The organism is Stenotrophomonas sp. FW305-3-2-15-E-LB1, from assembly GCF_058787375.1.
In genome coordinates this window covers 1-54742 of the sequence record NZ_JBYSZR010000008.1, presented here as the reverse complement: position 1 = coordinate 54742, position 54742 = coordinate 1, and the positions used below count along the sequence as shown (strand labels likewise).

57 protein-coding genes (1 of these 57 cut by a window edge) are annotated in these 54742 nt (G+C 68.5%); 25 read left to right on the top strand and 32 right to left on the bottom strand.

Going from position 1 to position 54742, the window contains the following annotated elements:
* The 8 genes from AC3WL7_RS08165 to AC3WL7_RS08130 form a co-directional block, all read left to right on the top strand.
* Nucleotides 1-698, top strand: the 3' portion of a protein-coding gene (locus AC3WL7_RS08165) for a TerC family protein (RefSeq protein WP_079220673.1). Its footprint begins 52 nt before the window's first position; only the last 698 of its 750 coding nucleotides appear in the window; the start codon falls outside the window, past its left edge; its stop codon occupies nt 696-698.
* A 241-nt stretch (nt 699-939) separates the two neighbouring features.
* Nucleotides 940-2100, top strand: coding sequence for an MFS transporter (locus AC3WL7_RS08160; RefSeq protein ID WP_492749945.1), 1161 nt, complete (start codon nt 940-942; stop codon nt 2098-2100).
* 556 nt (nt 2101-2656) lie between these two features.
* On the top strand, nt 2657-3274 hold the full coding sequence (locus AC3WL7_RS08155; RefSeq protein WP_079220675.1) for a LemA family protein: 618 nt from the start codon (nt 2657-2659) through the stop codon (nt 3272-3274).
* Nucleotides 3275-3277: 3 nt separating this feature from the next.
* Nucleotides 3278-4165: a TPM domain-containing protein gene (locus tag AC3WL7_RS08150; protein WP_492749944.1), complete on the top strand. Its 888-nt coding sequence runs from the start codon at nt 3278-3280 to the stop codon at nt 4163-4165.
* Entirely contained in the window at nt 4165-4659 is a 495-nt protein-coding gene (locus AC3WL7_RS08145; protein ID WP_492749943.1) for a TPM domain-containing protein, read from the top strand. The genes AC3WL7_RS08150 and AC3WL7_RS08145 overlap by 1 nt, the downstream gene beginning before the upstream one ends.
* 36 nt (nt 4660-4695) lie before the next feature.
* Entirely contained in the window at nt 4696-5583 is an 888-nt protein-coding gene (gene lgt, locus AC3WL7_RS08140; RefSeq protein ID WP_108745991.1) for a prolipoprotein diacylglyceryl transferase, read from the top strand.
* Nucleotides 5580-6374, top strand: a complete 795-nt coding sequence (locus AC3WL7_RS08135; RefSeq protein ID WP_108758819.1) for a thymidylate synthase — start codon at nt 5580-5582, stop codon at nt 6372-6374. The genes lgt and AC3WL7_RS08135 overlap by 4 nt, the downstream gene beginning before the upstream one ends.
* Nucleotides 6375-6379: 5 nt before the next feature.
* The gene (locus tag AC3WL7_RS08130) at nt 6380-6871 is read left to right on the top strand and encodes a dihydrofolate reductase (protein ID WP_492749992.1); all 492 of its coding nucleotides are present in this window, start codon (nt 6380-6382) and stop codon (nt 6869-6871) included.
* 105 nt (nt 6872-6976) lie between these two features.
* Here the strand turns inward: AC3WL7_RS08130 and AC3WL7_RS08125 are convergent, their stop codons facing one another.
* From AC3WL7_RS08125 to AC3WL7_RS08085, 9 genes are all read right to left on the bottom strand, one after another.
* Nucleotides 6977-7972, bottom strand: a complete 996-nt coding sequence (locus tag AC3WL7_RS08125) for a symmetrical bis(5'-nucleosyl)-tetraphosphatase (protein ID WP_313420698.1) — start codon at nt 7970-7972, stop codon at nt 6977-6979.
* A 15-nt stretch (nt 7973-7987) separates the two neighbouring features.
* Nucleotides 7988-8371 (bottom strand): Co2+/Mg2+ efflux protein ApaG, encoded by a 384-nt coding sequence (gene apaG, locus AC3WL7_RS08120; RefSeq protein WP_079220685.1) that lies wholly within the window; start codon nt 8369-8371, stop codon nt 7988-7990.
* A gap of 13 nt (nt 8372-8384) precedes the next feature.
* Nucleotides 8385-9188: a 16S rRNA (adenine(1518)-N(6)/adenine(1519)-N(6))-dimethyltransferase RsmA gene (rsmA, locus tag AC3WL7_RS08115; RefSeq protein WP_079220686.1), complete on the bottom strand. Its 804-nt coding sequence runs from the start codon at nt 9186-9188 to the stop codon at nt 8385-8387.
* On the bottom strand, nt 9185-10165 hold the full coding sequence (pdxA, locus tag AC3WL7_RS08110; protein ID WP_492749942.1) for a 4-hydroxythreonine-4-phosphate dehydrogenase PdxA: 981 nt from the start codon (nt 10163-10165) through the stop codon (nt 9185-9187). The genes rsmA and pdxA overlap by 4 nt, the downstream gene beginning before the upstream one ends.
* Before the next feature lie 3 nt (nt 10166-10168).
* Nucleotides 10169-11512, bottom strand: coding sequence for a peptidylprolyl isomerase (locus AC3WL7_RS08105; protein ID WP_108745994.1), 1344 nt, complete (start codon nt 11510-11512; stop codon nt 10169-10171).
* Complete coding sequence (lptD, locus tag AC3WL7_RS08100; protein ID WP_492749941.1) at nt 11509-13989, bottom strand: LPS-assembly protein LptD; 2481 nt, start codon at nt 13987-13989, stop codon at nt 11509-11511. Before lptD ends, AC3WL7_RS08105 begins: the two co-directional genes overlap by 4 nt.
* A gap of 89 nt (nt 13990-14078) precedes the next feature.
* The gene (locus AC3WL7_RS08095; RefSeq protein WP_492749940.1) at nt 14079-15017 is read right to left on the bottom strand and encodes a histone deacetylase family protein; all 939 of its coding nucleotides are present in this window, start codon (nt 15015-15017) and stop codon (nt 14079-14081) included.
* 6 nt (nt 15018-15023) lie between these two features.
* Entirely contained in the window at nt 15024-15578 is a 555-nt protein-coding gene (locus AC3WL7_RS08090; protein ID WP_108758826.1) for a cob(I)yrinic acid a,c-diamide adenosyltransferase, read from the bottom strand.
* Nucleotides 15579-15586: 8 nt separating this feature from the next.
* A complete protein-coding gene (locus AC3WL7_RS08085) occupies nt 15587-16171 on the bottom strand; it encodes a hypothetical protein (protein ID WP_492749939.1) in 585 nt (194 codons plus the stop codon).
* 89 nt (nt 16172-16260) lie between these two features.
* Between AC3WL7_RS08085 and ubiH the strand changes: the two genes are divergently transcribed.
* Together ubiH and AC3WL7_RS08075 are read left to right on the top strand one after the other, a co-directional pair.
* On the top strand, nt 16261-17469 hold the full coding sequence (ubiH, locus tag AC3WL7_RS08080; protein ID WP_492749938.1) for a 2-octaprenyl-6-methoxyphenyl hydroxylase: 1209 nt from the start codon (nt 16261-16263) through the stop codon (nt 17467-17469).
* Nucleotides 17466-18647 (top strand): UbiH/UbiF family hydroxylase, encoded by a 1182-nt coding sequence (locus tag AC3WL7_RS08075; RefSeq protein ID WP_079220694.1) that lies wholly within the window; start codon nt 17466-17468, stop codon nt 18645-18647. Before ubiH ends, AC3WL7_RS08075 begins: the two co-directional genes overlap by 4 nt.
* A gap of 120 nt (nt 18648-18767) precedes the next feature.
* Here AC3WL7_RS08075 and AC3WL7_RS08070 read toward each other — a convergent pair whose 3' ends face one another.
* From AC3WL7_RS08070 to AC3WL7_RS08045, 6 genes are all read right to left on the bottom strand, one after another.
* Nucleotides 18768-19160, bottom strand: a complete 393-nt coding sequence (locus AC3WL7_RS08070; protein WP_079220695.1) for an EF-hand domain-containing protein — start codon at nt 19158-19160, stop codon at nt 18768-18770.
* Nucleotides 19161-19209: 49 nt separating this feature from the next.
* Nucleotides 19210-20277, bottom strand: coding sequence for a 23S rRNA (cytidine(2498)-2'-O)-methyltransferase RlmM (gene rlmM / locus AC3WL7_RS08065; protein WP_492749937.1), 1068 nt, complete (start codon nt 20275-20277; stop codon nt 19210-19212).
* Nucleotides 20261-20821: a nucleoside deaminase gene (locus AC3WL7_RS08060; protein WP_492749936.1), complete on the bottom strand. Its 561-nt coding sequence runs from the start codon at nt 20819-20821 to the stop codon at nt 20261-20263. The genes rlmM and AC3WL7_RS08060 overlap by 17 nt, the downstream gene beginning before the upstream one ends.
* A 93-nt stretch (nt 20822-20914) precedes the next feature.
* Entirely contained in the window at nt 20915-21640 is a 726-nt protein-coding gene (locus tag AC3WL7_RS08055) for a DUF6348 family protein (RefSeq protein WP_492749935.1), read from the bottom strand.
* A 50-nt stretch (nt 21641-21690) separates the two neighbouring features.
* Nucleotides 21691-22338, bottom strand: coding sequence for a hypothetical protein (locus tag AC3WL7_RS08050; protein WP_492749934.1), 648 nt, complete (start codon nt 22336-22338; stop codon nt 21691-21693).
* A gap of 43 nt (nt 22339-22381) precedes the next feature.
* On the bottom strand, nt 22382-24130 hold the full coding sequence (locus AC3WL7_RS08045) for a glutamine--tRNA ligase/YqeY domain fusion protein (protein ID WP_492749933.1): 1749 nt from the start codon (nt 24128-24130) through the stop codon (nt 22382-22384).
* A 181-nt stretch (nt 24131-24311) separates the two neighbouring features.
* On the opposite strand from AC3WL7_RS08045, the gene AC3WL7_RS08040 reads away from it, so the two are divergent.
* Entirely contained in the window at nt 24312-24575 is a 264-nt protein-coding gene (locus AC3WL7_RS08040) for a putative signal transducing protein (RefSeq protein ID WP_079220701.1), read from the top strand.
* A gap of 30 nt (nt 24576-24605) precedes the next feature.
* Nucleotides 24606-25271 (top strand): peptide-methionine (S)-S-oxide reductase MsrA, encoded by a 666-nt coding sequence (gene msrA, locus AC3WL7_RS08035; protein ID WP_108747765.1) that lies wholly within the window; start codon nt 24606-24608, stop codon nt 25269-25271.
* Between the two features lie 586 nt (nt 25272-25857).
* Here the strand turns inward: msrA and AC3WL7_RS08030 are convergent.
* The 5 genes from AC3WL7_RS08030 to ahpC all read right to left on the bottom strand — a co-directional run bounded on the left by AC3WL7_RS08030 (nt 25858) and on the right by ahpC (nt 30817).
* Nucleotides 25858-26814: a transaldolase gene (locus tag AC3WL7_RS08030; RefSeq protein ID WP_492749932.1), complete on the bottom strand. Its 957-nt coding sequence runs from the start codon at nt 26812-26814 to the stop codon at nt 25858-25860.
* Nucleotides 26815-26864: 50 nt separating this feature from the next.
* The gene (gene rnk / locus AC3WL7_RS08025) at nt 26865-27269 is read right to left on the bottom strand and encodes a nucleoside diphosphate kinase regulator (RefSeq protein WP_079220704.1); all 405 of its coding nucleotides are present in this window, start codon (nt 27267-27269) and stop codon (nt 26865-26867) included.
* A 123-nt stretch (nt 27270-27392) separates the two neighbouring features.
* A complete protein-coding gene (locus AC3WL7_RS08020) occupies nt 27393-28358 on the bottom strand; it encodes a LysR substrate-binding domain-containing protein (protein ID WP_079220705.1) in 966 nt (321 codons plus the stop codon).
* Between the two features lie 73 nt (nt 28359-28431).
* The gene (gene ahpF, locus AC3WL7_RS08015) at nt 28432-30024 is read right to left on the bottom strand and encodes an alkyl hydroperoxide reductase subunit F (RefSeq protein WP_079220706.1); all 1593 of its coding nucleotides are present in this window, start codon (nt 30022-30024) and stop codon (nt 28432-28434) included.
* Between the two features lie 229 nt (nt 30025-30253).
* Entirely contained in the window at nt 30254-30817 is a 564-nt protein-coding gene (ahpC, locus tag AC3WL7_RS08010) for an alkyl hydroperoxide reductase subunit C (protein WP_079220707.1), read from the bottom strand.
* A 323-nt stretch (nt 30818-31140) separates the two neighbouring features.
* Between ahpC and prmC the strand changes: the two genes are divergently transcribed.
* Together prmC and pip are read left to right on the top strand one after the other, a co-directional pair.
* Complete coding sequence (gene prmC / locus AC3WL7_RS08005) at nt 31141-31998, top strand: peptide chain release factor N(5)-glutamine methyltransferase (RefSeq protein ID WP_492749931.1); 858 nt, start codon at nt 31141-31143, stop codon at nt 31996-31998.
* Between the two features lie 48 nt (nt 31999-32046).
* Complete coding sequence (pip, locus tag AC3WL7_RS08000) at nt 32047-32988, top strand: prolyl aminopeptidase (protein ID WP_492749930.1); 942 nt, start codon at nt 32047-32049, stop codon at nt 32986-32988.
* A 231-nt stretch (nt 32989-33219) separates the two neighbouring features.
* On the opposite strand, the gene AC3WL7_RS07995 is transcribed toward pip, so the two are convergent.
* Nucleotides 33220-34119: a LysR family transcriptional regulator gene (locus AC3WL7_RS07995; RefSeq protein WP_492749929.1), complete on the bottom strand. Its 900-nt coding sequence runs from the start codon at nt 34117-34119 to the stop codon at nt 33220-33222.
* A gap of 91 nt (nt 34120-34210) precedes the next feature.
* Between AC3WL7_RS07995 and AC3WL7_RS07990 the strand changes: the two genes are divergently transcribed.
* Both AC3WL7_RS07990 and AC3WL7_RS07985 read left to right on the top strand, forming a co-directional pair.
* Nucleotides 34211-35623, top strand: a complete 1413-nt coding sequence (locus AC3WL7_RS07990; protein ID WP_492749991.1) for an MFS transporter — start codon at nt 34211-34213, stop codon at nt 35621-35623.
* Nucleotides 35620-36291, top strand: a complete 672-nt coding sequence (locus AC3WL7_RS07985; RefSeq protein ID WP_492749928.1) for a DUF7716 domain-containing protein — start codon at nt 35620-35622, stop codon at nt 36289-36291. Before AC3WL7_RS07990 ends, AC3WL7_RS07985 begins: the two co-directional genes overlap by 4 nt.
* 6 nt (nt 36292-36297) lie before the next feature.
* Here AC3WL7_RS07985 and AC3WL7_RS07980 read toward each other — a convergent pair whose 3' ends face one another.
* Genes AC3WL7_RS07980 through AC3WL7_RS07965 form a run of 4 tightly spaced genes read right to left on the bottom strand, consistent with a single transcriptional unit; the run spans nt 36298 to nt 39191 of the window.
* Nucleotides 36298-37095, bottom strand: a complete 798-nt coding sequence (locus tag AC3WL7_RS07980) for an N-formylglutamate amidohydrolase (protein WP_492749927.1) — start codon at nt 37093-37095, stop codon at nt 36298-36300.
* Nucleotides 37088-37642, bottom strand: coding sequence for an NUDIX hydrolase (locus AC3WL7_RS07975; protein WP_079220713.1), 555 nt, complete (start codon nt 37640-37642; stop codon nt 37088-37090). The genes AC3WL7_RS07980 and AC3WL7_RS07975 overlap by 8 nt, the downstream gene beginning before the upstream one ends.
* A complete protein-coding gene (locus AC3WL7_RS07970) occupies nt 37639-38628 on the bottom strand; it encodes a 5'-3' exonuclease (RefSeq protein WP_312738390.1) in 990 nt (329 codons plus the stop codon). The genes AC3WL7_RS07975 and AC3WL7_RS07970 overlap by 4 nt, the downstream gene beginning before the upstream one ends.
* Entirely contained in the window at nt 38613-39191 is a 579-nt protein-coding gene (locus AC3WL7_RS07965; protein ID WP_492749926.1) for a nitroreductase family protein, read from the bottom strand. Before AC3WL7_RS07965 ends, AC3WL7_RS07970 begins: the two co-directional genes overlap by 16 nt.
* Nucleotides 39192-39522: 331 nt before the next feature.
* On the opposite strand from AC3WL7_RS07965, the gene pacR reads away from it, so the two are divergent.
* Both pacR and AC3WL7_RS07955 read left to right on the top strand, forming a co-directional pair.
* Nucleotides 39523-41865 (top strand): PacR family protein, encoded by a 2343-nt coding sequence (pacR, locus tag AC3WL7_RS07960; RefSeq protein ID WP_079220716.1) that lies wholly within the window; start codon nt 39523-39525, stop codon nt 41863-41865.
* A 52-nt stretch (nt 41866-41917) separates the two neighbouring features.
* On the top strand, nt 41918-42997 hold the full coding sequence (locus tag AC3WL7_RS07955; protein ID WP_492749925.1) for an NAD(P) transhydrogenase subunit alpha: 1080 nt from the start codon (nt 41918-41920) through the stop codon (nt 42995-42997).
* 77 nt (nt 42998-43074) lie between these two features.
* Here AC3WL7_RS07955 and AC3WL7_RS07950 read toward each other — a convergent pair whose 3' ends face one another.
* Genes AC3WL7_RS07950 through AC3WL7_RS07940 form a run of 3 tightly spaced genes read right to left on the bottom strand, consistent with a single transcriptional unit; the run spans nt 43075 to nt 44437 of the window.
* Entirely contained in the window at nt 43075-43524 is a 450-nt protein-coding gene (locus AC3WL7_RS07950) for a DUF3106 domain-containing protein (RefSeq protein ID WP_492749924.1), read from the bottom strand.
* 5 nt (nt 43525-43529) lie between these two features.
* Entirely contained in the window at nt 43530-43856 is a 327-nt protein-coding gene (locus AC3WL7_RS07945) for a hypothetical protein (protein ID WP_108758843.1), read from the bottom strand.
* A complete protein-coding gene (locus tag AC3WL7_RS07940) occupies nt 43853-44437 on the bottom strand; it encodes an RNA polymerase sigma factor (protein ID WP_079220720.1) in 585 nt (194 codons plus the stop codon). Before AC3WL7_RS07940 ends, AC3WL7_RS07945 begins: the two co-directional genes overlap by 4 nt.
* A 98-nt stretch (nt 44438-44535) precedes the next feature.
* On the opposite strand from AC3WL7_RS07940, the gene AC3WL7_RS07935 reads away from it, so the two are divergent.
* Complete coding sequence (locus tag AC3WL7_RS07935; protein WP_262216490.1) at nt 44536-44856, top strand: NAD(P) transhydrogenase subunit alpha part 2; 321 nt, start codon at nt 44536-44538, stop codon at nt 44854-44856.
* A complete protein-coding gene (locus AC3WL7_RS07930) occupies nt 44853-46313 on the top strand; it encodes an NAD(P)(+) transhydrogenase (Re/Si-specific) subunit beta (RefSeq protein ID WP_079220721.1) in 1461 nt (486 codons plus the stop codon). Before AC3WL7_RS07935 ends, AC3WL7_RS07930 begins: the two co-directional genes overlap by 4 nt.
* Before the next feature lie 94 nt (nt 46314-46407).
* Here AC3WL7_RS07930 and AC3WL7_RS07925 read toward each other — a convergent pair whose 3' ends face one another.
* The gene (locus tag AC3WL7_RS07925) at nt 46408-46827 is read right to left on the bottom strand and encodes a hypothetical protein (RefSeq protein ID WP_079220722.1); all 420 of its coding nucleotides are present in this window, start codon (nt 46825-46827) and stop codon (nt 46408-46410) included.
* 122 nt (nt 46828-46949) lie between these two features.
* Between AC3WL7_RS07925 and sufT the strand changes: the two genes are divergently transcribed.
* From sufT to AC3WL7_RS07910, 3 genes are all read left to right on the top strand, one after another.
* On the top strand, nt 46950-47501 hold the full coding sequence (gene sufT / locus AC3WL7_RS07920) for a putative Fe-S cluster assembly protein SufT (protein ID WP_079220723.1): 552 nt from the start codon (nt 46950-46952) through the stop codon (nt 47499-47501).
* A 59-nt stretch (nt 47502-47560) separates the two neighbouring features.
* Complete coding sequence (locus AC3WL7_RS07915) at nt 47561-48655, top strand: branched-chain amino acid aminotransferase (RefSeq protein ID WP_079220724.1); 1095 nt, start codon at nt 47561-47563, stop codon at nt 48653-48655.
* Between the two features lie 452 nt (nt 48656-49107).
* The gene (locus AC3WL7_RS07910; RefSeq protein WP_108746009.1) at nt 49108-50856 is read left to right on the top strand and encodes a S8 family peptidase; all 1749 of its coding nucleotides are present in this window, start codon (nt 49108-49110) and stop codon (nt 50854-50856) included.
* 294 nt (nt 50857-51150) lie between these two features.
* Here the strand turns inward: AC3WL7_RS07910 and AC3WL7_RS07905 are convergent, their stop codons facing one another.
* The 3 genes from AC3WL7_RS07905 to wrbA form a co-directional block, all read right to left on the bottom strand.
* The gene (locus AC3WL7_RS07905; RefSeq protein ID WP_079220726.1) at nt 51151-51636 is read right to left on the bottom strand and encodes an asparaginase domain-containing protein; all 486 of its coding nucleotides are present in this window, start codon (nt 51634-51636) and stop codon (nt 51151-51153) included.
* A gap of 79 nt (nt 51637-51715) precedes the next feature.
* The gene (locus AC3WL7_RS07900; protein ID WP_079220727.1) at nt 51716-52051 is read right to left on the bottom strand and encodes a DUF2069 domain-containing protein; all 336 of its coding nucleotides are present in this window, start codon (nt 52049-52051) and stop codon (nt 51716-51718) included.
* The gene (gene wrbA / locus AC3WL7_RS07895; RefSeq protein WP_492749923.1) at nt 52048-52641 is read right to left on the bottom strand and encodes an NAD(P)H:quinone oxidoreductase; all 594 of its coding nucleotides are present in this window, start codon (nt 52639-52641) and stop codon (nt 52048-52050) included. The genes AC3WL7_RS07900 and wrbA overlap by 4 nt, the downstream gene beginning before the upstream one ends.
* A gap of 77 nt (nt 52642-52718) precedes the next feature.
* Here wrbA and AC3WL7_RS07890 point away from each other — a divergent pair, with 77 nt between their 5' ends.
* Both AC3WL7_RS07890 and AC3WL7_RS07885 read left to right on the top strand, forming a co-directional pair.
* Nucleotides 52719-53993 carry a YihY family inner membrane protein gene (locus AC3WL7_RS07890; RefSeq protein WP_492749922.1) on the top strand — a complete coding sequence of 425 codons (1275 nt, stop codon included), beginning with the start codon at nt 52719-52721 and terminating at the stop codon, nt 53991-53993.
* Nucleotides 53990-54571: a TlpA family protein disulfide reductase gene (locus tag AC3WL7_RS07885; protein ID WP_492749921.1), complete on the top strand. Its 582-nt coding sequence runs from the start codon at nt 53990-53992 to the stop codon at nt 54569-54571. The genes AC3WL7_RS07890 and AC3WL7_RS07885 overlap by 4 nt, the downstream gene beginning before the upstream one ends.
* The last annotated feature ends 171 nt before the right edge of the window (nt 54572-54742 follow it).

The window sequence follows — 54742 nt, the reverse complement described above, 5'->3', positions numbered from 1 at the left end:
TCAGCGCCCTGGAAATCGTGCTCGGCATCGACAACCTGGTGTTCATCTCCATCGCCGTCAGCAAGCTGCCGGAAGAGCGCCGCCCGTTCGCCCGCAAGCTCGGCATCGCCGTGGCCTGCATCACCCGCATCGGCCTGCTGGTATCGCTGGCCTACCTGGCGCACATGGCCGCCAACCTGTTCACCGTGGCCGGCATGGGCATCTCCATCCGCGACCTGGTGCTGATCGTCGGTGGCCTGTTCCTGATCATCAAGGGCTACATGGAGATCAAGGAGCTGATCACCGGTGGCGAGGATGAAGACCCCACCACCACCAAGGCCTCGGCCGTGTTCGGCTACGTCATCGCGCAGATCGCGGTCATCGACATCGTGTTCTCGCTGGATTCGGTGATCACCGCCGTCGGCATCGCCGACCACATCCCGGTGATGGTCGCCGCCATCCTGCTGTCGGTGCTGGTGATGCTGCTGGCCGCCAACCCGCTGGGCCGCTTCATCGATGCCAACCCGACGGTGAAGATGCTGGCCCTGGCCTTCATCCTGCTGATCGGCGCGGTGCTGATCCTGGACGGCCTGGACGTGCACGTGCCCAAGCCCTACATCTACGCCGCGATGGGCTTCTCGGTGCTGGTGGAGTGGCTGAACCTGCTGATGCGCCGCCGCGCACGCGACCACCACGTGCCGGGCGCCGGCAACTGGTAAGCGATCCACCCAGGACCCCCGGCACTGCCGGGGGTTCTGCTTTGTGGGGCCGCTAAGCTCGCCGGGCATGGCCCGGCGCTACCGTTCGTGGTGGGGTCTGGTAGCGCCGGGCCATGCCCGGCGGAATGCAGCCACCACCTGTGAACCGGGGTCAACACTGTTTTCCCGCGGCGAGGCTTAATCGGCGGCGGCAAAGCGCGCAGGCTACGCAGCTTCCCGTTTCCTCCCCACAGGAATCCCCATGAATTCCAGAGCCGCCCTGCTTGCGCTGGCCGTCGGTGCCTTCGGCATCGGCACCACCGAGTTCACCCCGATGGGCCTGCTGCCCGTCATTGCCAGCGGCGTGGGTGTCAGCATCCCCACCGCCGGCATGCTGATCACCGCCTATGCCGTGGGCGTGATGGTCGGCGCGCCGATCATGACCCTGCTGATGGGCCGCTTCTCAAGGCGCACCGCGCTGATGCTGCTGATGTCGATCTTCATCGTCGGCAACCTGCTGTCCGCGCTGGCACCCAACTATGGCCTGCTGTTGCTGTCGCGCCTGGTCACCAGCCTCAACCACGGTGCCTTCTTCGGCATCGGTGCGGTGGTGGCGGCCAGCCTGGTGCCGAAGGAAAAGCAGGCGGCTGCGGTGGCGACCATGTTCATGGGCCTGACCATCGCCAACATCGGCGGCGTGCCACTGGCCACCTGGGTCGGCCAGCAGCTGGGCTGGCGCCTGGCGTTTGCCGGCACCGCGGTGCTGGGCGTGGTGGCGATCACCGCGCTTGCCCTGGCCCTGCCGGCCTCGGCGCCGGGCGCGCGGCCGGACGTGCGCCGCGAGCTGAAGGCGATCCTGCAGCCGCAGGTGCTGCTGGCGATGGCGACCACGGTGCTGGGTGCTGGCGCCATGTTCACGCTCTACACCTACGTGGCGCCGGTGCTGACCGAGCTGACGGGTGCATCCAATGCGTTCATCGCGATGTCGTTGGCGCTGATCGGTATCGGCTTCACCGTCGGCAACGGCATCGGTGGGCGCTTGGCCGACTGGTCGCTGGATGGTGCCACGCGCATCCTGCTGGCGGCGCTGGCCGTGCTGATGTTCGTGCTGCCGCTGGCCTTCATGCATCACGCCACTGCGGCACTGGGTGTACTGCTGTTCGGTGCGGCGACCTTCGCGATCGTGCCGCCGCTGCAGATCCGGGTGATGCAGGCGGCGACCGATGCGCCGGGGCTGGCGTCGTCGATCAACGTGGGTGCGTTCAATCTGGGCAATGCGGTGGGTGCCGCGCTGGGTGGCGCGGTGATCAGCGCGGGGCTGGGCTATGCGGCGATTCCGGTGGCCGGTGGTCTGCTGGCGGCGGCGGGGTTGCTGCTGGCGTGGCTGGGGCGGACGCGCGCGCCGGTGGCTGAGGCCTGCTGAGGGGTGTGGGGTTCCGGCAGGGCTTGCAGCCCTGCACCCGCAGAATCAACGTCAACGTCAAAGGCCTGCATTCCGTGGGATGGCGGGGTGGGTCCGGTTGAGGGGGACGCCGTAAACCCGTCCATGGGGGCTTGGTCGCGGCATCCATGCCGCTCACACCCCCTCAACCGGACCCACCCCGCCTTCGACAGTTTCCTGCGGCTGTTGGAACCTGCTGCTGTTGGTGGGTGCCGACCGTTGGTCGGCACGAATGCCTGGAGCATGGGCTTTTGCTTTTGCTCTTTTTGATCTTTCCCGCGGTGCCAGGAAACCGTCCATGGTCGGGAGGGTGGGTTGGCTGGGGGCGCGAGCGCCATGGATGGCGCTCACGAGCCTCCATGGACGGATTCACGGCGTCCCCCAGCCAACCCGCCCTCCCGACCAAACCCGCATAGCCAGCACACCCACACCCACCGCGGAGGGGGCCCAGCCCGTTGGCCGACCAACCTCGACCTCCACGCTGGCGTTAACGCGAACCATGGCATGCTCGGCAGCCAGTCCACCCGGAACTCCCGCCATGCGCCTGTTCACCCGCGTCCTGCCCCTGTTGCTGCTGGCCTCACTGCTCTCCGGCTGCGGCTACAACGCCATCCAGCAGAAGGATGAAGCGGTCAAGGCCAGCTGGTCCGAAGTGCTCAACCAGTACAAGCGCCGCGCCGACCTGGTGCCCAACCTGGTGCAGACCGTCAAAGGTTTCGCCAGCCAGGAAGAGCGCGTGCTGACCGAAGTCACCAACGCCCGCTCGCGCGTCGGCCAGATCAACGTCAACGCCGATGACGAAGCCTCGCTCAAGCAGTTCCAGCAGGCGCAGGGCGAACTGGGCAGCGCGCTGTCGCGCCTGCTGGTGGTCACCGAGAACTACCCGGTGCTGAAGTCCGATGCCAACTTCCGCGACCTGCAGGCCCAGCTGGAAGGCACCGAGAACCGCATCACCGTCGCCCGTGGCCGGTACATCCAGCAGGTGCAGGACTACAACACCTACATCCGCTCGTTCCCGCAGCTGGTCACCGCAAAGATCTTCGGCTACCAGCCCAAGCCCAACTTCAGCGTCGACAACGAAGCGCAGATCTCCAACGCGCCGGCGGTCGATTTCGGCAACGCGCCGCAGCAGCCGGCACCGCAGCCGGCGCACTGAGTCATGCGCCTGGCCACCGTGCTGCTGGCCCTGCTGCTGTGGCTGCCGCTGGCGTCGCAGGCGCAGCAGCTGGCGCCGATTCCCGCGCTGGATTCGCCGGTGGTCGACACCACCGGCACCCTCGATGCCGCGCAGAAGCAGGCGCTGGTGCAGCAGGCGCTGGCGCTGCAGCAGCGCAAGGGCAGCCAGCTGCAGGTGCTGGTGGTGCCCAGCACGCAGCCGGAGGACATCGCCCAGTACACCACCCGCGTCTTCGACCAGTGGCAGATCGGCCGCAAGGGCGTGGATGACGGTGTGCTGCTGGTGGTGGCCAAGGACGATCGCCGCGTTCGCATCGAACCGGGCTACGGCCTGGAAGGCGCCATTCCCGATGCCATCGCCAACCGGGTCATCCAGGAATACCTGGTGCCGCGCTTCCGCAGCGGCGATTACGCCGGTGGCATCACTGATGCGACGGCCGTGCTGGTCAAGCTGGTCGATGGCGAGCCGCTGCCGGCGCCGGTCAGTGGCCACCGTGGCCGCGAGCCGGGTGGTGGCGGCGATACCTGGATCCTGGCGCTGTTCATCGGCGTGTTCGCCGGCAGCATCCTGCGCGGGGTGTTCTCACGGGTGCCACGCCCGCTGCGCGGCCTGCTGGGCGGCGGTGGCGCGGCGCTGGCCGCTTTCATCTTCACCTCCACCGTGCTGGCCAGCGGCCTGGCCGGCATCGTCGGCCTGGTGGTGGCGATGCTGTCCGGCCATCCCGGGCGTTTTGCCGGGGGGGGCGGTTGGGGCGGCGGCAGCTGGGGTGGGGGCGGTGGATTCGGCGGTGGTGGCGGTTTTGGTGGCGGCGGCGGCTGGGGCGGCGGCGGTGGCCGCTCCGGTGGCGGCGGCGCCTCGGGGGGCTGGTGATGATCCGGCGCCTGTGCCGCCATCTCCTGGCACCCTCGGTGCGGCGGGCGTTCCCGCCGGCCACCCTGCAGGCCATCACCGAGGCCATCGCCGCCGGCGAGGCCCGCCACGGTGGCCAGGTGATGTTTGCCGTCGAGGCGGACCTGCCGCTGCAGGCGCTGTGGCGGGGCATGACCCCGCGGCAGGCGGCCGAGCAGGCCTTCGCCCAGCTGCGCACCTGGGACACCCACCACAACAACGGCGTACTGATCTACCTGCTGCTGGCCGACCACGCCATCGAGATCGTGGCCGACCGCGGCCTGCACGGCCGGGTCAGCCCGGCGCAGTGGCAGCGGATCTGCACCCATCTGCGCGAGGGCCTGCGCGGGTCCAACCCGGTCGAGGCGCTGCGCAGCGCCATCGATGAGGTCTCCGCACTGGTGGAAGGGCACTTTCCGGCCGCCATGCGGTCCGATGATGACGGCCTGCCCGACACCCCGCAGATCCTGGGTTGAGCCGTAAAATACCCGTACTCCCGCAAGGCAGCTTCCATGATCTATTTCCACGACATCGACCCCATCGCCCTTTCGCTGGGGCCGATCAAGGTGCACTGGTACGGCATCATGTACCTGCTGGGCTTCACTGCAGCCTGGCTGCTGGGCCGCAAGCGCATCGCCGAAGGCCGCCTGCCGGGCGTCGATGCCAACGGGTTCTCCGACCTGCTGTTCTACGCGATGCTCGGCGTGGTCCTGGGCGGGCGCATCGGCTACATGCTGTTCTATGCGCTGGGCGATTTCCTGCACAACCCGCTGCTGCTGTTCAAGGTGTGGGATGGCGGCATGAGCTTCCACGGCGGCCTGCTGGGCGTCATCGCGGCCTGCTGGTGGTGGTCGCGCAAGCACGCGCTGCACTTCTTCGACACCATGGATTTCATGGCCCCGCTGGTGCCGCTGGGCCTGGGCTTCGGCCGCATCGGCAACTTCATCGGCGCCGAGCTGTGGGGCAAGTACACCGATGGCAGCTGGGGCGTGGTCTTCCCGTCCGGCCTGCCGGCTCCGCTGAACCAGCTCGACACCGCCACCCTGCAGGCGCAGTTCGCCAGCGGCGCGCTGAACCCGTACGCCCGCCATCCCTCGCAGCTGTATGAAGCGGCACTGGAAGGTCTGGTGATGTTCGTGGTGCTGTGGGTGGTATCGGCCAAGCCGCGCCACCGCTACCTGATCGGTGGCCTGTTCGCGCTGCTGTACGGCATCTTCCGCTTCGCGGTGGAGTTCGTGCGCATGCCGGACAACGGCATCTACATGGCCTTCGGCTGGCTGACCAAGGGCCAGATCCTGTGCGTGCCGCTCATCGCCTTCGGCCTGGTGCTGCTGGCCCTGTCGCGCCGCGCGCCGGTGCTGCAGCCGCAGCCGCTGGTGGCCGCGGAGGGCAAGGCATGAAGGCCTACCTCGACCTGCTGTCGCATGTGCTTGAGCATGGTGCGGAGAAGAGTGACCGCACCGGTACCGGTACCCGCAGCGTGTTCGGCTGGCAGATGCGCTTCGACCTCAACGAAGGCTTCCCGCTGGTCACCACCAAGAAGCTGCACCTGCGCTCGATCATCCACGAGCTGCTGTGGTTCCTGAAGGGCGACACCAACATCGGCTACCTGAAGGACAACCAGGTACGCATCTGGGACGAGTGGGCCGACGAGAACGGCGACCTCGGCCCGGTCTACGGCAAGCAGTGGCGCAGCTGGGCCACCGCCGATGGCCGTGAAATCGACCAGATGCAGTGGCTGGTGGACGAGATCAAGCGCAACCCCGATTCGCGGCGGCTGGTGGTCAGCGCCTGGAACGTGGGCGAGCTTTCGCAGATGGCGCTGATGCCGTGCCACAACCTGTTCCAGTTCTACGTGGTGGACGGCAAGCTCAGCTGCCAGCTGTACCAGCGCAGCGGTGACATCTTCCTGGGCGTGCCGTTCAACATCGCCAGCTACGCGCTGCTGACCCACATGGTGGCGCAGGCCACCGGCCTGGGCGTGGGCGACTTCGTGCACACCCTGGGCGATGCGCACCTGTATTCGAACCACTACGAGCAGGCGCGCGAGCAGTTGTCGCGTGAACCGCGCGCGCTGCCGAAGCTGTGGCTGAACCCGGAAGTGACCGATCTGTTCGGCTTCCAGTTCGACGACATCCGCATCGACGGCTACGACCCGCACCCGGCGATCAAGGCTCCGGTGGCGGTGTGAGTGCGATGAAGCTCTCGATGATCGTGGCACTGGACCGCAACCGTGGCATCGGCCAGGGCAACGCCATGCCCTGGCACCTGCCGGACGACTTCAAGCACTTCAAGGCGCTCACCCTGGGCAAACCGATCCTGATGGGACGCCGGACCGCCGAGTCGATCGGCCGCGTGCTGCCGGGGCGGACCAACCTGGTGCTGACCCGCAGCGGCCAAGTGCCGTTCGAGGGCATGCGCGCGGTGGCCTCGCTGGATGAAGCAAGGGCCATTGCGGAGGGCGAGGGTGCCAGCGAGCTGTGCATCATCGGCGGCGGCGAGATTTTCCGCCAGCTGCTGGACCAGGCCAGCGATCTGTACCTCACCTGGGTGGATGCCGAGGTACCCGCCGACACCCATTTCCCCGAGGTGGATCCGGGCGTCTGGCGGGAAACCAGCAGCGAGCCGCATCCGGCCGATGCGCGCCACGCCTACGCATTCCGCTTCGTGCACTACGTGCGCCGCTGACCCTGGGTAGAGTCGACCGTTGGTCGACTGCTCCTCCATCAGATCGCGGAACACCCCGCGCTGCGCGCGCGAGTCGACTGACAGTCGACTCTACCCGTACACGCCTCAGCCCTGCGGCGGTGCGCTGTTGCCGTTACCGCCACCACCGCCACCGCGACGGCGGCGACGACGGCCCCGGCTGGCCGGTGCTGCAGCCGGTTCTTTTTCCTTGCCCGGCGCAGCCGCGGCCGGCCGCTCATGCGCCGGTCGTGCCGGCGGGCGTGCATTGGCCACCGGTGCCGGCACATCACGGCCGGGCACCTGCACCACGCGCAGTTCATCGGTATCGAGCTGGATGGCGGTGAGCTTGCCGCCCCACACCGCACCGGTGTCGATGGCGTGTACGCCCTGGGTGATGGTCAGGCCCAGCGCCGACCAGTGGCCACAGACCACCTTCAGGTCGCGCTCGACCCGGCCCGGCACTTCGAACCAGGGATACAAGCCCTGTTCCTGGGTGCCCGGCGTGCCCTTGTCCTCGATGCCGATGCGCCCGCGCGGGGTGCAGTAGCGCATGCGGGTGAGCACGTTGATGATCGCGCGCGAGCGGTCGTAGCCGGACAGGTTCGGTGCCCAGCTCGGCTTGTCGCCATACATGTTGCGGAACAGCTTGCGGTAGCCGGCGCCATGCAGCTGCACTTCCACCTCGGCGGCGTGCTTCTCTGCCATCTGCGTGGTCCACTTCGGCGCCAGGCCGGCATGCACCATCATCCAGCCCAGCTCGCGGTCCACGTGCACCAGCTTCTGCAGGCGCAGCCAGTCCAGCAGTTCGTCGCGGTCCTCGGCCTGCACGATGCGCAGCAGGTCCGGGTTGACCTTGCGCTGCTCTTCTTCGGTGCGTGCACCGACAGCCAGCAGCGAAAGATCATGGTTGCCCAGCACCACCACGCTGTGCTCGCGCAGCGAATGCACCAGGCGCAGGGTTTCCAGCGACTGCCCGCCGCGGTTCACCAGGTCGCCACAGAACCACAGGGTGTCCTGCGCCGGGTCGAAGCGGATTTTTTCCAGCAGTCGCTGGGTAACGTCGTAGCAGCCCTGCAGGTCGCCGATCGCCCATACACTCATCGTCCGGCCTCCGTGTCAGTGCAGGGTACGCGGCACGGCCAGCACGAAAGGTGCGACCGGCGCGGCGAATTCGGTGCCGTCATCGGCAACCATGTCGTAGTGACCCTGCATGGTCCCGTGGTCGGTCCCGAGCATGACACCGGAGGTGTAACGGAAGTCTTCACCCGGGCGCAGGCGCGGCTGTTCGCCGATCACCCCATCGCCATCGACATGCTCGACGCGACCGTTGGCATCGGTGATGCGCCAGTGGCGGGCGACCAGGCGTGCGGCAACGCGCCCCTGGTTGTGGATGCGGATCGTGTAGGCGAACGCATACCGGCCGTCCTCCGGCGCGGATTGATCGTCGAGGAAACGCGGAGCAACCTCGACAGTAATGGCGTAAACGTCAGCGTCTTCCATACCGGCAGTGTAATCAGGTGGCATTGGCCAAAGCGATGAATTCAGCCACATCCAGCTGTTCGGCACGGGCATCGGGGCGCACGCCGGCGGCCACGAACTGCTCGGCCGTCACGACGTTGTTGAGTGCATTGCGCAGGGTCTTGCGGCGTTGACCGAAGGCGGCCTTGACCACCTCGGCAAAGCGCTTGTGGTCGGCGATGGTGATGCTGGCCGGATCGCGCGGCACCAGCCGCACCACGGCCGAATCGACCTTCGGCGGCGGCCGGAACGCGCCCGGCGGCACCACGAACAGCGAGGTGACCTGGCAGTAGGCCTGCAGCATCACGCTGAGGCGGCCATAGACCTTGCTGCCCGGGCCGGCGGCCATGCGGTCCACCACTTCCTTCTGCAGCATGAAGTGCATGTCGCGGACGACCGCGGCGTGCTCCAGCGCGTGGAACAGGATGGGCGAGGAGATGTTGTAGGGCAGGTTGCCGACCAGGCGGATCGGCTCGCCGGCGGCCAGCGCGGTGAAATCCACACGCAGCACGTCGCCCTGGACGATGGTCAGATCGCCCAGCGGTTCGGCGGCGGCGGTCAGCGGCGCGATCAGGTCGCGGTCGAACTCGATCACCGTCAGCTTCGGATGAACGCGCAGCAGGGGCAGGGTGATCGCGCCCTGGCCGGGGCCGATCTCGACCAGGCGGTCACCGTCCTTGGGATTGACCGCCATCACGATCTTGTCGATGTAGTGGCGGTCGGCCAGGAAATGCTGGCCAAGCTGCTTCTTGGCCGGGGCGGTGAACACCGGGCCGGAGGGGGAATGCGGGGAATTCATGCGCCCAGTGTACGTTGCCGGGCCAGCCGCGCACACAGCGCCGTTGCGGCCTGCAGGCTGGAGGGGGCGGCGATGCCACGTCCGGCCAGCTCCAGCGCCGTGCCGTGGTCGACGGCCACGCGCGGGTAGGGCAGGCCCAGGGTCAGGTTCACGGCCTGTTCGAAGCCGGAATACTTCAGCACCGGCAGGCCCTGGTCGTGGTACATGGCCAGCACGGTGTCGAAGCCGGCCAGCTTGGCCGGCAGGAAGGCGGTATCGGCCGGCAGCGGCCCGACCAGGTCCATGTCCTCTGCGCGCAGGCGCTGCAGCAGGGGAATGACCAGGTCCAGTTCCTCGCGGCCGAGGTGGCCGTCTTCGCCGGCATGCGGGTTCAGGCCGAGCACGGCGATACGGGGCGCGGGCAGGCCGAACTCGCGGCGCAGCGCGGCATGCACGGTGCGCAGGGTATGTTCCAGGCTGGGCGTGGTGATGGCATCGGCCACCTCGCGCAACGGCAGGTGGGTGGTGGCCAGGGCCACGCGCACGATGTCGTTGGCCAGCATCATCACCACCTTCACCCCGGCCTGGTCGGCCAGCAGTTCGGTGGTGCCGCTGTAGGCAATACCGCCCTGGTTGATGACCGCCTTGTGCACCGGGCCGGTGACCACGCCATGCAGTTCGCCGGAGAGGCAGGCCTGGCCGGCGGCCAGCAACGCGCCGATCACCGCGCCCGCATTGGCGGGATCGGTCTGGCCGAAATGGCTGGGGGTGGCATTGGCCAGCGGACGCACGCGCAGATCGCCCGGCAGGCGGGCCTCGGCATCCTCAGGCAGCAGCTGCAGGGGCAGCTTCAGCGCGGCAGCAGCCGCGTGCAGGGTGTCCGGGTCGGCGAAGGCCAGCAGCCGGCAATCATCACGCGGCTGCTGGACAAGGCGGACGCACAGCTCCGGGCCGATCCCCGCCGGCTCGCCCGGTACCAGAGCGAGCTCGGGGCGCATCGGTCAGGGCTGCTGCGGCGTGGCGGTGTTTTCCGCGCGGTCGCCACTGCGGAAGCTGACGTAGGCTTCGCCACGCAGTTCCTGCAGGAAACGGTTGTACTCGTCTTCCAGCTTGCGGCGGCCGATGGTCTCGCGGACCTGGGCACGCTGGTTGTCGCTGGTCACGTCGGTCTGGCGCGTGGCAACGCGCTGCACGATATGCCAGCCGGCATCGGTACGGAACGGCTGGCTGACGCCGCCATCCTGGATGCCCTCGACCTGCTGGCCGAACGCCGGACCGAAGGCATCGGCCGGGAACCAGCCCAGATCGCCGCCCTGGCCCTTGCTGTTGGTGTCTTCCGAGGATTCCTTGGCAACGGCCTGGAAATCGGCACCACCGGCAATGCGGGCACGCAGGGTATCGATCTTGGCCTTGGCGGCCGCGTCGGTCTGGTTGTCGTCCACGCGCACCAGGATGTGGCGGCCGTGGTACTCGGTCACGGTGTGGTTGCCGGCGGCGGCGTTGGCATCACGCACTTCCACCACCTTCAGCAGCTGGAAGCCGCTCGGGCCACGGATCGGGCCGACCACGTCGCCGGGCTTCATCTGCTCCATCATCTGGGCGAATGCAGCCGGGATTTCATCCAGGGTACGCCAGCCCAGGTCGCCGCCTTCCAGCGCGTTGGGGCTGTCGGAATAGCGCACGGCGGCCGCGTTGAAGTCCAGCTCGCCCTTGTCCAGCAGCGCCTTCACGCCGTCGGCCTTCTTCTGGCCGGTGGCGATCTGCTCGGCGGTGGCGCCGTCGGGCAGTGCCACCAGGATGTGTGCCAGGTGGTACTGGTTGCCGGCGGTGGCCTGCTGCTTCAGGGCAGCATCGACCTCGCCCTCGCTGACGCTGATGCGGCTCTGCGCGAAGCTCTGGCGCAGGCGCTGCACGGTGATCTCGTCACGCACCGAAGAGCGGAAATCGGCGAAATCAATGCCGTCGCTGGCCAGGCGCTGGCGCAGGGCGTCCAGGTTGGAACCGTTCTGCTGGGCGATCGAGTTCATCGCCTGGTTCAGTTCCTGGTCGCTGATGCGAATGCCGCTGCTCTGGGCGCGGGCGACCTGCAGCTTGACCAGCACCAGGCGCTCGAGGACCTGGCGGCTGAGCACGTCATCGGGCGGCAGCTGGTTCTCGCGGCCGGCGTACTGGGCCTTGATGTTGATGATCGCGCGCTGCAGTTCGCTCTGCAGGACCACGTCCTCATCGACGATGGCTGCAATGCGGTCCAGCGGCTGGGCCTCCTGGGCGATGACCTGGAGGGGGGCGGACACGCTGGACACGGCCAGCAGCGAAGCGAGTAGGACGGGGAAGCTCTTGGTCATGGGATCTGGTTTGGATCGTAGTCGTCCCGGGTCGCCCCGGTGTTGCTGGGCGGCACGAGATAGAGGTCGTCGCGGTTGTAGCCGAGGATAGCACGGCGCAGAGTGCGGTCCGTGTCCTGGCCCAGCGAGCTCAGGCCCTTGAGCACGAACTCCAGCTGGATGGAATTGTTCAGTTCACCTTCGCGGTTGCGCACGTAGCGGCGGGCCACGGCGCGGACCGCCAGGCAGCAGCTGTCCCACTGCACGCCACCGATGATTTCCAGCGGCTTGCTGTCCTGGATGGAGTAGTAATAGCGGCCCACCAGGCTCCAGCGCTCGTTCAGCGGGTACAGGAACGACAGGTCGGCCTGTTCCAGCAGGGTGCGCTGTTCCTTGGTGGCGTTGGCCGCCGCACCGGCGTTGATGCGGTAGCGGTAGCTCAGGTTGACCACGCCGTCGTTGGGCATCAGGTAGCGGGCACGGACGCTGGCCAGATCCTCGCGCTTGTACTTGGGGTCCCACTGGTAGGTGGCGCCCAGGGTCCAGCGGTCGTTGATCATGTAGTTCGAATCGGCGATCCAGGCCGACTTGCCCTTTTCCACCGGGGCGCCGCCCGGGGTCACGGTCACCCGCGACTCGTCGAAGTACTGGATCTGGCCGATCGAGGCCGAGAAGCGTTCCCTGCCCGTGGTCTGGTCGATGAAGCGGGTGCTCAGCGCCACGGTCAGCTGGTTGGCGTCGTTCTGGCGGTCGGCGCCGGTATAGCGCGAGTCGCGGAACAGCTGGCCCCAGCTGAAGGTGAAGTCACGGGTATCGAAGATCGGCAGGTCGTCCTGGTTGCGGTAGGGCGTGCGCAGGTAGAACAGGCGCGGCTCCAGGGTCTGCAGGAAGGACTTTCCGCCGATCGTGGTGTCACGGTCGAAGAACAGGCCGGCGTCGAGGCTGGCGATCGGCAGGGCGCGGGTCGGCGAGGTGTTGCCGCGCAGCTGATCGGCGCTCAGCGTGCTCGTATCGACGTTCTGCGAGGCCAGCACGTTGCTGCGGATGCTGTCGGCCAGGCCGCGGTCAAGCTGGTAGGCGGTGTAGCGGTAGGCCAGCGTCGGGGTGACGTACCAGGCCGCGCCGCTGATCGGGAACGACACGTACGGCTTGACGTCCAGGCGCGAACCGCCGTAGATCCGCTGGGTCTGGCCGTTGCGGGTGTACTGCAGGTCTTCGCCGGCGCTGGCGTCGTACTTGAAGTTGACGTCGTCATGGGTGAAGCGCACGGCCTCGGAGTAGACGCCGGTCTCCAGCCACGGCAGCAGCGACTTGTCCCAGTTGAAGTACAGCCGCGGCTGGCGGTTGTAGGCCAGGGCGCGCTCGTCCAGCGTGTAATCGGTCAGCTGCCAGCGGTCGGCCATGATGCCGGCGGTCCAGTCCTTGCCGGTGCCGTACAGGCCGATGGTGCTCTGCAGGTTGGACGCGGTCACGCCGACCAGGCGGTTGGCGAAGTCCTCGACATAGCGCTCGTCACTGACCCAGGCCAGGTTGGCGCGCGCCTGCCAGTGGCTGTCCACGTTGTGGTAACCGTTGAACATCACCCGGCCGCGGTCGCGGTCGCGCAGCTCGTCGTTGGGCATGTAGGCGGTCAGCAGCTCGCCGCGGCCGCCGTTGTAGAGGTAGCGGAACTCGTTGTCGAGCATCAGGCCGCGCCGGCTCATGTAGCGCGGCGTCAGCGTGTCGTCGTAGTTCGGCGCCAGGTTCAGGTAGATCGGCTGGGCGTAGTCGAAGCCGTTGCGGCCGGACATGCCCAGCTGCGGGAACAGCAGGCCGGTCTTGCGTCGGTCGTCGATCGGGAACTTGAAGTACGGCGCCCACAGCACCGGCACCTTGCCGATGCGCAGCACGGCATTGCGCGCGGTGCCGAAGCCTTCGTCGTTGTCCACTTCGATTTCCGGCGCCGACAGCTTCCACACCGGCTGCGAGGGATCGCAGGTGGTGTAGGTCGAACGGTGCATCTGGCCGACGGCGCCCTGCAGGTCGACCGACTCGGCATCGCCGTTGCCACGGCGCGACACCAGCTGGTACTGGATGTCGGTGATCTTGTGGGTGTCGCTTTCCTGGTTGCCTTCGGCACGCTTGGCGATCATGCGGATCGACGCGTCCTGGTAGCGGACATTGCCGTCGGCGATGTAGTTGCCGCTCTCGGTGTCGAAGCTGAGCTTGTCGGTACCGACGAACTGGTCGCCACGGCGCAGCGCCACGTTGCCCTGGTACTGCGGCACGGTGGTGGTGCCCAGCAGCTGGTCACCCTCGATGTCGGTGGGCTGCTGCTCGCGCTCGGCGCTGGCGGCGGCCTTGTCCTGCCCGGGCACCGGGGTGGGGGCATCGGTGAAGGCGGGAATGACCTCGGTTGCCGGGCACAGGCCCCAGTTGAGCGGCTTGTCATCGGCCATCGCGGGAAGGCAGACGGCGATGCTCAGGGGCAGGGGAAGCAGGCGGAGGGCTCGGCGCACGCGGTTCGGATTCGGGCGAAAACGGACGGTAGATTGCCCCATCCGCTGCATAGGGGCAATGAAGGCGCCCCCCTGCTGGCGGTTCGGGTTCATCCAGCCCGAGGTCCGGCGGCCCCGTCCAGCAGGGCCTGGACATGGGCCACGGTGCATTCGGACAGGGCCTGCAGGTCGTAGCCGCCCTCGAGCATGGACACCACCCGGCCGGCTGCATGGCGGCGGGCCAGCGCATGCAGTTCGGCGGTGACCCAGGCGAAATCGTCGGTTTCCAGCATCAGGTCGGCCTGCGGGTCGCGCAGGTGCGCGTCGAAGCCGGCCGAGACCAGCAGCAGCTGCGGGCGGAAATCGTCGATGGCCGGCAGCATCTCATCGGCCCAGACGTTGCGGAAGCGGAACCCGCCACTGCCCGGCGGCAACAGGATGTTCATCAGGTTGCCGGCGCCACGGTCGCGGCGCAGGCCCGAATTGGGGAACAGCCCGGCCTGGTGGGTGCTGTAGTACGACACCCGGGCGTCCTGCTGGAAGATGTCCTGGGTGCCGTTGCCGTGGTGGACGTCGAAGTCCACCACCGCGATGCGTTCCAGCCCGTGCCGGTCGCGGGCGTAGGCGGCGGCCACGGCGATGTTGTTGAGCAGGCAGAAGCCCATCGCCGTACTGCTGGTGGCATGGTGGCCGGGCGGGCGCACTGCGCAGAAGGCCAAGGGGTCATCGCCCAGCATCACCGCATCGACCGCGGCCACGCCGGCGCCGGCGGCGTGCACGGCGGCACTGGCCGAGCCGGGCGAGGTCCAGGTGTCCATGTCCAGCTGGCGCAGCGGCGTGGTCTGCGGCTGCAGCACGAAGTCGAGCAGGGCGCTGTCGTGTACCCGGCTCAGTTCACCGAACTTGGCGGGCGGTGCCTGGCGCCATTCCAGCTGGCCGGGGAAGGCCTGGTGCAGGGCATCGAGCACCACCTGCAGCCGCTGCGGGCATTCGGGATGGCCGGGGCCGGGATCGTGCAGCAGGCAGGAGGGGTGGGTATAGACCAGCATCGGGGATCAGCGCTGCCGGTGCTGCGGCTGCCACAGGGCCTCGCCGTGGCCGTCGGCGCGGGCCAGCACCCGCGACAGCACGAACAGCAGGTCCGACAGCCGGTTGAGGTATTGCAGCGCCTCGCTGCGCACGCTTTCCACCCGCGCCAGGGCGACGGTCTCACGCTCGGCACGGCGCACGATGGTGCGCGCCAGGTGGCAGCGCGCGGCCGCTTCGCCGCCGGCCGGCAGGATGAATTCCTTCAGCATCGGCAGGTCGGCGTTGTAGTGGTCCAGCTGCTGTTCCAGCGCCGAGATGTCGGCGGCATGGATGGCGGCGTGGCCGGGCACGCAGAGTTCGGCGCCCAGGTCGAACAACTGGTGCTGCAGGTGGACCACCAGCGCGCGCACGTCGTCGGGGAGCGCGGCGGCCAGCAGCAGGCCAAGGGCGGCATTGGCTTCGTCCACCGTGCCGTACGAGGCTACGCGCAGGTCGTCCTTGCCGACCCGGCTGCCATCGCCGAGGCCGGTGCTGCCGTCATCGCCGGTGCGGGTATAGATGCGCGAAAGACGGTGGCCCATGCGATCGCTCAGTGGTGGATGTCGCGGCGGGCCTGCTGCAGCTTCAGCACCTGCTCCACGGCCAGCTGCAGGGCGGCGGCCAGCGCCACGTAGAGGGCGGTGGTGCGCAGGTAGGGGCCGAACCACTGTGCGTAGTTCTGCGCCCAGCCGGCCACGGTCGGCTCGGCCACGTTGCGGGTGGTCCAGTAGAAGCCGCCCTGCGCCAGCAGGTGGCACAGCGCCACCGAGGCCACCAGCAGCAGCACGCCCTTGCCCAGGGTCGACCAGTGCGCGCCATGGTAATTGCGGCCCAGCAGCAGGCCACCGGCCCACAGCGCGAAGTACGCCGGCAGCAGCAGCCAGTAACCGGGCGACACGCAGTAGTGCTGCCAGAAATCCAGCCCGCTGCTGCGGATTACGATCCAGTCCACCAGCACGGCGAAAACCATCAGCAGCGGGAACGCCCAGCGCGTCCAGCGCGCCAGGTAGAAACCACCGATGAAGAACACCGCCCACGACGCATCGGGGATGGCCGCGAAGTGGTTGACCCGGGTCGCCGCCAGCAACAGCACAAGCACGGAAAGGACGAAGGCGCGGTTGGCGGTGTCGGACATGGCAGCGGGCCCGGAGCGGATTCAGCTTTCATTCTAGCCCGCCGCGCGGGTCGGCGCAGGGTTCGGCAACGAGCGCGTATCATTGGCTCATGAGTGAACGACATGACGTGCTGATCGTCGGTGGCGGCCTGGTGGGAGCCAGCCTGGCCATCGCCCTGGACCGGCTGGGCCTGGACGTGGGCCTGCTCGAGGCCAGCCCGGCCGGCGAACTGCCGGCGGTGTTCGACCAGCGCAACCTCAGTTTCGCCGCCGCCACCGTCAACGCGTTGACCGCGCTGGGGGTGATGCAGAAGCTGGCGATGGCGCCCGGCCCGATCCGGCGCATCCATGTCAGCCGGGCCGGCGATTTCGGCCGCGTGCAGCTCGATGCGGCCGATTACGACCGGCCCTGGTTCGGCCAGGTGGTGGTGGCGCGCGATTTCGGCCAGGCGCTGGAAGCGCGCCTGCAGGAACTGCCGCGCCTGCACCGTTACCGGCCGATGCGCTTCCTTGGCCTGGGCGAGGTGGTCGACGGCCATCGCCAGGTGCGCGTGGCCGACGAGAGCGGCGAGCGCCTGCTGCAGGCACGGTTGGTGGTCGGCGCCGATGGCACCGCCAGTGGCGTGCGCGGCGCGCTGGGCATCGAGGTCGACCGTCATGACTTCCAGCAGACCCTGTTCGTCGCACGCGTGCGCAGCCAGCGCGCGCCCGATGGCAGTGCCTGGGAGCGTTTCACCGACACCGGGCCGACGGCCCTGCTGCCACGCGGCGACCGTCATTTCGGCTGCGTGCACGGCGTGGCCCGCGACCAGGCCGAAGCGGTGATGGCGCTGGACGATGCGGCCTGGCTGCAGCGCCTGCAGAACGCGCTCGGCTGGCGTGCCGGCCGCCTGCTCGAATCCGGCCCGCGCAGTGCCTACCCGCTCATCCAGGTACTGGCGCGCGCGCTGGCCGGACAGCGCACCGTGCTGCTGGGCAATGCGGCGCAGACCATCCATCCGCTGGGGGCGCAGGGCTTCAACCTGGGCCTGCGTGATGCGCTGACCCTGGCCGAGCTGCTGGAAGACGGTGCCGCCGATGCCGGCAGCGATGCCCTGCTGCAGGCCTACGTGGCCCGCCGCGAGGAGGACCGCCGGCAGACGGTGGCGTTCTCCGGTGGCCTGGCGCGGCTGACCAGCAACCCGGCGCCGCTGCTGCGGCCGCTGCGCAGCCTGGGCCTGGTGGCGGCCCAGCGTGCCTCGGTGCAGTCGATGCTGGTCGGCGGTGCGATGGGCTTCCGCGGTGATGTACCGCGCCTGTGCCGTGGGGAGGCCGCATGAGCCGCCGCATGCGCCTGGACGTGGCCATCGTCGGCGGTGGCGTGGTCGGTGCCGCCTGTGCGCTGGCGCTGGCCGATGCCGGTCTGTCGGTCGCCCTGGTCGAAGGCCGCGAGCCGCCGCCGTGGCAGGCCGCGCAGCCGGACCTGCGCGTGTTCGCGTTCGCTGCCGACAACGTACAGCTGCTGCAGCGCCTCGGCGTGTGGCCATCGATCGCCCAGGCCCGTGCCTGGCCGTACCGGCGCATGCAGGTGTGGGATGCGGCCGGTGGCGAGGACCTGCTGTTCGATGCCGATCGCTTCGGCCGTCGCGAGCTGGGCTACATCGTCGAGAACGGACTGCTGCAGGACCGCCTGTGGGCGGCGCTGCCGGCGGCCGGCGTGCAGCTGCACTGCCCGGCGCGGGTGGAAGCGCTGGAGCAGGACGACGAGGGCGTGCGCCTGCGCCTGGACGATGGCCGTCGCCTGGATGCCGCTCTGGCCGTAGCTGCCGATGGCGCCGAATCGACCCTGCGCCAGCTGGCCGGGATCGAGGTCGAGCGCCACGACTACCACCAGCGTGGCGTGGTGGCCTATGTGGACAGCGAGCTGCCGAACCAGGCCACGGCCTGGCAGCGCTTCCTGCCGGGCGGGCCGCTGGCCCTGCTGCCGGTGGCCGAGCGCCGCAGCTCGATTGTCTGGACCCTGCCCGAGGACGAGGCTGCACGCGTGCTGGCGCTGGACGAAGCGGCCTTCAACCGTGAACTGACCCGCGCCTTCGCCGCGCGCCTGGGTGAGCTGCGCCTGGCCTCGCCGCGTGCAGCGTTCCCGCTGCGACGTCAGCTGGCCCGCCACTACGTGGCCGGCCGCGTGCTGGCGCTGGGCGATGCTGCCCACGTGGTGCACCCGCTGGCCGGGCAGGGCGTGAACCTGGGGTTGCGCGACGTCGCCGCCCTTCAGCAGTGGCTGGCGCCGTCGGCCGAACGCCGTGGCCAGCCGCGCCTGTCGCCGCAGCGCCTGCAGCGCTGGGCGCGCGAGCGTCGCAGTGACAATCACATCGCCGCCTACAGCTTCGATGCGATCAACCGCCTGTTCTCCAACGACGAGATGCACCTGACCTTGGCCCGCGGCCGCGCGCTGGGCTGCGTCGGCAAGTGGCCGCCGCTGGTGCAGGCATTCTGGAAGCGCGCCGCCGGCGTGTAAGCGGGTAGCGCCGGGCCATGCCCGGCGAGCGCGCCGCGCGGTTCACAGATGCCGCCGGGCGTGGCCCGGCGCTACCCCTGTAGATCCACGCCATGCGTGGATGAAGATCGCGAAGGCGGATCAGTCGATCAGCCAGCCGGCCAGGTCGGTGCGGTCCAGCTTGCCGCGGCGTTTCACATCCAGCGAATTGAATTCATCGGCCAGCGCGGGGTTGGCCTGCGCTTCTTCGCGGCTGATGAAGCCATCGCCGTCGACGTCCAGTGCGGCGAAGTGGATGCGGTACTGGCCGACCACGCTGGCCGGGCTGACCGAGCGCACGGTCACCGGCGTTTCGCCCAGCGGCACGGCGATGTCGACGCTGCCGGTGACGCGGCCACTGGCCAGCGACTGCTGGCGCACCACGCCGCTGTCGTCGCGCAGCGGCGCACTCTGTGCCGGCGCAGGCAGGGCCACCTGCGCCGATGCAACGGCCGGCAGCAGGGCCATCAGGAGTGGAATCAGTCGAAAGTGCATGCAGTCGTGTTCCTGGTAGCGCCGGGCCAGGCCCGGCGGGTGTCGCGCCTCAGCGCAGCGGCGAGGCCAGTACGGTGATCTCTTCGCGGTCGTGGTAGAGCTGCTTGGCACGCACCACCAGCGGCTTGCCGGCCTGCTCCTGGAACAGGTCCAGGCACAGGCGGGTTTCGTCCCAGCGCTTCTTCATCGGCAGCTTCAGGTTGAAGATCGCGTGCCTGCACCAGCCTTCGCGGAACCAGGTGGCCATGCGTTCGGCCACGCGCCGCGGCTGCTCGACCATGTCGCAGACCATCCAGTCCAACGGCTGGTCCGGGTGCCAGTGGAAACCATCGGCACGCAGGTGCTCGACCAGGCCGGTGTCCAGCACGTGCTGGCGCAGCGGGCCGTTGTCGATGCTCAGCACATGCATGTGCTGGCGGGTCAGCACCCAGGTCCAGCCACCCGGTGCGGCACCGAGGTCGGCGGCACGCATGCCGGGCTTTGCCAGTGCCTCGCGTTCTTCCGGGGTCAGCAGGGTCAGCAGCGCTTCGTCCAGCTTCAGCGCCGAGCGCGAGGGCGCTTCGGGCAGCAGCTTCAGGCGCGGAATGCCCAGCGCCCACGGTGCGCTGTCGGCCGGGTCGGCCACGCACACGAAGGCATGGGTACCGTCGACGAACACCACGTGCAGGCGCGGCAGGCGCGCATTGGGCTTGTCGGTCAGCTTGCCGGCCTTGCGCAGCGCCGGGCGCAGCGCATTGCCGAAGGCGCGGGCCAGCCCGGACAGCGGCTTGCCGGCATCCGAATCGGGGTGCTCCACCCACAGGTCGCCGAAGCGCGGCGCATCGGCCAGCACCTCCAGCATCGGGGTGATGCGGTCGGCCGGGTCCAGCTGCGGCAGCTCGGCCAGCACCACCAGCTTCTGCCGGGCGAAGATCAGTTCGCGCCAGCGCAGGCGCGGTGCCAGCGCAGCGGCTTCGTCGCACATGAACAGCACGTAGCCATCATTGCGCTGGGTGCGCGCATAGCCGGCGAAACCGGCTTCACCGGCGCGGAACTGCAGTTCGCCGGCCAGTTCGGGCTCGAAGCCCTGGCGGCACAGGCACAGCAGGCCGATGCCGGCCTCAGTAACGGGCGCCATCACTCTCTCCATAGGCGCGCAGCACGCTGCGGGCGTCATCGCGGTTCAGGCCCTGCACGACTTCGATGCCGCGCTTGTTGAGCTCACCCACCCAGTCGGCGGGCAGCGGGCCTTCATCGAACGGGGTCAGTGCTTCCACATCGGCCGAACTGGCGCCGATCAGCAGGCGGTCGATGCCGGCCCACACGGTGGCGCCGTAGCACTGGCAGCACGGCTGCGAGCTGGTGGCCAGGGTGATCGGCGACAGCGCGGCATTCAGGCGCGGGGTCTGCAGGCGCTGCTGGGCCAGCATGTAGGCCATGTTTTCGGCATGCGCCAGCGAGGTCGCATGCGGCATCACCCGGTTCACGCCGGCGGCGATGACCTTGTCTTCCGGCCCGAACACCACCGCGCCGAACGGGCCACCACTGGCGTGTTCGATGTTCAGCCGCGACAGCTCGATGGCCAGCGCGACCTTGGCCTCATCGCCGGGATAGCGACGATCCAGGTCGATCTGGTCGTGGATCCAGGCGGGAAGGGTCAGGTGGACTTGCGCGTACAGCATCGCGGGGGTGCCTCGTGTGGAAGGGAAGAGGTGCAGCGGGTTCGGTAACCGGCGCGCAGTGTAGCGGCAGCCGGGTGCACCGCGGGTGTCTGCTCAGTCGTCCAGGTCGGTGCGGACCACCACGTACTGCTTGCGGAACTCCAGCCCGGCCTGCGGCCAGCGCGCGGCGTAGGCACGCAGCAGCGGCAGGGCGGCGGGGAAGTCATGGCCGTTCACCCGGCAATCGGCCTCGCACTGGCCGTCCGCATCGCGCGAGGCGAACAGGCGGATGCCGAGGAACTGGCGGGTCTTCAGCAGTTCGTTGAAGGCGTCCACGCTCTGGGTGAACAGGCAGCACGGGCAGGAGCCGTGGTCGCCCTCGCTGCAGGCAGCGGCGTCGTTGGCCGGTTCGCTGCGGTAGTGCGCCAGCGGGCCCAGCACCACCGCGCGCGCCAGCGGCGCTCCGGTTTCCTCGGCGCCGTAGCGCAGGGTCAGCATCTGCAGTTCCGGCGCGTCGTCGGCGCCGATGGCGGCCTGCAGGGTGGCCAGGTCCACCCGCACCCAGTTCTCGAAGCCGGACAGCGTGGCTTCCTCCTGGCTGTCGCCGGCGGCGTGCTGGTACTCGAACAGGCCATCGGCGAACAGCTCCGGATGGCGCGCCTCGATCACCGAGGAGATCTGCCAGCCGCCGTTCTCGCGCGGATCGGCACCTATCGCGTGCGGGCTCAGGCGCAGGCCGCTGTCCAGCACCAGTTCGTGGCCATCGACGGTACAGGCGATGTCACGGCCCAGCAGGACCTGGTGCAGCAGCGGCAGGAGGGGAGACGCGGTCGTGGTCATCGGGGCACCTGGTTTGCAGGGTGGGGCGCAGCCGCCGGGCAGGGCCGGCGTTACAGAGCGTCGAGTTCGGCGCGATACCGCCGTGCGTCGGATTGCTGCTGCGGATCGTTGCCATGGTCGCGCAGCCAGGTTTCCAGCTCGCGGCGATAGTCCGCGCGGAAATCGGCATTGCCCGGGCTGAAATGCAGCTTGCGTGCCGCCACGTCCACGCGCTCGCGCGCACGTGCGCGGGCCTGGGCGATGCCGTGCGGTGATTCGTTGGTGAGGATGACGAAGTTGCGCGGGAAACCCGGCGTGTACTTCACCACGAACGGCTGGTCGCGCGCCGGAATGCGGATGGCGTTTTCCAGCGGCCACAGCGAGGCGGTGTTGGTATGGAACACCACCTCCACATCGCGGCCCTCGGCGGTGTGCAGCACCGCTTCATAGCGCCAGATGTACTGCTCGTTGAGCGTGGAGCTGGTTTCCTCGGCCTGGACGATCACCGCTTCACCGCGCTCGCCCACCGCATTGAGGAAGGTGGCGTTGAGGAAGCTGCCGAGGAAGACATTGAGCATCGCCAGCGGGAACACCACGATGGCGTAGCCGAATGAGCGCCGCCACCACGAGACCAGTACGGCCAGCACCATCGCTGCGAAGAACGTCAGCAGCGGATGCTGCGAGATGAACCAGAGCAGGGCGGAGAGGGCGGTGGTCATGTCCGGCAGTGTGCGGGCGCCTTCCCGGCGCCCGCGCAGATCCTCAGGCCGACCAGGTGTCGCGCAGGGTCACGCTGCGGTTGAACACCGGCTTGGCCTCGGTGTGGTCGCGGCGGTCGGCGACGAAGTAGCCGGTGCGCTCGAACTGGAACGACTGCTCCGGGGTGGCGCTGGCCGCGGCCGGCTCGACATAGCCGGTGACGGTGCGGCGCGATTCCGGGTTGAGGTAATCGCGGTAGGTCTTGCCTTCCGACTCGTCGTCCGGGTTCGGTACCGAGAACAGGCGGTCGTACAGGCGGATCTCGGCCGGCACGCCGTGCACGGCGCTGACCCAGTGGATGGTGCCCTTGACCTTGCGGTTGGCGCCTTCCATGCCCGGGCGCGATTCCGGATCCAGCCAGCCGCGCAGCTCGGTGATGGTGCCATCGGCATCCTTGACCACTTCATCGCAGCGGATGATGCCGGCACCACGCAGGCGCACTTCGCCACCCGGCACCAGGCGCTTCCAGCCCTTGGGCGGCACTTCGGCGAAGTCCTCGCGGTCGATCCACACCTCGCGGGCGAACGGCACCTGGCGGCTGCCGAAGCTCTCGTCCTTGGGGTGGTTGCTGAAGGTCAGCTGTTCTTCGTGGCCTTCATCCAGGTTGGTCAGCACCAGCTTCACCGGATCGATGACGGCCATGCGGCGCGCGGCGGCGCTGTCCAGGTCTTCGCGCAGCGCGCCTTCCAGCACGCTGAAGTCGATCAGCGAATTCTGCTTGCTGATGCCCACGCGTTCGGCGAACAGGCGCATCGCGGCCGGGGTGTAGCCACGGCGGCGCAGGCCCTGCAGGGTCGGCATGCGCGGGTCTTCCCAGCCGTCCACCAGCTGCTCGGTGACCAGCGCCATCAGCTTGCGCTTGCTCATCACCGTGTAGTTGATGTTCAGGCGCGAGAACTCGATCTGGCGCGGCTTGGCCGCTTCGCGCGGCAGGCCGGCGTCGACCAGCGGCTGGGTCAGCGCATCGTCATGGGCGAAATCGACGTTGTCCACGCACCAGTCGTACAGCGGGCGGTGGTCTTCGAATTCCAGCGTGCACAGCGAGTGGGTGATGCCTTCGATCGAATCGCCCAGTGCATGCGCGAAGTCGTACATCGGGTAGATCGGCCAGGCGTTGCCGGTGTTCTGGTGCTCGACGTGCTTGATGCGGTACAGGGCCGGATCGCGCAGGTTGATGTTGCCGCTGGCCATGTCGATCTTGGCGCGTACGGTGCGCGCGCCATCGGGGAACTCACCGGCGCGCATGCGGCGGAACAGGTCCAGGTTTTCCTCGACGCTGCGGTCGCGCCACGGCGACGGACGGCCTGGCTCGGTGAGGGTGCCGCGGTAGGCGCGCACTTCCTCGGCCGACAGGTCGCAGACGTAGGCCTTGCCCTGCTCGATCAGCTTCTCGGCGGCCAGGTAATAGGCCTGGAAGTAATCCGAGGCGTGGCGCAGTTCGTTCCAGCTGAAGCCCAGCCAGCGCACGTCATCCTGGATGGCGGCCACGTACTCGGGGTCTTCCTTGGCCGGGTTGGTGTCATCGAAGCGCAGGTTGCAGACACCGCTGAACTCACCGGCCAGGCCGAAGTTCAGGCAGATCGACTTGGCGTGGCCGATGTGCAGGTAGCCGTTCGGCTCGGGCGGGAAGCGGGTCTTGATCGCCTGGTGCTTACCGCTGGCCAGGTCCTCGCGCACGATCTGGCGGATGAAATCGCGCTTCTCGTGGCTGTCGGCGGGGGTCTCGGGGCTGGCGGGGGTGTGCTCGGACATGAGTCGGCGAAAGAGAAAGGCAGAAAGACCAACAGTTTAGCGCGTCAGGGGCGGGGCTGCCGGGTGGCGCCTGCGGTTGCCGTACCCCCATCTTCTGGTAGCGCCGGCCGCTGGCCGGCGAACTCACCGCCGGCATTCAGCCCCCGGGCGTATGCTGGACCCCTGTCCCGAGGAGCCGCCCATGCACATCGTGTACAAGGCCGACAATCTGTTCGACGCCCACCTGGTCAAGCACGCGCTGGAAGATGCCGGCATCCCGGCCTTCGTGTTCGGCGAGCAGCTGCTGGGGGGCATGGGCGAGCTGCCGCTGTTCGGCGTGCTGCGGGTCGGCATTCCGGACGTGGCACGGCCGCAGGCCGAGGAGATCATCGCCGCGCTGGACTTGGGCCAGGGCCCGTCCGACCCCATTTCAGACGCAGACGATTGGGCCGGACAACCGGCGTAGGAGCGCATCATGTTGGGAATCAGCCAGGGCATCCTCGGCATCGGGGCCTTCAAGCAGCGCCTGCCGCGCCCGGAAGAGGCACTGCCGGGCCGCGACCAGCCGCTGCCGCTGCACAGCAACCAGCACTTCGTGAACAGCCACCCGCTGAAGGACCGTTTCGCCGGCCTGCAGCAGGTCCGCTTCGCGCTGGGCTGCTTCTGGGGCGCCGAGCGCAAGTTCTGGAACGAGCCGGGCGTGTACAGCACCTCGGTCGGCTATGCCGGCGGCGTTACCCCGAACCCGACCTACGAAGAGGTCTGCTCGGGCCTGACCGGCCACACCGAGGTGGTGCAGGTGGTGTTCGATCCGGCGGTGGTGGGCCTGGAGCGGCTGCTGCAACTGTTCTGGGAAAGCCACGACCCGACCCAGGGCATGCGCCAGGGCAACGACACCGGCACCCAGTACCGTTCGGCGATCCACGCCACCGACGAGGCGCAATATGCCGCCGCGCTGGCCAGCCGCGAGGCCTACCAGGCGCAGCTGGACGCGGCCGGTTACGGGCCGATCACCACCGAGATCGTGTACCCGGCGCCGGAGTACTACTACGCCGAGGACTACCACCAGCAGTACCTGGCGAAGAACCCGAACGGCTACTGCGGTATTGGTGGCACCGGCGTGAGCTGCCCGATCGGGCTGGATGTGGAGGCGCCGCGCTGACGCGCGGAGGTCCGCCTGCGGCGGGCAGAAGCCAAAGCCTGGTAGAGCCGACTGCTAGTCGGCTGAAAGCCAAAGCGGCTCTGGGTTACTGATGGTTGGGCGGGACGGGGGCGGCTGGCAGGACACGCCGTAAACCCGTCCATGGGGGCTCGATGGCGCCATCCATGGCGCCAACGGTCCTGCCAGCCGCCCCCGTCCCACCCCTGACAGTTTCCTGGTGACGGTGGGCAAGAGCATTGGGTTACTGACGAACTGATGGAAAAGAAAAAGGACGCGGCCTTCGCCGCGTCCTTTTTCTTTGGTCCTGCAGTGCCGTTGTAGAGCGGAGCCATGCTCCGCTCCGAGCAAGCGCAGCGCGCGACCCGCTTCTGCTTTTCCTTCTTTCTTCCGTGGCGGGCGGCCACCGGAAACTGTCAGAGGGCGGGCGGGTTGGGTTCGCGGGAGTGTCCGCCGCATGGATGCGGCGGCCAAGCCTCCAGGGATGGATTCACGGCGTCTCCCGCGAACCCAACCCGCCCGACCCAGCGCGGCTTTTGCTCTTCGCGACCAACCGACCCGCCACGAGGGGCTCAGCCGTTCGCCGCAATCACAGTTCCGAACGGATCCGCTCGCGCAGCGCCTGCAGGTCCTTGGCGAACGCATCGATACCCGTCGCCAGCTTCTCGGTCGCCATCGGATCCGCCGCCAGATCCGCCGCGAATTTCGCCGCGTCGATCGGGGTCACGGCCACGCCGTCGGCCGCACCGGCCACCAGCTTGCGCGGCAGCTCGCCGTGGTCGGCGTCCAGCTTCTCCAGCAGGTCCGGCGAAATCGTCAGGCGGTCGCAGCCGGCCAGCGCTTCGATCTGCGCGGTCGAACGGAACGAAGCGCCCATCACCACCGTCGGCGAACCGCGGCGCTTGAATTCGGCATACACGCCGCGCACGAACTTCACGCCCGGGTCTTCGTCGATGTTGACCGGGGCCTGGCCGTTGGCCACGTACCAGTCCAGGATGCGGCCGACGAACGGCGAGATCAGGAACGCGCCGGCTTCGCTGCAGGCCAGGGCCTGGGTCGGGTTGAAGATCAGGGTCAGGTTGCAGTCGATGCCTTCGGCCTGCAGGATGCGCGCGGCTTCCACGCCTTCCCAGGTCGCGGCGATCTTGATCAGGATCTTCTCGCGCGGCACGCCGGCATCGGCGTACATCTGGATGAACTGGCGGGCCTTGGCCACGGTGGCGGCGGTGTCGTGGGCCTGGTCGGCATCCACTTCGGTGGACACGCGGCCCGGCACCAGGGTGCTCAGCAGCGCGCCGACGCCGATGGTCAGGCGGTCGGCCACGGCGTGCACCACCGCCTCGCGGTCGCCATCCTGCTGGCGGCCCCAGGCCAGTTCGCGTTCGATCAGCTCGGCATAGACCGGCAGGTCCAGGGCCTTCTTCACCAGGGTCGGGTTGGTGGTGCAATCCACCGGCTGCAGGCGCTTGATCGCGTCGTAGTCACCGGTATCGGCGACAACCACCGACAGTTCGCGCAGCTGGGACAGTTTGGACGGGGTACTCATTACGGCTCCTGGTGCAGGGAAATCGAATCGCGCGCGATGCGCAGCGGTAATCAGGGACGGTCGTTGTGGACCGCAGTCACGCGCAGGCGCAGCTTGCGGCCGCCGGGCGCGTTCCAGTCGATGCTCTGGCCGATGGCCAGGCCAAGCAGGGCGCTGCCGACCGGGGCCAGCACGGAAACCTTGCCTTCATCGACGTTGGCTTCGCGGGGGAAGACCAGGGTCAGGACATGCGTCTCGCCCGACACTTCATCTTCGCACTCCACGCGCGAATGCATCATGACGATGCCTTCGGGAATCTGGTCCGGCGCCAGCACGGTGGCCCGGTTGAGTTCTTCGGCAAGCGCGAGCGCGGCAGGCGTCTGGCTCAGCGCAGGCGAATCAAGCATGGCCTCGAGGCGGTCCATGTCGAAGGTCGACACAGTGATGGACGGCGGCAGGCCGCTGGCGGTGTTCATGGTGGTGCTCCTTGATTGAAAGCCATGCAAAAGGCGGCACCACCTGGCGCCGCCTGACTGTATTGTGGGGACAAATGCGGCCGGAATCGACTCCCGCCGCAGCGGCGGGCCGGTTCTCCCGGCTCAGCCGTTCAGCAGCGGGCCGGACACGTTCGGCGCTTCGCCGGCGGGCACGCCCTCGGCATCCAGGGTGAACAGGGCCTGCGGCAGGCGCTTGAACTGGTCGGCCAGCTCCAGCAGGAAGCCGTGCATGGCCGAGCTGCGCCGCCAGACCATGGCGATGCGCCGGCTCGGGCGTCCTTCGCCGGTGAAGTCGAGCAGGCGGATGTTGTTCGAGCGCGGCACCGGTGGCTGCACCGACAGGCTCGGCAGCAGGGTGATGCCCACGTCGGCAGCGACCATCTGCCGCAGTGTTTCCAGGCTGGTGGCGCGGAACTCGGATTTCTCGTTGGCACCGAACAGGCGGCACACTTCCAGCGCCTGGTCACGCAGGCAGTGGCCGTCTTCCAGCAGCAGCAGCTTCTGCGTGGCCAGCTCCTGCACGTCCAGGTGGTCGCGGCGGGCCAGCGGGTGGCGGCCGGATACGGCCAGCAGGAAGGGTTCCTCGAACAGGAATTCGGCATGCAGCTGATCGTCGATGACCGGCAACGCCAGCAGCGCGGCGTCCAGCTTGCCCTCGCGCAGGCGTTCCAGCAGCACGTCGCTCTTTTCCTCGACCAGCAGCAGTTCCAGTTCGGGGAAGCGGTCGCGGATGCGCGGGATGACATGCGGCAGCAGGTACGGGCCCAGGGTCGGGAAGATCCCCAGGCGCACCGTACCGGCTTCCGGATCGCGGCTGCGTCGCGCCGCTTCCTTCAGTTGTTCCACTTCGGACACGATCACCCGTGCACGCATCGCCGCTTCCTGCCCGGCGGGGGTCAGCATCACCTTGCGTGGTGCGCGTTCCACCAGCGGCACGCCCAGCTCTTCTTCCAGCTTGCGGATCTGGGTGGACAGCGTGGGCTGGCTGACGAAACAGGATGCGGCGGCCCGGCCGAAGTGCTTGTGATCGGCCAGGGCCACCAGGTATTTCAGATCGCGAAGGTTCATCCTCAGACCCCAGGGGTAACGGACCGGCTTACCCAGCAGGCAATGGTGCCCCCGATGACCTGGGAACGCGTGATCAGGCCGCCTCGGCCACTGCGCCGCTGCCCTTGGTCACGGACGAACGGATCAGGTGGTCGAAGGCGCTCAGTGCCGCGGTGGAGCCGGCGCCCATGGCGATGATGATCTGCTTGTAGGGTACCGTGGTGCAATCGCCTGCGGCGAACACGCCCGGCAGGTTGGTCTGCCCGCGGTCATCAATGACGATCTCGCCGCGCGGCGACAGTGCCACGGTGTCCTTCAGCCACTCGGTGTTGGGCAGCAGGCCGATCTGCACGAAGATGCCTTCCAGTTCCACCCGGTGCGCGTCGCCGCCGACGCGATCCTTGTAGACCAGGCCGGTGACGCGGCTGCCATCGCCGAGCACTTCGGTGGTCTGCGCGCTGGTCAGCACGGTCACGTTGCCCAGGCTGCGCAGCTTCTTCTGCAGCACTTCATCGGCGCGCAGGCTGGAATCGAACTCCAGCAAGGTGACATGCGACACGATGCCGGCAAGGTCGATGGCCGCTTCCACGCCGGAGTTGCCGCCGCCGATCACCGCCACGCGCTTGCCCTTGAACAGCGGGCCATCGCAGTGCGGGCAGTAGGCCACGCCCTTGTTGCGGTACTGGTCTTCGCCCGGCACGTTCATCTGCCGCCAGCGTGCGCCGGTGGACAGGATGACCGAGCGCGACTTCAGCACCGCACCGTTTTCCAGCTGCACCTGCACCAGGCCGTCTTCGCCGGCCGGCACCAGTGCGCTGGCGCGCTGCAGGTCCATGATGTCCACCTCGTACTCGCGCACGTGCTGCTCCAGCGCGGTGGCCAGCTTCGGGCCCTCGGTTTCCTTCACCGAGATGAAGTTCTCGATGGCCATGGTGTCCAGCACCTGGCCACCGAAACGCTCGGCGGCGATGCCGGTGCGGATGCCCTTGCGCGCGGCGTAGATTGCGGCCGCAGCGCCGGCCGGGCCACCGCCGACCACCAGCACGTCGAAGGCGTCCTTGGCGGCGATCTTCTCCGCTTCGCGCTTGCCGGCGTTGGTGTCCAGCTTGGCCACGATCTGCTCGAGGGTCATGCGGCCCTGGTCGAACACTTCACCGTTGAGGTACACGGTGGGCACGGACATGATCTCGCGCTTCTCCACTTCGTCCTGGAACAGCGCGCCGTCGATGGCCACGTGCTGGATGCGCGGGTTGAGCACGGCGGCCAGATTCAGCGCCTGCACCACGTCGGGGCAGTTCTGGCAGGACAGCGAGAAGTAGGTTTCGAAGCGATAGTCGCCTTCCAGATTCTGCACCTGCTCGATCAGCTCGGCGGTGGCCTTGGAGGGGTGGCCGCCCACCTGCAGCAGGGCCAGCACCAGCGAGGTGAATTCGTGGCCCATCGGCAGGCCGGCGAAGGTCAGGTGGATGTCCTGGCCCGGGGTGCCCAGGTCGAAGGACGGCACGCGGCCCTGGCCGTCGCGCAGGACCTGCAGCGAGATCTTGTCCGACAGGCTTTCCAGGGTCTGCAGCAGTTCCAGCATTTCCTGCGACTTGGCACCGTCATCGGCGTGCGCGGTGATCTGGATCGGGCGGGTCACGCGCTCCAGATAGGTCTTCAGCTGCGACTGCAGGTTGGCGTCCAACATGGTCTTCTCCTGGCTTCAGGCAAACAGGGGGCGTGGCACCGCTGCAAAAGGTAGCGGACCAGCGAGGGGGTAGGGGTGAACCCAAGGCAGCAGAGACAGCTGTGGAAGGGGCTGGCGAGCGGCGGCTTGCTTGCTCGGCTGTCTTGGGTTCACCCCCACGCCGGCGGGGGGACCGGCACGGGGATGAGGGGCGCGCCGCGGCGTGGGGCCGCGGCAGGCCGGTACTGCTTTAGATCTTGCCGACCAGGTCCAGCGACGGGGTCAGGGTCTTCTCGCCTTCCTTCCACTTGGCCGGGCAGACCTGGTTCGGGTTGGCGGCGGTGAACTGGGCAGCCTTCAGCTTGCGCAGGGTCTCGGACACGTCACGGGCGATCTCGTTGGAGTGGATCTCCAGGGTCTTGATCACGCCTTCCGGGTTGATGATGAAGGTGCCGCGCAGGGCCAGGCCTTCTTCTTCAATGTGCACGCCGAAGGCGCGGGTCAGCTTGTGGGTCGGGTCGCCGACCAGCGGGAACTGGGCCTTGCCGACGGCCGGCGAGGTTTCGTGCCACACCTTGTGCGAGAAGTGCGTGTCGGTGGTGACGATGTAGACCTCGGCACCGGCCTTCTTGAACTCGGCGTAGTGCTCGGCGGCGTCTTCGATCTCGGTCGGGCAGTTGAAGGTGAAGGCGGCCGGCATGAAGATCAGGACGGACCACTGGCCCTTCAGGCTGGCATCGGAAACCTTGATGAACTCGCCGTTGTGGTAGGCGTTGGCTTCGAACGGCTGGATCTGGGTGTTGATGAGGGACATCGTTTTTCCTCTGGGTGAAGGGGAGTGGGTGAATCGACAGGAGCTAGGTTACCGATTCATTGTCGATAAGAACAATGCATTGATTTCATCTATTCGATAGATGGAGTCTATTGAAATGCGATGAGCCTGCCATGAATTCGGTCGCCCCCATCATGCAAGTCGTTGGATGACAAGGAAAATCGCTGCGGGCCGTGAAGATGGCCCGATAGCCCCTCCTTATACCGTCAAGGTGAACCTGAATGGATTCCCGCTTTTGTAGAGCCGAGCCCATGCTCGGCTGCCTCTGCAGAAGCCGAGCATGGGCCCGGCTCTACAATTACCGGATGTCCATTCAATCCGAACCCTCCCTGCGCCAGGCCGTGGCCGACGCCAGCGCCCGCCTGGGCGGCCTCGACGCCCGTCACGAGGCCGAACTGCTGCTGCTGCACGTGCTGCAGCGACCGCGCAGCTGGCTGTTCGCGCACGCCACCGATCCGCTGCCCGCCAGCGATCTGGCCGCCTTCGAAACCCTGCTGGCGCGCCGCGTGGCCGGCGAACCGGTGGCCTACCTGACCGGCCGCCGCGGCTTCTGGACGCTGGACCTGGACGTCGACCCCTCCACCCTGATTCCACGCCCGGAAACCGAGCTGCTGGTGGAACTGGCGCTGGAACGCCTGCCGCTGGAGCGCGACCTGCAGGTGGCCGACCTCGGCACCGGCAGCGGCGCGATCGCCCTGGCCCTGGCCAGCGAACGCCCGCAGGCCCAGGTATTGGCCACCGATGCCAGCGCGGGCGCCTTGGCAATGGCCGCGCGCAATGCCGACCGCCATGAACTGGGCAACGTCCGCTTCGCCGAGGGCGGGCACGACTGGTACGCGCCGCTGCAGGGCCAGCGCTTCGACCTGATTGCCAGCAACCCGCCGTACATCGCCAGCGATGACCCGCACCTGCAGCAGGGCGACCTGCGCTTCGAGCCGGCCACCGCGCTGGCTTCGGGCGCCGATGGGCTGGATGACATCCGCCGCATCGTCGCCGGGGGGCAGGCCCACCTGTTGCCCGGTGGCTGGTTGCTGATCGAGCACGGCTGGGACCAGGGCGAGGCGGTCCGCGCGCTGTTCGAACAGGCCGGCTACGTGCAGGTGCAGACCGCACGGGACCTGGAGCAGCGCGACCGCATCACCCTGGGCCAGCGCCCGGCCTAGAATGGAGGTTCTCCTGCCTCGGCAGGGCATCACCCTGGAGCTGCAAGCATGCGTACGCTGTATCCCGCCATCATCCCCTACGACGTCGGCACCCTGCAGGTGGACGACCGCCACACGCTGTACTTCGAACAGTGCGGCAACCCGGACGGCAAGCCGGTGGTGATGCTGCACGGTGGCCCGGGTGGCGGCTGCAGCGACAAGATGCGCCAGTTCCACGACCCGTCCAAGTACCGCATCATCCTGTTCGACCAGCGTGGCGCCGGCCGTTCCACCCCGCACGCCGACCTGGTCGACAACACCACCTGGGACCTCGTTGCCGATATCGAGAAGCTGCGCGAGCACCTGAAGGTGGACCGCTGGCAGGTGTTCGGTGGCAGCTGGGGTTCGACCCTGGCCCTGGCCTATGCCGAAACGCATCCGCAGCGCGTGACCGAGCTGGTCCTGCGCGGCATCTTCATGCTGCGCCGCTGGGAACTGGAATGGTTCTACCAGGAAGGCGCCAACCGCCTGTTCCCCGATGCGTGGGAGCACTACCTGAAGCCGATCCCGGCCGTGGAGCGCCACGACCTGATCTCGGCCTTCCACCGCCGCCTGACCAGCGAAGACGAAACCACCCGCCTGGACGCGGCCAAGGCGTGGGCGGTGTGGGAAGGCGCGACCAGCTTCCTGCACGTGGATGACGACTTCATCAACAGCCACGAAGACCCGCACTTCGCGCTGGCGTTCGCCCGCATCGAGAACCACTACTTCGTCAACGGTGGCTTCTTCGAAGTGGAAGACCAGCTGCTGCGCGACGCGCACCGCATTGCCGACATCCCCGGCGTGATCGTGCATGGCCGCTACGACGTGGTCTGCCCGCTGGCCAACGCCTGGGACCTGACCAAGGCCTGGCCGAAGGCGAAGCTGGAAATCACCCCGGCCTCGGGCCACTCGGCGTTTGAAGCGGAGAACGTGGACGCGCTGGTGCGCGCCACCGATGGTTTTGCCTGATCGGTAATGCCGGCCGCTGGCCGGCAACGCCCTACTGGTAGCGCCGGGCCATGCCCGGCGGAATTCCGTTCCGCCGCCGCGATGCGGCTCGCCGGGCATGGCCCGGCGCTACCGCGAAGCCGACCCCATCCACGCATGGCGTGGATCTACTGCAGCCTGGTAGTGCCGGCCGCTGGCCGGCAACGCCTCGCCGGTAGCGCCGGGCCGACCCCATCCACGCATGGCGTGGATCTACCAGTCTCCGGCCAACAGCGCGTCGGCCAGCACCTGCAGCTTCGGCGAATGCTGCCGCGACGGCGGATAGATCAGCGACAAGGCGCGGCTGCGGCCCTCATACGGCTGCAGCACGTGCTGCAGGCGGCCGTCGGCCAACGCATCGGCCACGGCGAAATCCATCACCTGCACGATGCCGATGCCGGCGATGGCCGCTTCCACCAGCGGGTCGCCGCTGTCGAACACCATCCGCGTGGGCGGCGTGAAATCGCGCAGGTGGCCTTCCTGCAGGAACTGCCAGTCAACCACGCGCCCGCTGCGCAGGTTGCGCACCGCCAGGCAGGCATGGTCATGCAGCGCGGCGATGTCGGCCGGCGTGCCACAGCGGGCCAGATAGGCCGGGCTGGCCACGGTCACCCAGCGCAGCGGCCGCAGCGGCCGCGCCACGATGCGCTGGTCGGCGATGACGCCGGTGCGCAGCGCTGCATCGAAGCCTTCCTCGACCAGGTCGACCAGGCGGTCACTGAGCACGGCCTCCACCTGCAGCTGCGGATGCTGCTGCAGCAACGGCCCCAGCAGCGGCACCAGCACCTTGCGCCCGAACATCGACGGCGCACTGATCTTCAGCGTTCCCGAAGGCGTGCACGGGCGATCGGCCAGCTGGCGCTCGGCATCCTCGAAGCCGCACAGCAGCGGCGCCACCTGGTCGACGAACTGGCGCCCATCCGGGGTCAGCGCCACGTTGCGGGTGTTCCGCTGCAGCAGCTTCACCCCCAGCGTGGCCTCCAGCCGGCTGATCGCGCGCGACAGCCCGGACTGGCTCAGCCCCAGCTGCCCGGCGGCCACGGTGAAGCTGCGTGCCTCGGCCACCTGCACCAGCATGCGCACGGCATTGAGGTCCAATGACGATCCATTCATGCCGAAAATCATGACAGATATAGGCGTGCGGGGGTTTATTGATGGCGCCGCATCAATGAGACTGCGCCCCCCCACCGATCCACCGCCGCCGATGCCCCCACTCAAGTACCCGCGCTGGGCGCTGACCCTGCTGGCCACCGCCCAGCTGATCATCGCCCTGGACGCCACCATCATCTTCGTCGCCCTGCATGACATGGGCCGCGCGCTGCAGATCAATGCGCAGCAGCTGCAGTGGGTGGTCAGCGCCTACACCGTCGCCTTCGGCGGCAGCCTGCTGCTGGGCGGCCGCGCCGCCGACCTGATCGGGCGCCGCCGCTTCTACCGGCTGGGCATGCTGCTGTTCGCACTGGCCTCGCTGCTGGGCGCGCTGGCGCCGAACGCCACCCTGCTGATCATCGCGCGCGCGGCGCAGGGCATCGGTGCCGCACTGCTGTTCCCGGCCACGCTGGCCCTGATCAACACGCTGTATGCCGAAGGCCCCGTGCGCAACCGCGCGCTGGCGATCTGGAGCATGGCCAGCGCGGTCGGCCTGGCGCTGGGCACCCTGCTCGGTGGTGTGCTGACCCAGGCGTTCGGCTGGCCGGCCGTGCTGGCGGTGATCGTGCCGCTGGCCACCGCCTGCGCCGTTGCCGCCGGTGCATGGCTGCCTGCCGATGGCCCGCGCGCGCAGGGTCGCTTGTTCGATCTGGCCGGCTGCATCACCGTCACCCTCGGCGGCAGCCTGCTGGTGACCACCCTGGTGCAGGGACCGGAGTGGGGCTGGACCGCGCCGGCAACGCTGGGGTGCCTGCTGCTGTCGGCGCTGCTGCTCGTTGCTTTCGTGCAGATCGAGCAGCGCAGCCGCGACCCGCTGATGCAGTTCGCGCTGCTGCGCCTGCCCGGCCTGCGTGCCGCGCTCGGCCTCACCTTCGCCTTCATGAGCAGCTATGGCGTGCAGTACTACTTCATGGCGCTGTATTTCCAGGACGGCTACGGCTGGAGCCCGCTGCAGGCCGGCCTGGCGTTCCTGCCGGCCACGGCGGTCTGCACCGTGGGCATCCAGCTGGCCGAGTGGGCGCTGAAGCGCTGGAGCGCACGCAAGGTTCTGGTGCTCGGCCAGCTGGCTGGTGCCGTCGGCATCGCCTGGGGGGCCGCAACCCTGCCGTACGCCTCGAACTTCTGGCCGCTGTTGCCGGGCGTGGTGGTGCTGAGCATCGGCCAGGGCATGACCTGGACGTCGATGTGGATCGTGGCCGGGCAGGGCGTGCCGGCCGCGCAGCAGGGTGTCGCATCTGGCATGGCGGCTACCGCGCAACAGATCGGTGGGGCGCTGGGGCTTGCGGTGCTGGTGATGGTGGCCAATGCCGGCGCTGGTGCTCCGGGTTCGCCCAGTGCGCTGGCCGGGCTGGTGCGTGCCGAGTACGGCGCCGCGCTGTTCGCCCTGTTCGGCGTAGTCATCGCGCTGGGCCTGCGCCCGGCAGCGGTAGACTGCGGTTCCCTCGATGGCCAGGCCAACAGCGCATGATCGAACTGCTCGACCTGCAACCGACCCTGCACGCGTTCGCTGCCTGCAACGACAACCATGGCGTGTACGAGTCCTTCGGCTGGGTGCATGCCACCGACGGCGAGCCGATGCAGGCGCGCTTCTGGTTGCCGCCCGATGAGGACACCGCCTTTGATGACGACGGCGAGGTGCCGGCCGAGGCGCGCGCGCTTGGGCTGCGCGAGTATCTCGAACCTGGCAACTTTGCGGGTGTGCTTTTTGTACAGAAGCGCCAGCGTCCGCTATCCACTGTGGAGGAGTACGCAAAGGCCTTGGAGCACTACTGCGAGCACGACGCGTTCCTGGAAGTCGAAGGTGTCGACGAAGCGTTGGGGGAAGCTACGGCGGCTGACCGACTGGCCGCGCGCTATGCCGGGGTAGGCGCGGACATCTTTACGTCGTTCGACCTGTGGCTGCTGGCGTGCGCGGATGAGCAGCTGAAGGCCACCGCGCAGGCCGTGGCGCACCTGCACGAGGTGTCGGTGGGTGAAGCGCTGGCACGCTGCCGTGCGTTGCCGCTGCTGCTGGGCGAAGCCCTGGATCGCAGCCGCGCGCAGGCCATCAAGGATCAGTTCGAAGCCATCGGCGCGGCCGTGCAGGTGCACGGGTTCAAGCCGTTCCCGTGGATGGACGCGCCCGTGTTGCGTTGATGACGATTACCCCGCCGCCAGCAACCCCGGCTGCAACGCGCTGAAAATCCGCGCCAGGCGCTCGGCCCAGGCCTGCTGCCCGGCCACATCGGCAATCAGGTCCTGGCGGATCTCCAGTTCCACATGCACCAGGCCACGGCCTTCGCCATGCACCGGCACCGCGTAGTCGCTGGTGCTGCTGACCGAATACGGCTCGTTGTCGCCCACCACCAGATCGCCCTCATGGCGCAGCGCCTGCAGCAGCGCCTGCGCGAAGCGGGTGTCCTGGTGGTACAGCACGCCGGCGTGCCACGGCCGCGGCGTGCCGTTCATCGCCGGGGTGAAGCTGTGCATCATCACCAGCAGGGTGGGGCGGCCGCCATCGCGGCGCGCGTCCAGTTCGGCATCGATGCGCGCATGGTAGGGCGCATGGATGGCGTCGATGCGCTGCTGCCGCTGTGCCGCCGACAGTCCGGCGTTGCCCGGCACCACGGTGTGGTCACTTACTTCCGGGATCAGCGTGGGCGAGGCCAGCGGCCGGTTGCAGTCGATCAGCAACCGCGAATAGGTCTGTTCGATCGCCCAGGCATCCAGCAGCCCAGCCAGCGCGCGGGTGGTGCCGGCGATGCCGATGTCCCAGCCGATGTGGCGGTCCAGTTCTGCCTGCGGCAGGCCCAGGCCGTTCAATGCGCGCGGCACCTGCTGGCCGGCATGGTCGGCCAGCAGCAGGAACGGTGATGCGCCCTGCGCGCGGTGGATCGTGTAGATCGCAGGATCGTCGGCGCCCAGCAGGGCCGGCACTGCATGCAGGCCGGCATCAGCCACGCGGGCGCCCATCCAGGTGATGCTCGATCATCCACAGGCCGGCCCAGAGCTTGGCGTCCAGCGCGTAGCCTTCGCCCATCTTCTGCACCAGCCAGGCGGCAGCCTGTGCACGCGGAATCTCATGCACGGTGATGTCTTCGCTGTCATCGCCGCCGCCTTCGCCGATGCGGCGCAGGCCGGTGGCGCGGACGAAGGCGATCTGCTCGCTGCTGGCGCCGGAAGATGTCGGGCCGATCATCAGCACTTCGGCGTGCTCGGCGGTCCAGCCGGTTTCTTCTTCCAGCTCGCGCACGGCCGAGACCTCGATGGACTCGCCCGCGTTGATGTCACCGACCAGGCCGGCCGGCATCTCGATGGTCGCCGACTGCAGCGGCACGCGGAACTGCTCGACGAACAGCACGTTGTCCTCGGGGGTGACGGCGATGATGATCGCCGCCAGGCCGCCGGCATGGGTGCGCTCGCTGTATTCCCAGCTGCCGCGCACGACCATGCGCTGGTATTTGCCTTCGTAGACGACGCGCGGGGCTTCGGTGTTTCTCTGGCTCATGCGGGCTCGCTGGAGGAGGGAAGGGGATTGTCTGGGCCGGGCGCAGTGGCCGAACCGGGATCGTTGACGCCGGCGGCGCTGAACAGGCGGCGGCGCGTCAGCGGGCCGAAACGCAGCGCCTGGCACAGGCCGCCCAGCAGTTCGGGGTCGGCCGGCTGGCGCAGCAGGCCGGGCTGGCTGCCTTCCAGCGGCGCATCCAGCGCGATGGTGGTCAGCTGCCGCCAGAGCTGGGCGTGATCGCGCTGCTCGCGCAGGCGCACGGCCATCTGTGCGGCACCGCGCAGGCGCAGGAAGGGCACTTCGTCCAGGCGTTCGTACAACGCGTCCATGCTGCCGAAATGGGCCAGCAGTACCGCGGCCGATTTGGCGCCGACGCCGCTGATCCCGGGAATGTTGTCCACCGCATCGCCACACAGCGCCAGGTAATCGGCGATCTGGTGCGCGTGCACGCCGTGCCGCGCCTTCACCCCGGCCACGTCCCAGCGCTGGTTGCGTGCGTAGTCCCACTGTTCGTCGTGGTCCAGCAGCAGCTGCGACAGGTCCTTGTCGGCGGAAATGATCAGCCCGCGATGGCTGTGCCGGTGCTGGTGAAGGGCACTGCCGATCAGGTCGTCGGCCTCGTAGTCATGGTGCGCCAGCACCACCAGGCCCAGCGCCGCGCACAGCGCCTTGCAGTGCACGAACTGGCGCTTCAGCGCCTCCGGCGCCGGGTCGCGGTTGGCCTTGTAGGCCGCGTACAGGCGGTGGCGGAAACCGCTGTCCAGCGCCTCGTCGAAGGCGATGGCGATGTGCCGGGGGCGCTCGCGCTCGAGCAGGTCGAGCAGGAAACGGGCGAACCCGTGCACGGCATTGGTCGGCCAGCCCTGGCTGTCCTGGAACTCGTCCGGCAGCGAATGCCAGGCGCGGAACACATAGATGCTGGCATCCACCAGGTACAGCGGCGGCGGCAGCGGTACGGCATTCACGGCGCTCACTGGCCGGTCCAGTCCTGCAGCAGCGCCGCGGCATCGGGGCGCTCGCGCTCGGGTACCTCGGCCTTCGGCGTACCGATATGGATGAAGCCGGCGATGCCTTCACCCTCGACCAGGCCCAGGTGGGCATGCACGGCGGGGTCGAAGGCCATCCACGCGGTCAGCCACTGCGCGCCGAAGCCCAGCGCCTGGGCGGCCTGCAGCAGGGCGAAGCAGACGCAGCCGGCGGTCATCAGCTGTTCCTCCCCGGGCACCTTCGGGTCCGGGCGCGGGCTGGCCACCACCACGATCACCAGGGGGGCGTGGCTGAAGCGCTGGCGGTCCTTCTCCAGGACCGCCTCGCCGGCCTGCGGATCGCGCTGGCGGCTGCGTTCGACCAGGAAGTCACCCAGCGCGTGGCGGGCATCGCCGGCGATCTTCAGGAAGCGGAACGGGACGCGCTTGCCGTGGTCGGGCACGCGGACGGCCGACTGCAGCATGCGCAGCAGGGTGGCCGGGTCCGGGCCGGGCTCGCCCAGCTGCCGCGAGGGCACCGAACGGCGGGCGTCGAGGGCGAGCAGGGCAGCGGGGTCGGGCATGGAGTCTGAACCGGTCATCACGGGCTGAAGATTATAGTCGGGGCGGTTGGTGACGCTGTCTGCGTCGTGTTTGCCCTCTGAATATCAAACTGTGATGAACGTCATGCCACTGCCGGGCAACCGGCGAGCGCTTCCCCTCGCCTCGCAGGCCCCGCACGGCTTAGGATATCCGTCTTGCCGGGCCGCCGGTCGCGAGGTTTGAAGTGAGGACTGTTTCACTGTCCGTGACGGGCTGGCCGGCCTACCATCGACGTACCGGTACATGGGGTGTACCGGCCGTCGCGATGTCCATGATGTCTGTCGTACCAGAGAAGGTGGGGAGCCTTCCCGAATGATGAGCGCGCCCACTCCGATGGGATCGCCGGGTCGTGACCCGGCCCAGCTCCAGCTTGCGCGGGACGCTGTCCTGCCCGCACTGTGCCAGGCCTTCGGCGCGGCGCTGGCGCGGTTTGACGACGCCCTGTTCGACCGTGCCGGCAATGCTGGCGCGTCGCAGTTGCTGTTCCTGGACGCCATGCGTGAACTGCGTCGGCGCCGCGACGAGATCACGGCGGCCTTTGCCGCCCACCTGGACCAGGCCTGGGCGGCGTTGGCCGCCGGCGAGCCGCTGTCCGCCGAGGCCACCCTGTCCGGCCCGGCCGAGGAAGGCCTGAGCCTGATTCCTGAACATGTGCTGGAGTCGCGGCTGGCGGTGCGCAACTTCGCCACCGTGCTGCTGCGCGATTTCAAGCCGGTGCTGGCCCGCCTGGAGCGCCGCCTGGGCTGGCTGGCCGGCGGCATCGAGCTGGACGCCGATCTCGATCCGGTCAGCCCCGAGCATCTGGGCGTGGCCATCCACCAGGCGTTCGCCGGGTGCGAGCTGGCCCCGGAAGTACATCTGGTGCTGATCAAGCTGTGCGAGCGCGACATGCGTGCGCCGGTGGGTCGCATCTACGAGAAGCTGGACGAGCAGTTGGCTGCAGCCGGTGTGATGCCGCAGATGGGCGCCCCGCGGCGGCCGCTGTCGGCGGCCCCGGCACAGCAGGCCCCGCACGGGATGGACGATCTGGTCGAACAGCGCCAGGCGCCGGGCTTCGAGACCGATTTCAGCGATGAGGAGCAGGCCGCACCGGCCTGGGCGCAGCGGTTCGCCGCGCGCTGGTCCGAGCGCCGTGGCCACATGCAGCAGCACCTGGCCGGCGAAGACGGAATGCCTGGCGGTGCGCCCGGCGGTTCCGGCGAAGCCTATTCCGGCCAGCAGGGCATGCTGCTGGAAGCACTGCACGAGCTGCTGCAGCAGACCCGGCATGTCCGCGAGGATGCGACGTCGGCCGCGCAGGTGGCCGTGGGCCAGCACCGCCCGCTCAGCCAGCGCGAGATGATGTCGGTGCTGTCGCTGCTGCAGGCCACGCCCAGCGCGACCCTGCGCGCGGCCATCGGCGAGGACGGTGAATCGCTGGCGCAGCGGCTGAAGAGCGAAGTGCTGTCCAACGCCACCCGCCTCGGCGTGGACCCCGGCCAGACCCGGCTGGACCCGCAGGACGAGGATGCGATCGATCTGGTCGGCATGCTGTTCGACGTGATGCTGGACGAACGCGAACTGGAAGGCCGCTCGCGCGAGCTGATCGGCCGCCTGGTGGTGCCCTTCGTCAAGGTCGCCATGCTCGACCGCCGCATGTTCGTGCAGAAGACCCACCCGGCCCGCAAGCTGCTCAATTCGCTGGCCGAGGCCTGCGAAGGCAATACTGGAGAAAGCCAGGCCGAGCGCATGCTGATGGCCAAGGTCGAGGAGATCATCGAGCGCCTGGTCGCCGAGTTCAACGAGAACCTGGCGATCTTCCTGACCCTGGAAGAAGAATTCCGCGATTTCCTGCTGCAGCATCGCCGCCGCGTGGAAATCGCCGAGCGCCGCGCCGCCGAAACGCAGCGCGGCCAGGAAAAACTGGAAATGGCCCGCAACCGTGCCGGCGCCGAACTGGACCGACGCATCGGCGACGCCACCCTGCCGCCGGCCATCGCCGAGTTCCTGCGCCAGCCGTGGCAGCACCACCTGACCCTGGCGCTGCTGCGCGAGGGCGAGGACGGGGCGTCCGTGGCCGAGGCACTGAGCCTGGGCGACGGCCTGCTGGAGGAAGTGGCCGAGGCCCGCCGGCACATCGTCGGCAAGCCGTGGCTGCAGGCCTGGCAGCCGGTGCTGGCCAAGGTGTTTGCCAGTGTCGGCGTGCACGGTGATGCGGCCTCGGCCGCCATCGATGCGCTGCACGGCACCCTGCAGGGCATCGCCGAATCGCGCCCGGAACTGCAGCGCGCGCTGCCGGAACTGCCGCAGGTCGCGCTGCCGACCGCACCGGTGCCCGAAGCCAGCGCGGTGGAACTGGCCGGGCAGGTCGAGACCGATGATTTCGACAATGCCGACGCCGACCGCTTCCGCCGCATGGAAATCGGCAACTGGCTGGACTTCGTCGACAAGGACGGCAAGGTCCAGGCCGGCAAGCTGTCCTGGATCAGCCCGATCTCCTCGCGCCTGCTGTTCGTCAACCGTCGTGGCGTGCGCTTCTGCGTGGCGTCGCCGGAAGAACTGGCGGTGATGGTGCGGCTGGGCCGCCTGCGCGCCCATGTCGACGATGGCGCCTTCGACAGCGCCATGCAGGGCGTGATCGACCGCCTGGACCCGGGTAACGCCACCCTGCACTGAGGGGTGGCTGCCTGCTAGGATCGGGAAAACTCACCGATCAGCGGGGACCTGCATGGCCGTGGCGTTGCTGGGGATGAAGGAGACCGCGCCGGGCGAACGGCGCGTGGCACTGACGCCGGAAACGGCGCGCAAGCTCGGGGCCTTGGGCATCACCGTCTGGTACGAAGCCGACGCCGGACTGGCCGCAGGCTTCCCCGATGCCGCCTACGACGATGCGGGCGCGCGTGCCTTCGACGCCGGCCGCTGGAACGAGATCGACATCCTGCTGTGCGTGCAGGCGCCACCGGCTGCGGTGCTGGCCCAGCTCAAGCCCGGTGCCAGCGTGGTCGGCCTGCTCACTCCGGCCAGCGACCCGTCGCTGGCGGCGCTGGCCGGCGATGACCGCCTGCTGTTGTTCCCGCTGCAGCAGCTGCCGCGTACCACGCGTGCGCAGGCCATGGACGTGCTCAGTTCGCAGGCCGGCATGGCCGGCTACAAGGCCGCGCTGATCGCCGCCGAGCGTGCGCCGCGCTTCTTCCCGATGCTGACGACGGCGGCCGGTACCGTGCGCCCGGCCAAGGTGCTGGTGATCGGCGCCGGCGTGGCCGGCCTGCAGGCCATCGCCACCGTGCGCCGCCTGGGCGCGCAGGTGGAAGGCTTCGACGTGCGGCCTGAAACCCGCGAACAGATCCAGTCGCTGGGCGCGCGCTTCCTCGACCTGGGGGTCAGCGCGGCGGGCGAGGGCGGCTATGCGCGTGCATTGACCGACGAGGAACGCGCCGAGCAGCAGCGCCGCCTGGCCGACCACCTGCGCAGCGTGGACGTGGTGATCTGCACCGCAGCGGTGCCGGGCCGACCGGCGCCCACCATCGTCACCGCAGCAATGGTCGAGGGCATGGCGGTGGGCAGCGTGATCGTCGACCTGGCCGCCGAGAGCGGCGGCAACTGCGCCCTGACCCAGCCGGGCCAGTGTATCGAACACCAGGGCGTGACCATTGATGGCCCTTTGAATCTGGCCAGCCGCGGCGCCACCCAGGCCAGCGAGATGTACGCGCGCAACCTGCTCAACTTCGTCACCCTGTTCGTGCAGGGTGGCCAGCTCGGGTTTGATTGGGAAGACGAACTGCTGGCAAAGACCCGCTGGCAGGCATGAAACGGTAGCGCCGGGCCATGCCCGGCGAGCGCAGCGGCCCGCGCAGGATCCGCCGGGCATGGCCCGGCGCTACCCCTTTACCGCGGCTTCGCCGGCGGCGGATTCTCGCGCACCCAGTCCTTGCGTTCTTCCGGCGTCATCTGCGACCAGCGCTCGCGCAGTGCATCGCGCTGGGCCGGGCTCAGCGTGCGCATCTGGCCAAACAGCGCGCGCGCCTGCTCGCGCTGTTCCGGGCTCATGTGCTCGAAACGGCGCAGGCCACGGCGGGCCTTGTCGCGTTCTTCCGGGCTCATCGACTGCCAGCGCTGGCCGTGCGACAGCATGCGCTGGCGTTGTCCGGCATCGGCGCCGTTCCAGCGGTCGCGCAGCGGCGCCAGCAGCGCCTCGCGCTGGGCCGGGCTCAACTGTTCCCAGTTGGGCAGCACGGGGCCCGGTGTGGCGGCAGGCGCAGTGGTCTGTGCCAGCAGCGGCGCAGCCGGCAGCAGGACCAGGGCGAACAGCAGGGGCAGGGTGGGGCGTCGCAGCATGGTTCTCACTCCATCGCCAGGTCGGTGTCGCCCAGCCACAGGTACATGTCGGGATTCTCGTCGTACAGCGCGCTGTTGTCTTCCACCGCGGCAAGCGTCGGTGCCGGTGCCGGGCCCGTGTGCGTGCCCGGGCCGGTGAACTGCACGCCGATGCCCAGCGCCATCACCAGCGAACACGCGCTGGCCAGCCACCAGCGCCAGCGGCCCCGGTGCGCCGCATGGGCGCCATGGCGGGCCTGGCGCAGCCGCGCCAGGGTAGCCGGCGACAGCGACTGCAGCGACTGCGCATGCAGGCTGCGCAGGGCGTCATCGGAAGGCAGGGAGCGGTTCACGGATGGTTCTCCAGGTAATCCTGCAGCGCCTGTCGGGCGCGTGCCAGATGGGTCTTTACCGCGCCTTCGCTGCAGCCCATGGCGCGGGCGGTGGTGGCCCCGTCCAGGTCCTGCAGGACGCGCAGGGTGAAGGCTTCGCGCTGGCGGGCGGGCAGCGTGCGCAGCGCCTGCACCAGTTGCTGGTACTGCTGGTGCTGCTCGTGTGCCTGCGCCGGGTCCGGGCCGGGGTCGGCCCAGTCGATGTCGGCGCCGTCGGCATCGTGGTTGTCGCGCCAGAACGGCAGGCGGAAGCGGCGCCGGCGCTGCAGGTCGATCACCCGCCGGCGCAGGATGCTCCAGAACAGCGGCGCCCATTCGGCGGCCGGCTTGTCGGCGTAGTCCAGCATGCGCAGCAGGGCGTCCTGCACCGCGTCCAGGGCGTCCTCGCGCTGGCGCAGGCCGGCCTCGGCGAAACGGAAGGCGCGCGGGCCGACGCTGGCCAGGAACGCTTCCAGCGACGCCGGCAGGGCATCGGCATCGGCGGTCTGGGGGAGGGGGCTGCTCACCAGCACAGGGTACGGTTCCTCGCTCGGGGTCACCATCGACAACGCGTGAGCGCGGCTTTGGTTGACCGGGGTGCGCGCGGGGTTCAGCCCGTGGTTATGATGGGGCGACGAAGACAGAGCGGGAGGCGTTGCCGATGAGTGACGGGTTCGTGGCGCTGTACATCTTCATGCTGGCCGCAATCGCCGGTCACGTGATCATTTCGCGGGTGCCGGTCATCCTGCATACCCCGCTGATGTCGGGTTCCAACTTCATCCACGGCATCGTGCTGATCGGCGCGATGGTGGTGCTGGGCCACGCGCAGACACCGCTGGAGAAGGCGCTGGGCTTCCTGGCCGTGGTGCTGGGTGCCGGCAACGCCGCCGGTGGCTACGTGGTCACCGCGCGCATGCTGGAAATGTTCAAGCCGAGCGCGCCCAAGGGCGGCAAGGACGCACCGAAGGAGCCGCAGGCTTGAACATCAGCACCGTCGAACTGCTCGATTGGCTGGTCAAGGCCAGCTACCTGGTGGCCGCCACCCTGTTCCTGCTCGGCCTGCAGCGCATGGCCTCGCCGCTGACCGCGCGCAGCGGCATCCGCTGGGCCGGGCTGGGCATGCTGCTGGCCACGGTGGCCACGTTCTTCCTGCCCGAACTGCACAACGTGCCGCTGATCCTGGTGGCGCTGCTGCTGGGCGCCGGCCTGGCCTGGTGGTCGGCCGGCAAGGTCGCCATCACCGACATGCCGCAGATGGTGGCCCTCTACAACGGCATGGGCGGTGGCTCGGCTGCGGCCATCGGCGCAGTGGAGCTGCTGCGCTATGCCTTCCTGGCCAACCGCGATACCAGCCACTGGAGTGCGCAGGCGCTGGCCGACCTGGCCGCGCGCCAGCCTTCGGCCACCGTGCTGCTGCTGGCGGTGGTTGGCGCGGCCATCGGTGCGGTGTCGCTGTCCGGCTCGGTCATCGCCTGGGCCAAGCTGGACGGGCGCCTGGACAAGCGCGTGACCTGGCCCGGCCAGCAGGCGCTGAACCTGCTGGTGGCGCTGGCCGTGGTGGTCCTGGCGATCATCGCCGCCAGCACGCTCAGCACCTGGTCCATCGTCGCCTTCTTCGTGCTGGCGCTGGCCCTGGGCGTGCTGATGACCCTGCCCATCGGCGGTGCCGACATGCCGGTGGTGATCTCGCTGTACAACGCGTTCACCGGCCTGGCGGTGTCCTTCGAAGGCTACGTGCTGGGCAACGAGGCACTGATCATCGCCGGCATGATGGTCGGCGCGGCCGGCATCCTGCTGACCCGGCTGATGGCCAAGGCGATGAACCGGCCGATCAGCAACGTGCTGTTCTCCAACTTCGGCGGCGGCGCCGGCGGTGAAGCGCAGGCGATCACCGGTTCGCAGAAGCCGATCGAAGCAGCCGACGTGGCGGCGATGATGGCCTTCGCCGAGCGCGTGGTCATCGTGCCGGGCTACGGCATGGCCGTCGCCCAGGCACAGCACAAGATCTGGGAACTGGCGCAGCGGCTGGGCCAGCGCGGGGTGAAGGTGAAGTTCGCCATCCACCCGGTGGCCGGGCGCATGCCCGGGCACATGAACGTGCTGCTGGCCGAAGCCGGCGTGCCTTATGACCTGATCGCCGACATGGACGACATCAACCCCGAGTTCGCCAACACCGACGTGGTGCTGGTGATCGGTGCCAATGATGTGGTCAACCCGGTGGCGCGCACCGATCCGGCAAGCCCGATCTACGGCATGCCGGTGCTGGACGTGGTCAACGCCCGCAACGTGGTGGTGATCAAGCGCGGCAAGGGCACCGGCTTTGCCGGCATCGAGAATGCGCTGTTCTACGCCGACAACACGCGCATGCTGTACGGCGATGGTGCCGAAGCCGCGGCCTCGCTGGTGAGCGAACTGAAGGCGCTCGACGGCGGGCATTGAGGCTGTACCGGTAGCGCCGGGCCATGCCCGGCGGACGGCTGCGGGGGCCGCTGCGCTCGCCGGGCATGGCCCGGCGCTACCGGCATCGGTGTGATCAGCGCGCCAGCCAGGCGCCGACGACCACGCCCACCGCCAGCCAGATCCATTCCATGGCGCCGTTGGCCAGGCTGGTCAGGGTCCAGGCCAGGTGCGGGCCCATCCGCAACACGGCATCCATCGGATTCAGGCCCATCGAGCCACCCATCCAGACGCTGGCGATGCACCAGTAGGCCACCGCGCTCACCAGCGCCGTGCCCAGCACCACCAGCGCGACGCGCAGCCGGCCCGGGCCCAGCGTGCCCAGGCGCAGCATGAACGTGAGTTCCAGGGCGGTCACCACCGCCATCCAGCCAACCTGGCGGCCGGTCATCAGGGCCACCAGCACCCAGACCATCGGGGCGACAACCAGGCCCAGCAGCAACATGAAGGGCCAAAGCCAGGTGACGGTCCTGGCACGCGCGGCATTGGAGGACATCGAAGCTCCCTGAAGGACACCCACAGGATACTGTGGTTTGCCGCAGTGCACCGGCGGGGGCAGGGCGGCTGGGCTAGAATGCCGTCTTGCGTGGCTTCGGCCGCGGCCCCATATCGGTCCCCATGTATTCCCGTAGCAGCGAACCTGTCCACTTCGAACGCGATTGCGAGGCCGTGATGGTCCCGCAGGGCGACACCGTGACCCTGCCCGCCGGCAGCTATGGCTATATCACCCAGGCACTGGGCGGCAGCTATTCGGTGTTCGTCGAAGGCAACCTGTTCCGTATCGCCGGCAAGGACGGCGACGCCATCGGCAAGGAGGCGCCGGCCCCGCTGGAGCTGCCCGCCGATGCCACCGATGAACAGGTGGAACAGCTGGTATGGCAGCAGCTGCGCACCTGCTTCGACCCGGAAATTCCGGTCAACATCGTCGAACTGGGCCTGGTCTACGAAGTCGAGATCAAGCACCTGGACGAAGGCCAGCGCGAGATCGACGTGAAGATGACCCTGACCGCCCCCGGCTGCGGCATGGGCGACATCCTGGTCGATGACGTGCGCAGCAAGCTCGAGATGATCCCCACCGTGGCCCAGGCCGACGTCGACCTGGTGTTCGACCCGCCGTGGAACCAGCACATGATGTCCGAGGCCGCCCGGCTCGAAACCGGCATGCTTTGACCCACGGCCCGCTGTCCGGCGGGCCCGGCACTACCCGCAACCAGAACAGGAATCCTCCGGTGTCCCAGTCCATTCCCAGCTTCGCCGTCACCCGTTCGGACCACCCGCGCAGCGCTGAAGAGCGCGCCCAGATCCTGGAGAAGCCGGGCTTCGGCCTGCACTTCACCGATCACATGGTGGAAGTGCGCTGGGACAAGGACACCGGCTGGCACAACGCCAACGTGCGTGCCTACGGTCCGCTGCAGCTGGACCCGGCCGCCGCCGTCCTGCATTACGGCCAGGAAATCTTCGAAGGCATCAAGGCCTATCGCCACGCCGACGGTTCGATCTGGACCTTCCGCCCCGATGCCAACGGCCGCCGCCTGCAGCGTTCGGCCCAGCGCCTGGCGCTGCCGGAACTGCCGGTGGAGATCTTCGTCGAATCGCTGAAGCAGCTGATCGCGCTGGACAGCGCCTGGGTGCCGTCGGCCGACGAATCCAGCCTGTACTTCCGTCCGTTCATGATCGGCGACGAAGCCTTCCTCGGCGTGCGCGGCGCGCACAAGGCCGGCTACTACGTCATCGCCAGCCCGGCCGGCCCGTACTTCGCCAAGGGCGTCGCCCCGGTGTCGATCTGGCTGTCCACCGAGTACGCACGTGCGGCCAAGGGCGGCACCGGCGCGGCCAAGTGCGGTGGCAACTACGCCGCCTCGCTGCTGCCGCAGCAGAAGGCACAGGCACAGGGCTGCTCGCAGGTGCTGTTCCTCGATCCGGTCGAAGGCAAGTACCTGGAAGAACTGGGCGGCATGAACGTCTTCCTGGTCTACAAGGACGGCACCCTGGTCACCCCGGAACTGTCCGGCAGCATCCTCGAGGGCATCACCCGCGAGAGCATCCTGCAGCTGGCCCGCGACCGCGGCATGAAGGTCGAAGAGCGCAAGGTCACCATCGACGAGTGGAAGAACGGCGTGGCCTCCGGCGACATCGCCGAAGTGTTCGCCTGCGGTACCGCCGCGGTGGTCACCCCGATCGGCCAGCTCAAGGGCGAGGGCTTCTCGGTCGGCGACATCAACGCCCCGGCCGGCGAAGTGACCATGTCGCTGCGCAAGGAACTGACCGACATCCAGTACGGCCGCCAGCCGGACCGCCACAACTGGCTGGTCAAGCTGGGCTGATCCGCCCGCACTGAAGCTGTAGAGCCGAGCCCACGCTCGGCTACGCTCCCTGTAGAGTCGAGCCATGCTCGACTGCTTTACCCGGAAAGCCCGTCCCCGCGACGGGCTTTCTGCGTTTCAGGAACCATCCCCGGCAGCCAGCCTGCCGATGTCGGCAAAGACATGGCGGGACAGCCAAAGTCCCGTTCATGTCCGTATAGGGCGGGTGAAAGTTCCTTCACCTTCACAAACCCTACACCCATCACGTCTCAGATCAGACATTTCATGTTCCTGAAAAGACGCTGAAAATCTTGTGGAGTCCGTTTCGGGCCATTAGCGTCAACAGCACGGCGGGTCGCAGGGGAATCCGCTGACTGACCGGACTTCGAGCCATGCGTGCACACCGCCATCGCGCGCTCGGGCCGGTGCTTCTGCCGATTCCGGCATTCACACCACTAGAAAGGGAAATTCCGATGTCCCAGGTTTCGCAACTGCGTCTGCGCAGGTCGTGGGTGGTTCTCAGTGCGTCCGTCGTCACCTCCCTGCTGCTGGCCGCCCCGGCCTTCGCTGGCGATGTCCAGCTCAGCGGGTTGAAGTCCGCGCCGGTGCACCAGCAATTCATCGTCAAGTACAAGGACGGCAGCCAGCTGGTGGCCAACACCACCGCACTGGCTTCGTCGCTGAAGACGGCCGCCGCCGGCCTGCCCAGCGCCCAGGGGCGCGCCCTCGGCCTGCAGCAGATCCGCCGCCTGGCCACCGGGCCGAGCGTGGTGCGCTCCGACCGCGCGCTGGACCAGGCCGAATCCGAGCTGCTGATGCGCAAGCTCGCCGCCGACCCGAACGTCGAGTACGTGGAAGTCGACCAGATCATGCGTGCCACGCTGACCCCGAACGACGCCCGCCTGAGCGAGCAGTGGGGCTTCGGCACGTCCAACGCCTCGATCAACGTGCGCCCGGCCTGGGACAAGGCCACCGGCACCGGCGTGGTCGTGGCCGTCATCGATACCGGCATCACCAGCCATCCGGATCTGAACGCCAACATCCTGCCCGGCTACGACTTCATCAGCGATGCCGCGATGGCGCGCGATGGCGGCGGCCGCGACAACAACCCGAACGACGAGGGTGACTGGTACGCCGCCAACGAGTGCGGCGCCGGCTATCCGGCCTCCAGCTCCAGCTGGCACGGCACCCATGTGGCCGGCACCATCGCTGCGGTGACCAACAACAGCACCGGCGTGGCCGGTACCGCCTACAACGCCAAGGTCGTGCCGGTGCGCGTGCTCGGCAAGTGCGGCGGCTACACCTCGGACATCGTCGACGCCATCACCTGGGCCTCCGGTGGCACGGTCAGCGGCGTGCCGGCCAACGCCAACCCGGCGGAGGTCATCAACATGTCGCTGGGTGGTGGCGGCAGCTGCTCGACCACCTACCAGAACGCCATCAACGGCGCGGTCGGCCGTGGCACCACCGTGGTGGTGGCCGCCGGCAACGAGTCGGCCAACGTCTCCACCTCGGTGCCGGCCAACTGCGCCAACGTCGTGGCTGTCGCTGCGACGACCTCGACCGGCGCCAAGGCCAGCTTCTCCAACTACGGCACCGGCATCGACATCTCCGCACCGGGCGCGAACATCCTCTCCACCCTCAACACCGGCACCACGGTGCCGGCCAGCGCAACCTACGCCTCCTACAACGGCACCTCGATGGCGGCGCCGCACGTGGCCGGCGTGGTCGCGCTGATGCAGTCGGTGGCACCCTCGCCGCTGAGCCCGGCGCAGGTGGAAAGCATCATCAAGAGCACCGCACGTCCCTTGCCGGGCGCCTGCTCGGGCGGCTGCGGCGCAGGCATCATCGATGCCGATGCAGCGGTCACCGCGGCCATCAATGGCACCGGCGGCGGCAACCCGAACCCGGGTGGCAGCGTGCTGCAGAACAACGTGCCGGTGACTGGCCTGGGGGCCTCCAGCGGTGCTTCGCTCAGCTACACGGTGCAGGTGCCGGCCGGCCGCTCGCAGCTGCGCGTGGCGATCAGCGGCGGCAGCGGTGATGCCGACCTGTACGTGCGCCAGGGCAGCGCCCCGACCGACACGACCTACACCTGCCGCCCGTACCTGAGCGGCAACAACGAAACCTGCACCATCAACAGCCCCGCCGCCGGCACCTGGCATGTCCGGGTGAAGGGTTACAGCACCTTCTCGGGCGTCAGCCTCAACGCCCAGTACTGAGCCCAAGTCCCTCTCCAAGGGCACGCCCCGGCTTCGGCCGGGGTGTTTTTTTGGGGTGGTGCGAATATGCCTGGACGTCCGGGCATCCGCTCTGCCCTTGACTTTGCTGGCCGCGCGCCATGACCTGTCAGGAGGGGGCGATCCCCCCGACGCAGGACCGTTGGCGCCAAGGATGGCGCCATCGAGCCCCCATGGATGGGTTCACGGCGTGTCCTGCGTCGGGGGGATCACCCCCTCAACCCAGCAGCAACAGAAACGCCGGATCCCTCCGCGCGACAGCGCGCCGCAAAAAACTCAGACCGACTCGAAGCGGTTGGCCGCCACGTTCTTCCGCACATGCTGCGGATCGAAGATGCGGCCGTTCATCGCGATGTACACGCCGGTCGGCAGCGACTGCACCGCACCGATCGCGCAGCCGATGTTGAACTCCGCATCCGAGCCACGGAAGCGTGCCGGGCTCAGCGCACCGGTCATCACGATGGTCTTGTCCGGAATCGTCGCCAGCACCTGGCCGGTCTGCACCATGGAATCAGTGCCATGGGTGACCAGCACGTGCCGGGTCGCCTGCGCGGCGATGGTCGCGCGGATCAGCTCGCGGTCGTCATCGTTGATGTGCAGCGAATCCTTGCGCAGGATCGGAATCACGTTGAAGCGGAAGGTCACCCCGAGCTCCCGCAGGATCATGCCGATCTGCGGATCACCGATCTGGTAGTCCGACTTGTCGTCGAAGTAGATCTTGTCGATCGTGCCACCGGTGGTGACGACCAGGAGCTCTTCCATCATGTGCATGCGCGAAACCAGGACAGGTACAGCGGCGCGGGGCCGGGAACACAGATGATAAGGCCCGGCGGCCGCAGCGTCAGCGTCGCTTGCTGAAGCGGGCGCGCAACCCCGGCAGGCTGGCGGCGAAGATGACCAGCAGGGCCAGAGCCGTCTCGATCAGCGCCAGCCAGCGGGTCTCCGGGTGGCTCCAGGCACTCATCACGCCATGGCTGAACCAGCCCAGGGCCAGCACCGAGGCCCAGAAACCGGCCTTGCGCCAGCCCAGGCGCAGGGCGATGGCCAGCGCCAGTGGCGGTGCGGTGAACACCAGCTGGGTGGCCAGCCAGTGCTTGTCATTGATGAACCAGCCCACGTACAGCGCCGCCAGGCCCAGCAGGGCCAGCAGCAGGACCGTGCGCGGCGCGGTATTCATCGGGCCAGCCGCTGTGCGATGTCGGCCACCCGGCGGCCCAGCGCGCGGGCCAGGACGGCCTCGTCGTCGGTCGGCTGCGGGTCGTCTGCTGCACCGGCCACATGGCTGGCGCCATAAGGCGTACCGCCACTGGTGGTATGGCTCAGCGCCGGTTCGGTGAAGGGAATGCCGACGATCAGGCAGCCGTGGTGCAGCAGCGGCACCTGCATCGACAGCAGGGTCGATTCCTGGCCGCCGTGCATCGAGGCGGTGGAGGTGAACACACCGGCAGGCTTGCCGGCCAGGGTGCCGTTGACCCACTCCGCGCCCAGTCCATCGAGGAAATGCTTGACCGGTGCGGCCATGTTGCCGAAGCGCGTCGGGCTGCCGAGCAGCACGCCCTGGCAGTCGGCCAGGTCCTGCACGCTCACGTAGGGCGCGCCGTCATCGGGTACCGGCGGCTGCGCGGTCTGGGTCACTGCAGCCACCGGCGGCACCGTGCGCAGGCGCGCGGTCATGCCCGCCACTTCGCCGATGCCCCGCGCGATCTGGCGCGCCAGCCGTGCCACCGAACCGCCCCGGCTGTAGTAAAGCACCAGAATCTCGCCCATCGCGTGCAGGTCTCCTCATCGTGTGGATGCCAGTATGGCTATCCTGCATCGATTCCGCATCGGGTACCCTTTCGCCGATGGAACCTCTGGATACGCTCAACCTGTGGATGGAGCGCGCGCGGGATCGCGCACGGGCCGCCAGCTTCGGTCGCTTCCTCTGGCGCCGCTTCCTCGACGACCGCCTGTTCCAGGCGGCCGCGGCGCTGGCCTACACCACCGTATTCGCGCTGGTGCCGCTGGCGATCGTGGTCTTCGGGGTGCTGTCGGCATTCCCGGTGTTCGACCGCTGGAGCGACCAGCTCAGCGACTACGTGTTCTCCAACTTCGTGCCCAGCGCCGCGCGCGCGGCGGAGGGCTACCTGCGGCAGTTCTCGGCCAGTGCCGGCCAGCTCACCGCCGCCGGCTTCATCGCCCTGGTGGTTTCGCTGCTGATCACCCTCAACAGCGTCGAAGAAACCTTCAACCAGATCTGGCGGGTGGGCAGCACGCGGCCCAAGCTGACCCGCTTCCTGGTCTACTGGACCGTGCTGACCCTGGGCGCCATGCTCGCGGCCGCTTCGCTGGCAGTGTCGGCGCGGGTGTTCGCGATGCCGCTGTTCGGCACCCAGGAAGGGCGCTGGCTGGCCGACCTGTCACTGCGGCTGGCGCCGGTGCTGATCGAGTTCGTCTGCATCATGCTGATGTTCCGCGTGGTACCGCACCACACGGTGAAGTGGCGGCATGCGATTCCCGGCGCGGTGCTGGCGGCGGTCCTGCTGGAGCTGATCAAGTGGGGCATCGGTGCCTACCTGGGCAGCTTCCAGTCCTACCAGAAGCTCTACGGCACGGTTGCCTTCGTGCCGATCCTGCTGCTGTGGATCTACCTGTGCTGGGTGGCGGTGCTGCTGGGGGCTTCGCTGGCCTCGTCGATGGCCGCCTTCCGCTACCAGCCGGTGGAGCTGCGCCTGCCGCAGGGCTTCGAGTTCTACGGCCTGCTGCGCCTGCTCGGGCGCTTCCACTACGCGCGCAGCAAGGGCCGCGGCCTGGCCGACGATGAGATCCTGCGGCTGGAGCCGATGCTGACCGATTCGCTGCTGCAGGACCTGGCCTGCAACCTGCAGGACATCGGCCTGCTGCGCCGCGACGAGCGTGGCGAGTGGCTGCTGGCGCGCGACCTGGACCAGGTCAGCCTGGCCGACCTCTACGAATGCACCCAGTTGCGCATCCCGGTGTCCGAGCAGCACCTGCCGTACCGCGATGACAGCCTGGGCCAGGCTGCGCTGGCCGCCCTGGACGAACTTCGCCTGCCGCTGCGCGAGCGCCTCAAGCGCCGTGTCAGCGACATCTACCCTGATTCCGGAGACACACCATGATCCGCACGCCCTTGTTGAAGGCCCTGCCGCTTGCCCTGCTGCTGGCCCTGGCTGCCTGCAAGCCCGCGCAGGAACCGACCCCGGCCAGCAGCACGCCGCCGGCCCAGGCACGGGCGCCCGCGCCCCCGGCAGCTGCGGAAGGTACCGACGAGAACCCGGCCGAACGCACCACGGCCGAGTTCCCGGCGTTGAAGATGAAGGCCATCGACGGCAGCGAGTACGACCTGGCCGCGCACCGCGGCAAGTGGGTGGTGGTGAATTTCTGGGCGACCTGGTGTGCACCGTGCCGCAAGGAGATGCCGGAGCTGTCGGCGTTGCACGCGATGCGCAGCAACGTCGAGGTGGTGGGCCTGGCCTACGAGGACATCGAGACGCCGGAGATGCAGGCGTTCCTGGCCAAGCATCCGGTGACCTATCCGATCGTGGTGGTCGACCCGTTCGACCCGCCAGCCGACTTCGCGATCCCGCGCGGCCTGCCGCTGACCCACCTGATCGATCCGAAGGGCAAGGTCGCGCACACGTTCCTGGGGCCGGTGACCGCTGCTGACATCGAACAGCAGATCGCTGCTGCGAAGTAGGTTTTTTTGTTTGCAGGGCTTGCAGCCCTGCACCTGCGGTAGTGCCGGCCGCTGGCCGGCAACCTCAACAGCAGAAGCTGGTTTCCTGTTGGGAGGCGGGGTGGGTCCGGTTGAGGGGGACGCCGTAAACCCATCCATGGGGGCTTGGTCGCGGCATCCATGCCGCTCACA

Excerpts from the sequence above, each read along its gene's own strand:
- AC3WL7_RS08160 (WP_492749945.1), top strand. The coding sequence starts at position 940 with ATGAATTCCAGAGCCGCCCTGCTTGCGCTGGCCGTCGGTGCCTTCGGC.
- AC3WL7_RS08155 (WP_079220675.1), top strand. The coding sequence starts at position 2,657 with ATGCGCCTGTTCACCCGCGTCCTGCCCCTGTTGCTGCTGGCCTCACTG.
- AC3WL7_RS08150 (WP_492749944.1), top strand. The coding sequence starts at position 3,278 with ATGCGCCTGGCCACCGTGCTGCTGGCCCTGCTGCTGTGGCTGCCGCTG.
- AC3WL7_RS08145 (WP_492749943.1), top strand. The coding sequence starts at position 4,165 with ATGATCCGGCGCCTGTGCCGCCATCTCCTGGCACCCTCGGTGCGGCGG.
- lgt (WP_108745991.1), top strand. The coding sequence starts at position 4,696 with ATGATCTATTTCCACGACATCGACCCCATCGCCCTTTCGCTGGGGCCG.
- AC3WL7_RS08135 (WP_108758819.1), top strand. The coding sequence starts at position 5,580 with ATGAAGGCCTACCTCGACCTGCTGTCGCATGTGCTTGAGCATGGTGCG.
- AC3WL7_RS08130 (WP_492749992.1), top strand. The coding sequence starts at position 6,380 with ATGAAGCTCTCGATGATCGTGGCACTGGACCGCAACCGTGGCATCGGC.
- AC3WL7_RS08125 (WP_313420698.1), bottom strand. The coding sequence starts at position 7,972 with ATGAGTGTATGGGCGATCGGCGACCTGCAGGGCTGCTACGACGTTACC.
- apaG (WP_079220685.1), bottom strand. The coding sequence starts at position 8,371 with ATGGAAGACGCTGACGTTTACGCCATTACTGTCGAGGTTGCTCCGCGT.
- rsmA (WP_079220686.1), bottom strand. The coding sequence starts at position 9,188 with ATGAATTCCCCGCATTCCCCCTCCGGCCCGGTGTTCACCGCCCCGGCC.
- pdxA (WP_492749942.1), bottom strand. The coding sequence starts at position 10,165 with ATGCGCCCCGAGCTCGCTCTGGTACCGGGCGAGCCGGCGGGGATCGGC.
- AC3WL7_RS08105 (WP_108745994.1), bottom strand. The coding sequence starts at position 11,512 with ATGACCAAGAGCTTCCCCGTCCTACTCGCTTCGCTGCTGGCCGTGTCC.
- AC3WL7_RS08095 (WP_492749940.1), bottom strand. The coding sequence starts at position 15,017 with ATGCTGGTCTATACCCACCCCTCCTGCCTGCTGCACGATCCCGGCCCC.
- AC3WL7_RS08090 (WP_108758826.1), bottom strand. The coding sequence starts at position 15,578 with ATGGGCCACCGTCTTTCGCGCATCTATACCCGCACCGGCGATGACGGC.
- AC3WL7_RS08085 (WP_492749939.1), bottom strand. The coding sequence starts at position 16,171 with ATGTCCGACACCGCCAACCGCGCCTTCGTCCTTTCCGTGCTTGTGCTG.
- ubiH (WP_492749938.1), top strand. The coding sequence starts at position 16,261 with ATGAGTGAACGACATGACGTGCTGATCGTCGGTGGCGGCCTGGTGGGA.
- AC3WL7_RS08075 (WP_079220694.1), top strand. The coding sequence starts at position 17,466 with ATGAGCCGCCGCATGCGCCTGGACGTGGCCATCGTCGGCGGTGGCGTG.
- AC3WL7_RS08070 (WP_079220695.1), bottom strand. The coding sequence starts at position 19,160 with ATGCACTTTCGACTGATTCCACTCCTGATGGCCCTGCTGCCGGCCGTT.
- rlmM (WP_492749937.1), bottom strand. The coding sequence starts at position 20,277 with ATGGCGCCCGTTACTGAGGCCGGCATCGGCCTGCTGTGCCTGTGCCGC.
- AC3WL7_RS08060 (WP_492749936.1), bottom strand. The coding sequence starts at position 20,821 with ATGCTGTACGCGCAAGTCCACCTGACCCTTCCCGCCTGGATCCACGAC.
- AC3WL7_RS08055 (WP_492749935.1), bottom strand. The coding sequence starts at position 21,640 with ATGACCACGACCGCGTCTCCCCTCCTGCCGCTGCTGCACCAGGTCCTG.
- AC3WL7_RS08050 (WP_492749934.1), bottom strand. The coding sequence starts at position 22,338 with ATGACCACCGCCCTCTCCGCCCTGCTCTGGTTCATCTCGCAGCATCCG.
- AC3WL7_RS08045 (WP_492749933.1), bottom strand. The coding sequence starts at position 24,130 with ATGTCCGAGCACACCCCCGCCAGCCCCGAGACCCCCGCCGACAGCCAC.
- AC3WL7_RS08040 (WP_079220701.1), top strand. The coding sequence starts at position 24,312 with ATGCACATCGTGTACAAGGCCGACAATCTGTTCGACGCCCACCTGGTC.
- AC3WL7_RS08030 (WP_492749932.1), bottom strand. The coding sequence starts at position 26,814 with ATGAGTACCCCGTCCAAACTGTCCCAGCTGCGCGAACTGTCGGTGGTT.
- rnk (WP_079220704.1), bottom strand. The coding sequence starts at position 27,269 with ATGAACACCGCCAGCGGCCTGCCGCCGTCCATCACTGTGTCGACCTTC.
- AC3WL7_RS08020 (WP_079220705.1), bottom strand. The coding sequence starts at position 28,358 with ATGAACCTTCGCGATCTGAAATACCTGGTGGCCCTGGCCGATCACAAG.
- ahpF (WP_079220706.1), bottom strand. The coding sequence starts at position 30,024 with ATGTTGGACGCCAACCTGCAGTCGCAGCTGAAGACCTATCTGGAGCGC.
- ahpC (WP_079220707.1), bottom strand. The coding sequence starts at position 30,817 with ATGTCCCTCATCAACACCCAGATCCAGCCGTTCGAAGCCAACGCCTAC.
- prmC (WP_492749931.1), top strand. The coding sequence starts at position 31,141 with ATGTCCATTCAATCCGAACCCTCCCTGCGCCAGGCCGTGGCCGACGCC.
- pip (WP_492749930.1), top strand. The coding sequence starts at position 32,047 with ATGCGTACGCTGTATCCCGCCATCATCCCCTACGACGTCGGCACCCTG.
- AC3WL7_RS07995 (WP_492749929.1), bottom strand. The coding sequence starts at position 34,119 with ATGAATGGATCGTCATTGGACCTCAATGCCGTGCGCATGCTGGTGCAG.
- AC3WL7_RS07990 (WP_492749991.1), top strand. The coding sequence starts at position 34,211 with ATGCCCCCACTCAAGTACCCGCGCTGGGCGCTGACCCTGCTGGCCACC.
- AC3WL7_RS07985 (WP_492749928.1), top strand. The coding sequence starts at position 35,620 with ATGATCGAACTGCTCGACCTGCAACCGACCCTGCACGCGTTCGCTGCC.
- AC3WL7_RS07975 (WP_079220713.1), bottom strand. The coding sequence starts at position 37,642 with ATGAGCCAGAGAAACACCGAAGCCCCGCGCGTCGTCTACGAAGGCAAA.
- AC3WL7_RS07965 (WP_492749926.1), bottom strand. The coding sequence starts at position 39,191 with ATGCCCGACCCCGCTGCCCTGCTCGCCCTCGACGCCCGCCGTTCGGTG.
- pacR (WP_079220716.1), top strand. The coding sequence starts at position 39,523 with ATGATGAGCGCGCCCACTCCGATGGGATCGCCGGGTCGTGACCCGGCC.
- AC3WL7_RS07955 (WP_492749925.1), top strand. The coding sequence starts at position 41,918 with ATGGCCGTGGCGTTGCTGGGGATGAAGGAGACCGCGCCGGGCGAACGG.
- AC3WL7_RS07950 (WP_492749924.1), bottom strand. The coding sequence starts at position 43,524 with ATGCTGCGACGCCCCACCCTGCCCCTGCTGTTCGCCCTGGTCCTGCTG.
- AC3WL7_RS07940 (WP_079220720.1), bottom strand. The coding sequence starts at position 44,437 with ATGGTGACCCCGAGCGAGGAACCGTACCCTGTGCTGGTGAGCAGCCCC.
- AC3WL7_RS07935 (WP_262216490.1), top strand. The coding sequence starts at position 44,536 with ATGAGTGACGGGTTCGTGGCGCTGTACATCTTCATGCTGGCCGCAATC.
- AC3WL7_RS07925 (WP_079220722.1), bottom strand. The coding sequence starts at position 46,827 with ATGTCCTCCAATGCCGCGCGTGCCAGGACCGTCACCTGGCTTTGGCCC.
- sufT (WP_079220723.1), top strand. The coding sequence starts at position 46,950 with ATGTATTCCCGTAGCAGCGAACCTGTCCACTTCGAACGCGATTGCGAG.
- AC3WL7_RS07910 (WP_108746009.1), top strand. The coding sequence starts at position 49,108 with ATGTCCCAGGTTTCGCAACTGCGTCTGCGCAGGTCGTGGGTGGTTCTC.
- AC3WL7_RS07905 (WP_079220726.1), bottom strand. The coding sequence starts at position 51,636 with ATGGAAGAGCTCCTGGTCGTCACCACCGGTGGCACGATCGACAAGATC.
- AC3WL7_RS07900 (WP_079220727.1), bottom strand. The coding sequence starts at position 52,051 with ATGAATACCGCGCCGCGCACGGTCCTGCTGCTGGCCCTGCTGGGCCTG.
- wrbA (WP_492749923.1), bottom strand. The coding sequence starts at position 52,641 with ATGGGCGAGATTCTGGTGCTTTACTACAGCCGGGGCGGTTCGGTGGCA.
- AC3WL7_RS07890 (WP_492749922.1), top strand. The coding sequence starts at position 52,719 with ATGGAACCTCTGGATACGCTCAACCTGTGGATGGAGCGCGCGCGGGAT.
- AC3WL7_RS07885 (WP_492749921.1), top strand. The coding sequence starts at position 53,990 with ATGATCCGCACGCCCTTGTTGAAGGCCCTGCCGCTTGCCCTGCTGCTG.